Annotated in this window: 58 protein-coding genes (2 of these 58 running past the window's edge); 31 read left to right on the top strand and 27 right to left on the bottom strand. The window is 62.4% G+C overall.

Going from position 1 to position 57,344, the window contains the following annotated elements; all coding sequences use genetic code 11:
• The 4 genes in view from Q7S20_05850 to Q7S20_05865 are tightly spaced (at most 52 nt apart) and all read right to left on the bottom strand, a layout consistent with a single transcriptional unit that may run on beyond the window.
• Positions 1-368: the start of an MATE family efflux transporter gene (locus tag Q7S20_05850; GenBank protein MDO8501345.1), read on the bottom strand. 1,114 nt of this gene lie to the left of the window's left edge; only the first 368 of its 1,482 coding nucleotides appear in the window; its start codon is at positions 366-368; the stop codon falls past the left edge of the window.
• 52 nt (positions 369-420) lie between these two features.
• Entirely contained in the window at positions 421-849 is a 429-nt protein-coding gene (locus Q7S20_05855; protein ID MDO8501346.1) for an OsmC family protein, read from the bottom strand.
• Between the two features lie 12 nt (positions 850-861).
• Entirely contained in the window at positions 862-3,024 is a 2,163-nt protein-coding gene (locus tag Q7S20_05860) for an acetate--CoA ligase family protein (protein MDO8501347.1), read from the bottom strand.
• Positions 3,021-3,404 carry a cupin domain-containing protein gene (locus Q7S20_05865; GenBank protein MDO8501348.1) on the bottom strand — a complete coding sequence of 128 codons (384 nt, stop codon included), beginning with the start codon at positions 3,402-3,404 and terminating at the stop codon, positions 3,021-3,023. Before Q7S20_05865 ends, Q7S20_05860 begins: the two co-directional genes overlap by 4 nt.
• Positions 3,405-3,661: 257 nt before the next feature.
• Here Q7S20_05865 and Q7S20_05870 point away from each other — a divergent pair, with 257 nt between their 5' ends.
• Positions 3,662-5,305 (top strand): Fic family protein, encoded by a 1,644-nt coding sequence (locus Q7S20_05870; protein MDO8501349.1) that lies wholly within the window; start codon positions 3,662-3,664, stop codon positions 5,303-5,305.
• A 188-nt stretch (positions 5,306-5,493) separates the two neighbouring features.
• On the opposite strand, the gene Q7S20_05875 is transcribed toward Q7S20_05870, so the two are convergent.
• From Q7S20_05875 to Q7S20_05885, 3 genes are all read right to left on the bottom strand, one after another.
• Complete coding sequence (locus Q7S20_05875; GenBank protein MDO8501350.1) at positions 5,494-6,264, bottom strand: hypothetical protein; 771 nt, start codon at positions 6,262-6,264, stop codon at positions 5,494-5,496.
• A 186-nt stretch (positions 6,265-6,450) separates the two neighbouring features.
• Positions 6,451-6,801: a hypothetical protein gene (locus tag Q7S20_05880; GenBank protein MDO8501351.1), complete on the bottom strand. Its 351-nt coding sequence runs from the start codon at positions 6,799-6,801 to the stop codon at positions 6,451-6,453.
• Between the two features lie 126 nt (positions 6,802-6,927).
• Positions 6,928-9,606, bottom strand: a complete 2,679-nt coding sequence (locus tag Q7S20_05885; GenBank protein MDO8501352.1) for a hypothetical protein — start codon at positions 9,604-9,606, stop codon at positions 6,928-6,930.
• Between the two features lie 376 nt (positions 9,607-9,982).
• On the opposite strand from Q7S20_05885, the gene Q7S20_05890 reads away from it, so the two are divergent.
• Positions 9,983-12,076, top strand: coding sequence for a S9 family peptidase (locus tag Q7S20_05890; protein ID MDO8501353.1), 2,094 nt, complete (start codon positions 9,983-9,985; stop codon positions 12,074-12,076).
• On the opposite strand, the gene Q7S20_05895 is transcribed toward Q7S20_05890, so the two are convergent.
• From Q7S20_05895 to Q7S20_05920, 6 genes are all read right to left on the bottom strand, one after another.
• Complete coding sequence (locus tag Q7S20_05895) at positions 12,047-15,274, bottom strand: error-prone DNA polymerase (protein MDO8501354.1); 3,228 nt, start codon at positions 15,272-15,274, stop codon at positions 12,047-12,049. The two genes, Q7S20_05890 and Q7S20_05895, sit on opposite strands and share 30 nt — an antisense overlap.
• A 109-nt stretch (positions 15,275-15,383) precedes the next feature.
• On the bottom strand, positions 15,384-15,821 hold the full coding sequence (locus tag Q7S20_05900; GenBank protein ID MDO8501355.1) for a hypothetical protein: 438 nt from the start codon (positions 15,819-15,821) through the stop codon (positions 15,384-15,386).
• 109 nt (positions 15,822-15,930) lie between these two features.
• Complete coding sequence (locus Q7S20_05905) at positions 15,931-16,092, bottom strand: hypothetical protein (GenBank protein ID MDO8501356.1); 162 nt, start codon at positions 16,090-16,092, stop codon at positions 15,931-15,933.
• Between the two features lie 57 nt (positions 16,093-16,149).
• Positions 16,150-16,464, bottom strand: coding sequence for a methyltransferase domain-containing protein (locus Q7S20_05910; GenBank protein ID MDO8501357.1), 315 nt, complete (start codon positions 16,462-16,464; stop codon positions 16,150-16,152).
• 319 nt (positions 16,465-16,783) lie between these two features.
• Positions 16,784-18,916, bottom strand: coding sequence for a serine/threonine-protein kinase (locus Q7S20_05915; protein ID MDO8501358.1), 2,133 nt, complete (start codon positions 18,914-18,916; stop codon positions 16,784-16,786).
• The gene (locus Q7S20_05920) at positions 18,913-19,470 is read right to left on the bottom strand and encodes a sigma-70 family RNA polymerase sigma factor (protein MDO8501359.1); all 558 of its coding nucleotides are present in this window, start codon (positions 19,468-19,470) and stop codon (positions 18,913-18,915) included. Before Q7S20_05920 ends, Q7S20_05915 begins: the two co-directional genes overlap by 4 nt.
• A gap of 156 nt (positions 19,471-19,626) precedes the next feature.
• Between Q7S20_05920 and Q7S20_05925 the strand changes: the two genes are divergently transcribed.
• The 3 genes from Q7S20_05925 to Q7S20_05935 are packed head-to-tail and all read left to right on the top strand — an operon-like array spanning position 19,627 to position 23,023.
• Positions 19,627-21,198 (top strand): GMC family oxidoreductase, encoded by a 1,572-nt coding sequence (locus Q7S20_05925; GenBank protein ID MDO8501360.1) that lies wholly within the window; start codon positions 19,627-19,629, stop codon positions 21,196-21,198.
• A complete protein-coding gene (locus Q7S20_05930; protein ID MDO8501361.1) occupies positions 21,195-22,010 on the top strand; it encodes a hypothetical protein in 816 nt (271 codons plus the stop codon). Before Q7S20_05925 ends, Q7S20_05930 begins: the two co-directional genes overlap by 4 nt.
• Before the next feature lie 20 nt (positions 22,011-22,030).
• Positions 22,031-23,023, top strand: a complete 993-nt coding sequence (locus tag Q7S20_05935) for a Gfo/Idh/MocA family oxidoreductase (GenBank protein MDO8501362.1) — start codon at positions 22,031-22,033, stop codon at positions 23,021-23,023.
• A 1-nt stretch (position 23,024) separates the two neighbouring features.
• Here the strand turns inward: Q7S20_05935 and Q7S20_05940 are convergent, their stop codons facing one another.
• The 3 genes from Q7S20_05940 to Q7S20_05950 all read right to left on the bottom strand — a co-directional run bounded on the left by Q7S20_05940 (position 23,025) and on the right by Q7S20_05950 (position 25,902).
• Positions 23,025-23,210 carry a hypothetical protein gene (locus tag Q7S20_05940; protein ID MDO8501363.1) on the bottom strand — a complete coding sequence of 62 codons (186 nt, stop codon included), beginning with the start codon at positions 23,208-23,210 and terminating at the stop codon, positions 23,025-23,027.
• Positions 23,207-24,286, bottom strand: a complete 1,080-nt coding sequence (locus Q7S20_05945; GenBank protein ID MDO8501364.1) for an AI-2E family transporter — start codon at positions 24,284-24,286, stop codon at positions 23,207-23,209. The genes Q7S20_05940 and Q7S20_05945 overlap by 4 nt, the downstream gene beginning before the upstream one ends.
• A gap of 134 nt (positions 24,287-24,420) precedes the next feature.
• Positions 24,421-25,902 carry an ATP-binding protein gene (locus Q7S20_05950; GenBank protein ID MDO8501365.1) on the bottom strand — a complete coding sequence of 494 codons (1,482 nt, stop codon included), beginning with the start codon at positions 25,900-25,902 and terminating at the stop codon, positions 24,421-24,423.
• A 255-nt stretch (positions 25,903-26,157) separates the two neighbouring features.
• Here Q7S20_05950 and Q7S20_05955 point away from each other — a divergent pair, with 255 nt between their 5' ends.
• The 3 genes from Q7S20_05955 to Q7S20_05965 all read left to right on the top strand — a co-directional run bounded on the left by Q7S20_05955 (position 26,158) and on the right by Q7S20_05965 (position 30,382).
• Positions 26,158-27,843 carry a peptide ABC transporter substrate-binding protein gene (locus tag Q7S20_05955; GenBank protein ID MDO8501366.1) on the top strand — a complete coding sequence of 562 codons (1,686 nt, stop codon included), beginning with the start codon at positions 26,158-26,160 and terminating at the stop codon, positions 27,841-27,843.
• Positions 27,844-27,985: 142 nt separating this feature from the next.
• Positions 27,986-29,236 (top strand): hypothetical protein, encoded by a 1,251-nt coding sequence (locus Q7S20_05960; GenBank protein MDO8501367.1) that lies wholly within the window; start codon positions 27,986-27,988, stop codon positions 29,234-29,236.
• Positions 29,237-29,572: 336 nt separating this feature from the next.
• A complete protein-coding gene (locus tag Q7S20_05965; protein ID MDO8501368.1) occupies positions 29,573-30,382 on the top strand; it encodes an AraC family transcriptional regulator in 810 nt (269 codons plus the stop codon).
• 4 nt (positions 30,383-30,386) lie between these two features.
• On the opposite strand, the gene Q7S20_05970 is transcribed toward Q7S20_05965, so the two are convergent.
• The 3 genes from Q7S20_05970 to Q7S20_05980 all read right to left on the bottom strand — a co-directional run bounded on the left by Q7S20_05970 (position 30,387) and on the right by Q7S20_05980 (position 33,337).
• Complete coding sequence (locus Q7S20_05970; GenBank protein ID MDO8501369.1) at positions 30,387-31,409, bottom strand: hypothetical protein; 1,023 nt, start codon at positions 31,407-31,409, stop codon at positions 30,387-30,389.
• A gap of 357 nt (positions 31,410-31,766) precedes the next feature.
• Positions 31,767-32,480 carry a hypothetical protein gene (locus tag Q7S20_05975; protein MDO8501370.1) on the bottom strand — a complete coding sequence of 238 codons (714 nt, stop codon included), beginning with the start codon at positions 32,478-32,480 and terminating at the stop codon, positions 31,767-31,769.
• A gap of 503 nt (positions 32,481-32,983) precedes the next feature.
• Positions 32,984-33,337 (bottom strand): sulfite exporter TauE/SafE family protein, encoded by a 354-nt coding sequence (locus Q7S20_05980; protein MDO8501371.1) that lies wholly within the window; start codon positions 33,335-33,337, stop codon positions 32,984-32,986.
• A gap of 163 nt (positions 33,338-33,500) precedes the next feature.
• Between Q7S20_05980 and Q7S20_05985 the strand changes: the two genes are divergently transcribed.
• The gene (locus Q7S20_05985) at positions 33,501-33,857 is read left to right on the top strand and encodes a DUF2784 domain-containing protein (GenBank protein ID MDO8501372.1); all 357 of its coding nucleotides are present in this window, start codon (positions 33,501-33,503) and stop codon (positions 33,855-33,857) included.
• Between the two features lie 157 nt (positions 33,858-34,014).
• Positions 34,015-36,117 carry an elongation factor G gene (locus Q7S20_05990; protein MDO8501373.1) on the top strand — a complete coding sequence of 701 codons (2,103 nt, stop codon included), beginning with the start codon at positions 34,015-34,017 and terminating at the stop codon, positions 36,115-36,117.
• A gap of 18 nt (positions 36,118-36,135) precedes the next feature.
• Here the strand turns inward: Q7S20_05990 and Q7S20_05995 are convergent, their stop codons facing one another.
• Positions 36,136-36,870, bottom strand: a complete 735-nt coding sequence (locus Q7S20_05995) for a lysozyme inhibitor LprI family protein (GenBank protein ID MDO8501374.1) — start codon at positions 36,868-36,870, stop codon at positions 36,136-36,138.
• Between the two features lie 61 nt (positions 36,871-36,931).
• Here Q7S20_05995 and Q7S20_06000 point away from each other — a divergent pair, with 61 nt between their 5' ends.
• Positions 36,932-37,540, top strand: coding sequence for a phosphoglycerate mutase family protein (locus Q7S20_06000; GenBank protein MDO8501375.1), 609 nt, complete (start codon positions 36,932-36,934; stop codon positions 37,538-37,540).
• Positions 37,541-37,579: 39 nt separating this feature from the next.
• Positions 37,580-37,993: a hypothetical protein gene (locus tag Q7S20_06005; protein ID MDO8501376.1), complete on the top strand. Its 414-nt coding sequence runs from the start codon at positions 37,580-37,582 to the stop codon at positions 37,991-37,993.
• Between the two features lie 55 nt (positions 37,994-38,048).
• Here Q7S20_06005 and Q7S20_06010 read toward each other — a convergent pair whose 3' ends face one another.
• A complete protein-coding gene (locus tag Q7S20_06010) occupies positions 38,049-38,345 on the bottom strand; it encodes a hypothetical protein (protein MDO8501377.1) in 297 nt (98 codons plus the stop codon).
• A gap of 158 nt (positions 38,346-38,503) precedes the next feature.
• On the opposite strand from Q7S20_06010, the gene msrA reads away from it, so the two are divergent.
• The gene (gene msrA, locus Q7S20_06015) at positions 38,504-39,016 is read left to right on the top strand and encodes a peptide-methionine (S)-S-oxide reductase MsrA (GenBank protein ID MDO8501378.1); all 513 of its coding nucleotides are present in this window, start codon (positions 38,504-38,506) and stop codon (positions 39,014-39,016) included.
• 414 nt (positions 39,017-39,430) lie between these two features.
• The gene (locus tag Q7S20_06020) at positions 39,431-39,937 is read left to right on the top strand and encodes a DUF3761 domain-containing protein (GenBank protein MDO8501379.1); all 507 of its coding nucleotides are present in this window, start codon (positions 39,431-39,433) and stop codon (positions 39,935-39,937) included.
• Here Q7S20_06020 and Q7S20_06025 read toward each other — a convergent pair.
• On the bottom strand, positions 39,904-40,677 hold the full coding sequence (locus tag Q7S20_06025) for an enoyl-CoA hydratase/isomerase family protein (protein ID MDO8501380.1): 774 nt from the start codon (positions 40,675-40,677) through the stop codon (positions 39,904-39,906). The two genes, Q7S20_06020 and Q7S20_06025, sit on opposite strands and share 34 nt — an antisense overlap.
• 89 nt (positions 40,678-40,766) lie before the next feature.
• Between Q7S20_06025 and paaA the strand changes: the two genes are divergently transcribed.
• The 5 genes from paaA to Q7S20_06050 all read left to right on the top strand — a co-directional run bounded on the left by paaA (position 40,767) and on the right by Q7S20_06050 (position 45,083).
• Entirely contained in the window at positions 40,767-41,732 is a 966-nt protein-coding gene (gene paaA / locus Q7S20_06030) for a 1,2-phenylacetyl-CoA epoxidase subunit PaaA (GenBank protein ID MDO8501381.1), read from the top strand.
• Positions 41,733-41,738: 6 nt separating this feature from the next.
• Complete coding sequence (paaB, locus tag Q7S20_06035) at positions 41,739-42,080, top strand: 1,2-phenylacetyl-CoA epoxidase subunit PaaB (protein ID MDO8501382.1); 342 nt, start codon at positions 41,739-41,741, stop codon at positions 42,078-42,080.
• Between the two features lie 26 nt (positions 42,081-42,106).
• Positions 42,107-42,835, top strand: coding sequence for a 1,2-phenylacetyl-CoA epoxidase subunit PaaC (gene paaC / locus Q7S20_06040; protein ID MDO8501383.1), 729 nt, complete (start codon positions 42,107-42,109; stop codon positions 42,833-42,835).
• Positions 42,835-43,347, top strand: coding sequence for a 1,2-phenylacetyl-CoA epoxidase subunit PaaD (gene paaD / locus Q7S20_06045; GenBank protein MDO8501384.1), 513 nt, complete (start codon positions 42,835-42,837; stop codon positions 43,345-43,347). The genes paaC and paaD overlap by 1 nt, the downstream gene beginning before the upstream one ends.
• A gap of 140 nt (positions 43,348-43,487) precedes the next feature.
• Entirely contained in the window at positions 43,488-45,083 is a 1,596-nt protein-coding gene (locus Q7S20_06050; protein MDO8501385.1) for an MraY family glycosyltransferase, read from the top strand.
• Positions 45,084-45,605: 522 nt separating this feature from the next.
• Here the strand turns inward: Q7S20_06050 and Q7S20_06055 are convergent.
• Genes Q7S20_06055 through Q7S20_06065 form a run of 3 tightly spaced genes read right to left on the bottom strand, consistent with a single transcriptional unit; the run spans position 45,606 to position 47,080 of the window.
• Positions 45,606-46,157, bottom strand: a complete 552-nt coding sequence (locus tag Q7S20_06055; protein MDO8501386.1) for a polysaccharide biosynthesis protein — start codon at positions 46,155-46,157, stop codon at positions 45,606-45,608.
• A 60-nt stretch (positions 46,158-46,217) separates the two neighbouring features.
• Positions 46,218-46,529 (bottom strand): hypothetical protein, encoded by a 312-nt coding sequence (locus Q7S20_06060; GenBank protein MDO8501387.1) that lies wholly within the window; start codon positions 46,527-46,529, stop codon positions 46,218-46,220.
• Positions 46,517-47,080, bottom strand: coding sequence for an enoyl-CoA hydratase-related protein (locus tag Q7S20_06065; protein MDO8501388.1), 564 nt, complete (start codon positions 47,078-47,080; stop codon positions 46,517-46,519). Before Q7S20_06065 ends, Q7S20_06060 begins: the two co-directional genes overlap by 13 nt.
• Positions 47,081-47,160: 80 nt before the next feature.
• Between Q7S20_06065 and Q7S20_06070 the strand changes: the two genes are divergently transcribed.
• The 8 genes from Q7S20_06070 (at position 47,161) to Q7S20_06105 (ending at position 53,960) form a co-directional block, all read left to right on the top strand.
• Positions 47,161-47,457: a hypothetical protein gene (locus Q7S20_06070; protein ID MDO8501389.1), complete on the top strand. Its 297-nt coding sequence runs from the start codon at positions 47,161-47,163 to the stop codon at positions 47,455-47,457.
• Between the two features lie 348 nt (positions 47,458-47,805).
• Entirely contained in the window at positions 47,806-48,171 is a 366-nt protein-coding gene (locus Q7S20_06075; protein MDO8501390.1) for a hypothetical protein, read from the top strand.
• 122 nt (positions 48,172-48,293) lie between these two features.
• A complete protein-coding gene (locus tag Q7S20_06080; protein ID MDO8501391.1) occupies positions 48,294-49,328 on the top strand; it encodes a polysaccharide biosynthesis protein in 1,035 nt (344 codons plus the stop codon).
• 15 nt (positions 49,329-49,343) lie between these two features.
• Entirely contained in the window at positions 49,344-50,438 is a 1,095-nt protein-coding gene (locus tag Q7S20_06085) for an NAD-dependent epimerase/dehydratase family protein (GenBank protein ID MDO8501392.1), read from the top strand.
• Complete coding sequence (gene wecB / locus Q7S20_06090; protein ID MDO8501393.1) at positions 50,435-51,571, top strand: UDP-N-acetylglucosamine 2-epimerase (non-hydrolyzing); 1,137 nt, start codon at positions 50,435-50,437, stop codon at positions 51,569-51,571. The genes Q7S20_06085 and wecB overlap by 4 nt, the downstream gene beginning before the upstream one ends.
• Positions 51,571-52,785, top strand: a complete 1,215-nt coding sequence (locus tag Q7S20_06095) for a glycosyltransferase family 4 protein (protein MDO8501394.1) — start codon at positions 51,571-51,573, stop codon at positions 52,783-52,785. Before wecB ends, Q7S20_06095 begins: the two co-directional genes overlap by 1 nt.
• Positions 52,786-53,078: 293 nt before the next feature.
• On the top strand, positions 53,079-53,342 hold the full coding sequence (locus Q7S20_06100) for a MarR family EPS-associated transcriptional regulator (protein ID MDO8501395.1): 264 nt from the start codon (positions 53,079-53,081) through the stop codon (positions 53,340-53,342).
• A 126-nt stretch (positions 53,343-53,468) separates the two neighbouring features.
• Positions 53,469-53,960 carry a transcription termination/antitermination NusG family protein gene (locus tag Q7S20_06105; protein MDO8501396.1) on the top strand — a complete coding sequence of 164 codons (492 nt, stop codon included), beginning with the start codon at positions 53,469-53,471 and terminating at the stop codon, positions 53,958-53,960.
• Positions 53,961-53,978: 18 nt separating this feature from the next.
• On the opposite strand, the gene Q7S20_06110 is transcribed toward Q7S20_06105, so the two are convergent.
• Together Q7S20_06110 and Q7S20_06115 are read right to left on the bottom strand one after the other, a co-directional pair.
• Positions 53,979-54,290 carry an iron-sulfur cluster assembly scaffold protein gene (locus Q7S20_06110; protein ID MDO8501397.1) on the bottom strand — a complete coding sequence of 104 codons (312 nt, stop codon included), beginning with the start codon at positions 54,288-54,290 and terminating at the stop codon, positions 53,979-53,981.
• Between the two features lie 49 nt (positions 54,291-54,339).
• Positions 54,340-54,528, bottom strand: coding sequence for a hypothetical protein (locus Q7S20_06115; protein ID MDO8501398.1), 189 nt, complete (start codon positions 54,526-54,528; stop codon positions 54,340-54,342).
• A 70-nt stretch (positions 54,529-54,598) separates the two neighbouring features.
• Between Q7S20_06115 and Q7S20_06120 the strand changes: the two genes are divergently transcribed.
• The 4 genes from Q7S20_06120 to Q7S20_06135 form a co-directional block, all read left to right on the top strand.
• On the top strand, positions 54,599-54,880 hold the full coding sequence (locus tag Q7S20_06120; protein MDO8501399.1) for a hypothetical protein: 282 nt from the start codon (positions 54,599-54,601) through the stop codon (positions 54,878-54,880).
• 129 nt (positions 54,881-55,009) lie between these two features.
• The gene (locus Q7S20_06125) at positions 55,010-56,074 is read left to right on the top strand and encodes a GNVR domain-containing protein (protein ID MDO8501400.1); all 1,065 of its coding nucleotides are present in this window, start codon (positions 55,010-55,012) and stop codon (positions 56,072-56,074) included.
• A gap of 16 nt (positions 56,075-56,090) precedes the next feature.
• Complete coding sequence (locus Q7S20_06130; protein MDO8501401.1) at positions 56,091-57,098, top strand: NAD-dependent epimerase; 1,008 nt, start codon at positions 56,091-56,093, stop codon at positions 57,096-57,098.
• A gap of 23 nt (positions 57,099-57,121) precedes the next feature.
• Positions 57,122-57,344, top strand: partial view of a hypothetical protein gene (locus Q7S20_06135; GenBank protein MDO8501402.1) — the 5' portion only. 74 nt of this gene lie beyond the right edge of the window; 223 of the gene's 297 nt are visible here — the first part of the coding sequence; the start codon lies at positions 57,122-57,124; its stop codon lies beyond the right edge, outside the window.

A 57,344-nucleotide genomic window follows, 5' to 3' on the forward strand; every position in this document is an offset into this window, starting at 1 on the left:
GTGCGGTCGGCCATCTCTTCATTGCCGGCGCCGACGAATCGCGCGACGAGCACGCTCATGCCAGTGAACACCGACATGATGAAGACGATGATGACGATCCAGATCTGATTCGCCACTCCGATGCCGGCGTTTGCGTTGTAGCCGACGAGGTGGCCAACCATGATGTTGTCAATGATTCCCTGGAGTCCGCCGAAGATGTTCGTGAGCATCGTCGGCCACGCGAGCTTCCACACCGCGGGGAGAAGGGGGCCTTCGACGATGGAGCGGTCGTAGCGGGAGCGCGCAGGCGCGACGGCCGGCGCGGGCGAAGTGGGTGTTTCCGGCGGTGTCAGAGCCGGAGAGGGAACATCGGCGGCTGGCTGCGTCACCCCATGAATCTACGGGTCGAGCCCCGTCGAAGCATTGGGTTGAACCTGTCGGTCAGATCACGCTGGCAGGCATCACGATTTCGATTTTCATCGCGGCCCCATTCGCGAGAGTGTTGTGCGCGGGACAGCTCCTTACGACCCGTTCCAGCATCGGCGTGTATTGTTCCGGTAGATCGGCGGGCATCAGCACTCGCACGACAAACTCTCCGACGCGTGCCGGATTCTTTTCGCCACGCTGCTCTACCTCCACCCGCATTCCCTCATACGGAAGCGCCCGGGCATGGCAGAACTGCTGGACGTAGAAGGCGATGCAGCTTCCCAGGGATGCACCGAGCAGCTCGATCGGCGTCGGTCCGGAATCCGTCCCACCCGCACGCTCCGGCTGGTCTGTCACTATGCGGTGCGAACGCACCTTGGCGGCGAATTGCATCCCGCCCTCGTGGGTGATCACTATCGGTGCGCGAATGTTGCCCTCTTTCATTGGAACCCGCCTTTAAGAAGTAGAATGCTCTTGCCCGTCATGATCGCAGGCAGCCAGCAGCACTCTCGCGTCAACCGCAATTGCGCCGCTGGCCGAGGCGACCAGCGGATTGATGTCCAGCTCCTCTATCTCCGGGAAATCCACGCCGAGCCTTGCCACGCGAACGAGCACGTCCCCCACGGCGTCCCGGTCGGCCGCGGGTTGTCCACGGAGCGCATCGAGAATCGAAGCGCCCCGAAGCTCCGACAGCATCTCGCTCGCGTCGAGCGCGTCTATGGGCGCGAGGCGGAAGGTCACGTCGCGAAGCACCTCGACGAACACGCCGCCCAGGCCGGCCATGACGAGCGCACCGAATCCCGGCTGACGCGTGATGCCGGCGATGAGCTCGCGACCTGGAGCCAACTGCCTTTGCACGAGAACACCCTCGATCTCCGCGTCCGGCACCGCTGCCCGCGCGGACTCGAAAATTTCGTCGTACGCCATCCTGACGTCGCTCGCAGTGTTCAAATGCAGTCGCACTCCACCGACATCGGTCTTATGAACTATCTGCGGCGAGACGATCTTGAGAACGATCGGCCAGCCGGCTTCTTCCGCAAGCTCGGCTGCCTCCGCCGCGCTTCTGGCGAGCCTCGCGCGTACAGTCGGTATTCCATAGGCCTCAATCACTGCGAGTGCTTCACCTTCACTCAGCTTGAGCTCGCCTCTCGCCCTGACGCCAGCGAGGATCTCACGCACGACATTCATGTTCACAGAAAGCGCGGAAGCGTCCGGGATCGCGCGCGCCGGGCGACGGTACCACTCGCTTTGCCTGATAAGCGCGCCAACCGCTCTCGCCGCCGATTCGGGAAAGACGTACGCAGGAACTCCGCAGGTCAGCAGCTCCGCTTTCCCCTGTGGAAGTCCCGCACGACCCATCAGAACCGACACGACGGGCTTGGTCGGATGCTGTATGGCGGCCGCGCCGATGGCTTCCGCGACTTCCTCCGTACGAACGCCCAGCGGCGGAGTGAAAATCGCGACTGCCATGTCCACGCCGCTGTCCTCGAGAATCGCATCGAGGGCCGTCCGATATCCCTGCGCATTGGCGGAAGCGATCATGTCGAGCGGATTGCGGATTGACGCCTCCGGCGGATACAGCGGCAGAAGCCTAGCCACTGTTTCCGGTTGAAAGTCCACGAGGTCCACGTTGTAGTCGCCGAGCGCATCAGCGGCGAGGACCCCCGGACCTCCTGAATTGGTGAGGACGGCCGTGCGTCTGCCGCGCGGCGGCTTGAGCACAGAGAGCGCCATCGCGATGTCGAAGAGCTCTTCGACAGAACGTGCGCGAAGCACACCCGCCTGCGTCAGCAGTGCATCCACGGCAGTATCGCTGGCCGCGAGCGCGCCCGTGTGGCTCGATGCCGCGCGCGCACCAACCACTGAGCGCCCCGCTTTGACGACGACGATCGGCTTGTGTGGCGTGATGCGGCCGGCAATCTCGAGAAAACGGCGCGGATTCCCGAAGTTCTCGGCGTACATGAGAATGAGCTCGACCGCCGGGTCGTGCTCCCACTGAAGCAGAAGGTCGTTGCCGCTGACGTCCGGCTTGTTGCCCATGGACACGAACTGCCCGATCCCTATCCCCAGCTCTGTCGCGTAGTCGAGCACGCTGACGCCGAGCGCTCCCGACTGTGACACGAACGCCGCCTTCCCGCCGGGGGGCATCAGCGGCGCAAACGTCCCGTTCATTCGGAAGTTCGGATCCGTATTTATCACGCCCATGCAATTCGGCCCGATCATCCGCATTCCATGGCGGCGAACCGTCTCCATGAGCTGCCGCTCACGCTCTACTCCGTCGCCCCCAACTTCGCGGAAGCCCGCCGAGATCACGATCAATCCTTTCACGCCGTTGGCGCCACATTCCTCGGCGACGTCGTTGACGCGCTCCTTTGGTACGCACACGATCGCGCAATCCACCGGCGACGGGAGCGAGGAGAGATTCGGCCACGCGTGCATGGAGTTGACCGCCGTCGCTCTCGGATTTACCGGATAGACCGAGCCGGTGAACCCGTGTGCCACCAGATTGGCCACGATCTGGTTACCGATCGTGTTTGGTTGACGGGATGCGCCGACGACGGCGATGGAGGTTGGCTTGAGCAGCGCGTCGAGGGCGCCGTTCGGGCTTACATCGTTCATTCAGCCCCTTCAGCCGCTATGGCGTCTGCCTTTGTCTTGTGGACCGTGCCGTCGGGATGATTGGGAGGAGAATAGATCGTGTAGAGCCGCAGCGCTTTCGTGGACGATGTATTGATGACGTTGTGGCGTGTGCCCGCTGGCACTACTACCGCGTCGCCATTGCCGACGACGTATTCCTCCTTCCCGTCGAAAACGAATTTCGCCCCGCCTTCTTCCAGTCGGAAAAACTGGTCTACGGCTGCGTGCACTTCGTCGCCGATCTCCTCGCCCGGCTGCAGACACATGACGACAACCTGGCTGTGCTTGCCCGTGAACAGCACTTGGCGGAAGAAGGGATTGTTCAGCGTCGCTTTTTCGATTGATCCAACGTAGCCCGTCATCGTGTGCCCCCAATCAGTTAGCGGTTGCCTGTCTCACCCATGACGATACGGGTGCTACGGGGCGCTTTCAGTCGGGACATGGCCGCAAGTGCGGTGAGGGAACCCCTGACGCCGCCCATCGGCAAGAATGGTAACCTATCATTCTTACGGCAGGACGGCTATCTTTGTTACGGCTAAACGGTTGGCCTATCTTACGGAAAAACGGTCGGCCAGTCCTACGGCAGAAGGATGGACACACTGAAGCAGGAGAAGGGCAAATGGCTGGTTCACCACGCAAGCGAACGGCTCCCGACAAGGCCGGGCGCAGGTCCACTCCGGCGGAGGATGCCAGAAAATGGTGGGGCCGGCACGCCAGGGCCCATCGCTATGTCGTTTCATCAGCCGAAGCACCCTCGGCTGGCGTCGCAACGGTGTTGCGGCAGGAAGGCCTTGTAATGGAAGTTGCCGGCCGACGCACGTGGATCCTTGTCCCTCAGCCTCCTCAGGATCGGCGAGCGGTTTTTCTGTCCAACTATTGGCCGGTAGTGGAAAATGTATTGACCCGCTACAACCCGTCAGCCGTAGTGGGCCTCGAAGCCGTGAAACTGCACCTCGGCGACTTCACCGCGCCCGACATACTTCCGGTTCAGCAGGGTGCGAACCGAAGCGAGTATCTCCTCGAGCTCGAGCCGGGGTTCTCACTTCGGTTGAGACCGCGCGATATCACCGGCGTGAAGGCTCAGGAGCTGGAGGCACCCGGCGGAGCGAGAATTCGCGTTCTGTGCGCGGCCGATCTTCTCGCGACGCTGGATGAGCCTGAGGTGGCCGATGGAGTCGAGCCCGTCACGGCCTGGCTGCGCCACCTGGTGATTCGCACTCCGGACCTCGAACGAGCGACCAGCGAATGGCCACGTCCTCAGGTGCTCCGGCGACTCGCTGATGTATCTGCAGCAATAGACAACAAGCCGCTCGCAAGACAACTGGACGCAGCCGCTCGCCGAATTTCCACACGCTCGGCGCCTCCTTCGCGGACGGGCGTCGGAAGCCGGATCATCATTCCACCCGCAATCCTTGCACAGCCGCGAGCATCGGGATCGCCGTGGCTCGACGAGCAGGCAATGCGCCTCGAGCGGCAGAGTGCGGACATATCGAAGCTTCTCGGGTCACGGATCGCTGCGCTCCCTTCATTCAGGCTTCAGCACCTGATTGCGAACGCTGTCCAGTCGAAGGCATATGACGCCTATCACAGCACGACGATGGAGGGCTATCGCATATCGCTGGATGTAGTCGATGCCATTGTGCGCGGCGATCCACCACAGGACGGGCCACAGGACGAGACAAGCCTGAGAGCGGCCATGGCCGTACAGGGTTACTCCGTTGCCTTCGACAGCGTGCTCGTGCGTGCGAAGAACCGCTCGCCGGTTACCGGCTCACTGATCCTGGACTTGTACGAGGATCTTTTCCGGCCGTCCGTGGATGCGGGAATAGTCGAGCCTGGTGAGCTGAGAGGATGGCGCACCAGCTCTGTCTCTCTCAAAGGCTGGCGCCATGTTCCGCCGAATGCGCGAAAGATCCGTGATCTGATAGATGGCTTGGAGACATTTGCCGCAGAATCAGAAATTGACCCAGTGACACGAGCGTTCCTCGTGCATCTGGAATTCGTGACCATTCATCCTTTCCTCGACGGCAATGGGCGGCTTGGACGGTTGCTGATGAATCTCGAGCTGCTTTCCGGCGGATTGCCGTGGGTGACGGTTCGAGCGGATGAGCGGAATGCGTTCTTCCGGGCGATCGAGAGCGCACAGGTGGACAATGACACTGAACCGTTCATCCGGTATCTCTGGCATCTGCTTCGCCAATCCATTCACGATATGGAGAACAGCGTGAAGCAGAAACGGGGCGGCGCACGCAGACGAAAATGAAGGGCCCGGATGTCTTATGGGTCTATCGCTCGACGATGCGGAACGGCATCGGCGGCGTTTCGAGCGGATCGCCTTCGACCAGCAGAAAGCCACGTGCGATGTAGTCGCCCGCATTGACCCACCCGTTGCAGGCCGGAGCAGATGGATCCGTGTGCTCCGGCGTGAGAGTCGATTCCGCTGATAAGGCTCTACTGCACAGCGTTGATAGGTCCCAACTCGTCCCGGATCTGCTTGAAAGGGCTGAAGACGAACAGCGTGCCGCTCGAGTTCCCACCCCAGAGGATTCCAACCATCTGCACCTTGCTCCCTCCGGTAATCCGGAATACGTCCGATCCGCTGTCGCCGGCACCGACGACGACCGCGCCGCCAGCATCCTGTACGAACGTCTGGCAAAGCAGCGCGACGTTGGAGCCCGACACGTTCGTGTTCACGCAGGTGTTCGTGACTCTGCCCTGAGTCCAGCCCGTCGTGCGGCCGACCTTGTTGACGGTCGCCCCAATGGCAAAGCTCGTCGTCGTGTTGTCCTGCGTCGTGACTGTGAACGAGCCAGCCACGTCGAGGCTGCTGTTATTCGGCCCCGATGTCATCGCAATTGCGCCGCGGGTGGAGCTTACGCCCGTGCTGTAGAGTGCGCGCGCGGCGTCGCTGTAACGGCACTTCCGCCCGCGCGGGCAGGCACCACCTTTGAAGTACCTGGGATCTTCGACTTCGGTGGCGATCACCGTCGGGTCGGTCGTACTGACTGGCTGGTAATACTGTGTACCTTCGACACCGCCCTGGGTGTTGGTGCAGTGCGATGCCGTGATGAAGGAGCGCTCGGCGCCGTCGTCGGCATTGAAGCCAAGTGAGCACAGATACTGGCCGAAGTGGATCTGGATTCCGGCCTGCGTTGGGCTCCAGCTGCTGCGGAGCGTCGCGACGAAACTGACGACAGCGGCGGCGCCAGAATTGAACTCCACTTGGCGAGCTTGTAGTTCATGGTTTCCTCAACGAAGGAGTGAAACGAGCCGTGGTGCCCTGCATACCAGGGGCGCGTCTCGGAGAGGGAACTGGAGCAGGTCGCGGAACTTCTCGCGGTCAGATCAGGTGCACCGGCAGGTGCGCATTTAGAGTATTGCCCCGGTTCCTCCATTCATCAATCTCTGTTATCGGTCGAAGTACGCGAGAGAGCGAGTCACCAGCCATTTCCCGGCTATTCGTCTGACTTCCAATACTCCGATAGGACCGAAGGGCAACGGCACTGACTCTCCGCGGGGCGTAATGTGGCAGGTGCCCGACCATACCACCTCGGCCCGATCATCCATGACCTTTGTTAGTGTGAGCTTGACCAGCAGCCCCGTGACTTGATCCTTGCCTGCGGGGCCGCCGCACAATGCCAGCGACGACGTCGCGCTGATCGTGTATCCTCGGCGCTGGGCCGCGGGCCTGAGTGCCTGCGCCGTCAGCGTATCAGCGACAAGGAGTCGCGGATCCGGCGACGCGAGGAATGCGAGCACGGTATCGGCGCTGGCAGCCAGAATTTCAGCGGCTGTGGAACGGTGAGGCGCGAGCCTAGGCGAAGGCGATGGTGCACAGCCAAGGCAAACAGCCACAGCAAGTGCCCAGCGGATCCTCACCATGTCCTAATGTAGCCTCAACAACGAGTCGATCTTCTGGATAGCATGCTCGTTGCTCCGCCGACACCTGCTCGGCCTCGCCTTGCCGTCTCCCGCGGTGAGCGATGCATCCATCCAATCGCGCGCCACTTTGGACAAGAGCCATCCCAGTGGAGGTGAAACGATTCGCTCTTTCGCTCGCTGCCGGCGCTCGCTGGACCCGAGGAGCTCGGCGCTATCCGGATTGGAGCTGTCGTCCGCAAGCAGGGATTCGCAGACATTGAGCTGTATGAAGTGAACGCTGTCCACGTCGGCGATATCCGCGCGAGCGAGAGACCCTCGCGCATCCCGGGTTCCGAGGAGGGCGCGTATCGGCCCGAACCACTCGACGACGGCGGAGTGCCTGGTCGTCAGAACGGTATCGCCTGCGCCGCCGTCCCTGCACGATACGGGATCGTTGCACAGGTACAGAACGATTGGCTTGAGCCGGGGACTCCCTCCGGTGGCCGCGCGATTTTGCATGATGACATCGAGCACTTCGCGCAGCGTCGCAAGTCCGGAGTTCTCGAAGTAGCCGCCATCCACCAGGTGTCCGTACTCCGCGCTGTCACTGCGCTGAATGCGCCCCGGCGGGCTGACGTATGTAAAGCGCGCGCTGTTGTGAACCGCCGTTGACAACGGCAGGTCGGACTGAAGAATGTCGAGCAGATCCCGCGAATCGTGCATCGTCCGTGACGAGCTCCCCGGCGGAGGCGTTGAATCCCCGCGCACGATGGCCGCATATACCGCCGCGCCGAGACTGCCGCCCGATACGCCGGAGATGGCGAAGACGTGGCGATTGAACGAGTGATTCCTGTTCTGGATTGCAGCGAGCGAAGTCGCCGTCCAGTACGCTGCCCTGAGACCGCCGCCGGCGGCAGCCACCAGGATCACCGGGCTCGGAGTCTGTGAAGAGTCCGCGGCACGCCATTGGCTCAGCCGAGTGGCGATGTCTGGACGATCGGCGACCATCTCGCGCCCGGTGTTCAGCTTTCGGATCACGTGATTCTCGTTCCAGACGCTGAACAGCACCGCGAACGCGATCGCGATGGGAACGACGGGAACGCGGTACTTGCCGTAAACCCAGGCGGCGATGCTTCCATAGAAGACGACGCTGCTCGCGGCCATGGCCAGAATTACCAGAGACCCGAGACCCCGCGCGCTCTCGACCGGCCAGAAAGTGAAGACCGCAACCGCGATAACGCTCGCAAGCAATCCGGTCAATACGCCGCGCTTGATAGCACGGCCGAGCGCATTTGCGTCCACCGACGCAACCGCCTCGGCTTCGACGTGGCGCACTTCGTAGGCGAAGACGTCCTTCTTCAGGTCCAGCGAGCCACTTGCGGCCAGCTTGGGAAGCCTTTCCCGCACTATCGGGAGTATGCGCCTCTTCGCATTGCGCGCCGCAATTCGCCCGCGTCGCGAGTACACGTAGAGGTAGAACCCCCACGCGACGACGAGAAGCAGCCACGCCGTGACGCGAAGCAGCAGGAAGTCTCGCGGTACCGAATCGTACCGCCATGGCGGGATGAGGATGACGAAGGCAAGCAATCCTGCGATGACCGCTCGGCCGATCTGCTCGTCGAAGTGAGCGATGATCTTCCAGTAGCCGTGAACGAAGAGCCGTCCGACCAAGCGCGGCAGCGCAGGCCACCACCGGTTCGCCGCGAACGTCACCAGGTAGCCGGCCAGGGTAGCGGCAGTGAACAGGCCCAACGCCGCACCGGCGCGCGCGAATGCGGCGCCTCCGAGAGCGAGCACCGCAATTCCAAGCATTCGCGGAATGTGCTCGGCGAAGAACTCGTACCAGTTTCCGTCCTGGGGATCAGGATCACCGGCGAACCGGAGCTGGACGAGCTTGCGGCCGCAATACCACACTGTCTGCGCCGCGAAAGTCAGCGCGAGGAGTGCGCCGATTATTCGCCTTGTTGGACTATCGCCCTCGACAACGCGCTGGAGTATGTCCTGCCCCTGTGCAATCAGAAGCAGAGGAAGCGATCCCAGCACCACGGCGATTACGCTGAAGCGGAGTCTCCGCAGAACTGTGCCCCGCGAGCAGCTCAACAGCTCTCCGAGTATCGCCAGCGCGGACATCAGAACGAGTGCCCACTTGATCGCGGCGCCGAGCGATCCGATGCAGACCAGACCGGCGATGAAGAGAGAGTCGGCGGTCCAGCCGCGACCCAACAGCGTTGCACCGAGCCAGAGCGGAACGTTCTCGAAAAAAATGTCGACCGCACCGGCCGCAAGCGGTCCGAGTACGAAGAGATGATTACGGAACGGGAGCGGAACGCCCGTTGGCGATCCATCCGCGTTGAACCGGCGCTGTCGCTCCATCCATAGGAACACCGCGCACAGCCCGAGTGCGTAAGCGATTGGGAAGAGGACGTCCAGCGTGAGGAAGTTCCACTGAACGAAGGCGCGGCACTCGTCGCTTCGTATCAGTCCCAGCAGTGTGCTGAAGCGGTGTGCTGAGAACGTGAGCTCGATGTCAATGATTCGAACCGGGAGCTCGCCGCACTTCCGTTGCTCAAGCCATCCCATCGCGGCGACGACAATTGCGTTGAGGATCGCGAGAATCCCGACGACGCCGAGAGGACCGATGCGGCGCGCGAAGGAATCGAACCGGGACCGTGCGATGTTGGCCAGCTTGATGACCCAGTCCATGTCGGCCGACCCCGCGAGGTAGTGTATTTGCTGCCCCCCCTATTTCCTCACACTCGGGGGCGTTCCGCAATGCCTGTTTCGTTTACAGGACTCGTGAGTCCGCCGTTCTAAGACGCGAGTATCAGAAGCATTGCGACGAGCCCCGGAACGGCCTGCACGAAAAGAATCTTTCGGCTCTCCTGAGTCTCGGGGATTTGTTCGCTCACGATAGTGACGCCCATCAATCTCGTCCCGGGAATTGGTATCCGTGAGAGGCGGCAATGCGCAAAGCGGCCCGCTCATCCGCGAAGCATATTTGGGGTGCGGTTGAAACTGGACACCATTCTGGAATGGAGAGCACTTGAGACGTTCGAGCCCGATTGTCACTACCGCCCTATTGATCCTGGCTTCAGCATTTCCACTTGTTGCCCAGCAGGATCCGACGCTCTCACCGCCGGTCGCAGCTCGTGAGGCGCATGAGACTTCGATTCATGGCTACAAGCTGAGCGATGACTATTTCTGGCTGCGGCAGAAGACCAACCCCGCAGTCCGCGCATATCTGGATGCCGAGAATGCGTATACGGCCGCCATGATGAAGCATACCGAGGCGCTACAGCAGAGTCTGTATGATGAGATCACCGGGCACGTCAAACAGACCGACTTGAGCGTTCCCTATCGTCGTGGCGCTTATCTGTATTACTCGAAGACCGAAACCGGGAAGCAGTACCCCATATATGTCCGGAAGCCCGTAAAGGGTGGTCCCGAGCAGGTGCTTCTCGACCAGAACGAGATGGCCAAGGGACAAGGCTACTACTCCATTGGCGCTCGCGTGGTGAGCGATGACGACTCACTCCTCGCGTTTACTTTCGATAGCACCGGATACCGCCAGTACACGCTGCGCATCAAGAATCTTCGTACTGGACAGATGCTTCCCGACCGGGTTCCTCGTGTCGGAAGCGTCGTATGGTCCACCGATGGGCGCACGCTGTTCCTGACGACAGAGGATTCGATTACCAAGCGGTCGGATAAGTTCTGGCGCCATCCCGTCGGCGGCGCGACGATGAATCTGCTATTCGATGAGAAGGACGAGCTTTTCGACATCGGGGCTAATCGGTCCCTCGACAGGAAGATGATATTCCTTCAGAGCGCGGCGAAGACGTCATCCGAGATTCAGTACCTTCCTGCGGATAAGCCGTCAGCCGCGCTCACCGTGATGCTGCCGCGGGAGAACGGGCATGAGTACGATGCCGACTACGATGGTGGCCGTTTCTACATCCGGACGAACAAGGGCGCGAAGAACTTCCGTGTGGTGAGCGCGCCGGTCGCCGCGCCCGCGAAGTGGACCGAGGTCGTCGCCGGCAAACCCGACGTCAAGATTGCCGGCATGGAATTCTACCGCGATCATATCGTACTCTCCGAGCGCGAAGGCGGTCTTCCGTACCTGCGCATCATAGACAAGAAGACCGGGGCTTCGTACCGCATCGCGACACCAGAGCCTGCCTACTCCATGGCCATCGGCGCGAATGCCGAGTACGACACTCGTGTGATCCAGTATGTCTACAACTCGCTGGTCACTCCGTCCTCGACGTTCGAGTACGACATGTCGCGGAAAACCCGGAAGCTTCTCAAGCAGCAGGAGGTGCCGGGATACAGTGCGTCGGGCTACGAGTCGCGCCGCATCTGGGCCACGGCACGTGATGGAACGAAGGTGCCGATGGCTCTTGTGTACAAGAAGGGAACGAAGATGGATGGCTCCGCGCCAATGCTTCTCTATGCGTACGGATCCTATGGTTCCTCGCAGGATGCTGGCTTTTCATCGAACCGTCTCTCTTTGCTCGATCGCGGGTTCATCTGGGCCCTGGCGAACATCCGCGGCGGCGGTGAGCTGGGCGAGGAGTGGCGCGAAGCCGGACGCATGATGAACAAGATGAACACGTTCACCGATTTCATCGACGTAGGTGAATACCTCGTGAAGAATAAATACACGTCGAGTGACCGGTTGATGATTCAGGGAGGTTCGGCTGGCGGGTTGTTGATGGGCGCCGTAGTGAACATGAAGCCCGACCTTTTCAAGGCAGCGATTGCGGCCGTCCCGTTCGTCGACGTCATGAACACGATGCTCGACGCTTCCCTGCCCCTTACGACAAGCGAATACACCGAGTGGGGCAACCCGAACGAGAAACCGGCGTTCGATTACATGATGAAGTATTCGCCGTACGATAACGTCAAGGCGCAGTGGTATCCCAACATGCTGGTCGAAGTGTCGCTCAACGACAGCCAGGTGCCTTACTGGGAAGGAGCGAAGTTCGTGGCGAAACTGCGCGCCATGAAACAAGGTGACAACGTCTTACTCCTGAAGGCGAACATGGGTGCGGGACATGGCGGAGCATCGGGACGATATGACCGCTACCGGGAGATTGCCTTCGAGTACGCGTTCTTACTCAGTCAGGCGCCTTTCGTATCATCTAAAACTCCGGGCCCGATGCTCTAACCTCTTCACATCCAACTCCTTAAACCTCTTTCCCACCACATTCAGCACGTTCCCGTCTTTCTCGAATCTCCCCTGCACTACCACGAACGTCGCGAACTTAACGACCTCGCTGTTCTCTTCCACGAGGAAGCTCGGCACGACAACGTTGATGAACCCCCACTCATCCTCCAACAACAAAAAGATCGTCCCGTTGGCAGAAGCAGGCCGCTGACGAATCGTCACCAGACCCGCTACAACGATCGGCTCTCCGCCACGCAAATCACGTAAGCCGCGACTGTCCACAACGCCCGCCCGCCGTAGCCGCTCACGCATGTGCTGCATGGGATGCCCATTGATACTGACTCCCGTGGCGAAGTAGTCCAGATAAATAAGCTCGGTGGCTGACAATGCCCTTGGGCTGTGCATCTCTCGAGTGGCTGGAGCCAGAGGCAATGAGTCACCACACGCCCGCAACGCCTCCCACGCAGCCCGCCGCCGATCGGGCTCCCACGCCGCGAACGCACCAGCCCGCGCGAGATGCAGTGCATCCGCACGCCTGAGCTTCGCGCGCAGCACTACGTCTTCTATAGAAGTGAAAGGGCGGTCAGGGAAACGAGTGAGCCGCAACACATCCAACGTCTTCTCACCAAGGCCTCGGATATGCCGCCAGCCGACACGCAAAGCCGGCCCACCAGGATCGAGATACGAATCGGACATCACGCTCTCCATCCGCTCCGTCTCGTTCGTACGATCCACTCCCTCACGATCCAACGGCTCGATCGTACACTCCCACTCACCATCACGCATGCACGGGGGCCGCACCACAACGCCGTGCCGACGCGCATCGTGTATCAGAGTGGACGGCGGATAGAACCCCATCGGCCACGAGTTCAACAGCGCAGCAAAGAATTCCGCCGGATAATGCGCCTTGAGCCATGCGGTCGCATACGCGATCAGCGCAAAGCTCCACGCATGCGACTCCGGAAATCCATAATTCGCGAAGCTCTTTAGATCTTCGACGATTCCCGTTGCCACCGATTCGGACACTCCACGCTCCATCATCCGATCTCGCAACCGTCCGAGGGTCTCCATCAGCCGCCCGATCTTCCTCACATGACCCATCGTCCGCCTCAGCTCATCCGCCTCGGCCGCAGTGTATCCGCCGAGCACCATCGCGATCGCCATTGCCTGCTCCTGGAAGATCGGAATCCCCTGCGTTCTCTTCAAAATCGGCTCGAGCAACGGATGTGGATACATCACGGGCTCGAGCCCGCGGCGGCGCGCGGTGTACGGATGAACGAACTTCGCCTGGATGGGACCGGGACGGATCAGCGCCACCTGCACCACGATGTCGTACAGCCTGTCCGGCAGCGTATGCAGTATTGACGCGATCTGCGCGCGACTCTCGATCTGGAACGTCCCTATGGTCTCGCCGCGACAGATGAGGTCGTACGTCTTCTTGTCGCCCGCGGGCAGCTTGTACATCTGCGGCCGCTCGCCGGTGCGCACCTCGATGTAGTCGAACGCGCGCCGCACGAGCGACATCGCGCCAAGTCCCAGGAAGTCGAACTTGGGCACACCCACGGCGTCGAGGTCGTCCTTGTCGAACTGCACGATGGTGCGGCCCATGGTCGTGTGCTCGATGGGCATATAGTCGCCGAGCGGCATGGACGAGAGCACGAATCCGCCGACGTGCGTCGCGCGAAGCCGCGGCAGATCCTCGAACGCGGCCATCGCAGCGAGCATCGTCTTTCCTCTTGCGTTCTCGGCGTCGAATCCGAACCGAGCGCCAAGCTCCGTTCGGATTCGCTCTGCGCCCTCTCGCGGTTCATCGTAGTGCATGCGTTTGGACATGTCATTGATCAACTCCATCGGATACCCAAACGCGCGCATCGAATCGCGCAGCGCGTTGGGACCGCGATACGTCTGCACGATGCACGCGATGGCGGAGTGCGATCTCTCGTAGTGATCGTACATGTAGTCGAGGACTTCCTCGCGCCGGTCGTGCTCGATGTCCACGTCTATGTCGGGCGCTTCGGTCTGACCGTCCACTCGCTTCTCCGACAGGAACCTCTCGAAGAGCAATCCATTCGCGACAGGATCCACCGCAGTGACGGCGAGACAGTAGGCGACAGCGGAGTTGGCAGCGCTCCCGCGACCCTGGCAGAGAATGTTCTGCGACCGCGCGAACCGCACGGCGTCCCACATCACGAGAAAGAATCCGGAGAAGCCGAGCGTGGCGATGACGCGGAGCTCGTGCTCGATCTGGTTCTTCTGGGCGTCGCTTAAGGCTTCGCCCCACCGCTCCCGCGCGCCCTCATACACTTTCTCGCGCAGGAATTGGGTGTCGCTCACACCCGGCGGATTGGGGAACTTAGGCAAGGGGGGCCTGAGCCAGCTCAGATCGAAATCGCATTCGCTCGCGATCCGCTCGCTCTCCTCGAGCCCCTCCTCTCTTCCCTTCCACCTCTCCGCCATCTCGATCGGCGAAAGGAGCCGCCACTCCCCGTTGGGATGCAGCAGCCCCCGCGACATCGCCTTATCTATAGTTGTGTCGTACCTGAGCGCGGTGAGGATGTCGTGCACGAGCCGGCTCGACTGGTCGGCATATCGCGGATCGTTCACAGCGACCCACGGAATGTTCTGCTTCCCCGCGAGATCTATCAGCGCCGAAGCGAGCGCCGCCTCGCATCCGCCGGTGTGATGGAGCTGCACTTCCACCGCGAGCCGGTTGCCGAACACCTCGCGCCACTCGCTCAGCATCCGTGATGCAGTGGAGTACTCGCACGCCTGGATCTTCGCACCGATGGGACCGGAAGCGGGGCCGGTCAAAGCGAAAATGCCAGTGCTCCGTTCCGCGACATCCTTCCAGCTCACGCGCGGCCGTCCGCGCTTGTCGGCGCTCTGCCCTTTCACCCATCCGCGAAGCGATCCGACTCTCGCTCGAGTCACCAAAGCGCCGATGTTCCGCATCCCTCCCACATTGCACGCGTAAAAAGCGGCCGGACGCCCATCCACATTCAGCTCGACACCCACGACCGGCTTCACACCCTGACGCCGGCACTCGAGTGCGAAACGCACGACACCGCCCAGATCGGCGGTGTCGCTTATACCTATAGTATGGTGCCCCAGCTCTGCCGCTCTCTTTACGAGAGCTTCAGGCGTGAGTGCCCCATTGTTGAATGAGAATGCGGTGTGGGCTCGGAGCTCGATGGGCATGGGGTCCCAATGCTAATACCGAACAAACCCCGAAGCAAGAAGGAAGCCCGAGCCGCCAGCGCCGCCCTCCGAACAGGCACGGCGCTTTCACTTTAACTGCCCTCTTTCTTCACCGGATAATGATCATGTCAGGATCGATGATCACAGTGTCCGACGTCAAATTGTCGCGCACACAGATCGCGGTTACCGCGTATTGGTACTTCCTGCCGGCTTGAGTAGGATCCAGCGCCTGCGCCCCGGCTGGCTTCGCCTTGCTGCCCTTGTATGGGGTCTTTCTCTTGAACGGCCAGGGTTTACCAGTCTTCGCCAGAACCTGCATATCCGTAACGTTCGATGCGGCATCCAGTCTCCAATTGATCGAGTCACCGGGCCTGAGGCTGATAGACCAGGGAGTAAGGGAGAACGAGACACCGCGCCCCGCGAGGCAGTCTACTCTGGTGTCCACGTTAACAGTCTGGTAGCTGCCTTGTGCGTCAGCGGATCTTTTCGTTTCCACGACGGCGAAAACGAGAACAGCACCGCAGGTGAGCAGAACCTTCGCGCGCATTTGTCACTCCGGAGGAGAGAGCGACAACAGTGCAAGCGGCCGGATTGGAACGCAAGGACCGAACAATCGAGAGGTGCGTACGGAGCAGGGCTTGGGCTGTAGGCCCCGTTCAGACCGAACAGTTCAGCGCAGCCAGCGCTGACTGCCACTCCTCCTCGCTGATCGCCTTGCGCGCGCGGAAATTGATTCCGAGCGTACCGAACTTCGCGGCACTCGATGCCTGTGGTGCATCGGCATAAACGTCCACTCGCGACACGATCTCGAAATTCACGAACCCGGCAGCGACGACCGTCGCTTGAAGCTCCGCTTCGACCAGAGCACCGGCAATTCAGCCCTTCCACAGGTCTATGTCACGCCTCGCACCATCCCCGACGTCCTTCTCAACGAGAATGTCACCGATCTGAAGCCGTCCGCCTGGCTTCAGCACACGCGCCATCTCCTGAAGTCCCGCCATCTTGTCGGGGAAAAGATTGAGCACACCGTTCGAGATGACGACGTCGGCCCACGCATCCGCCACGGGAAGCGACTCGGCCAGACCATGATGGAAACGAACATTGCGAAACCCGCTGGCCTCGGCGCTCTCTCGCGCCCGATCGAGCAAACGAAGCGATGCTCTCTTCGGGCACTCCCGCGAGCCATTCATCCTCGTATCCGAGGATACCCGCGAGCCGACGACCCGTGTGGAAGTGGAAGCCCTGCTCCGGATCCTCCGCCACCATCGCGTACTCGTTCTGAATGGCGCGCCGAAGTTCCTGAATGTCGAGCCCTTCTGGCGCGCGACTCGCGCGCACCACCCGAGCGCTAGCTGACTCTGTCATTGGCCTCCACGGCCGGACATTGACGCCGAACTACCTTCGTCCATTGTATCGAGCGTTTGAACAGCGTCAAGACCGGCGAGTCATCGCCCCACGACCGATCAGAATGTATCGGCTCTCCGTGTCGGAATTGTCTCCGCGCGGTTGTCAAACCCCGAGCTCGAGACCAATCTCCCCACACAGCGCCTGCAACCTCTCGACCACACCCGAGTCTCCGTCCTGGCTGTCGCCCGCGGCCCGGACCAGCGTCCAAAGCGCCCTCAACAGATCGACGAGATGCGCGCGCTCGCGGAGAACGACTTCGCGGCGGCTCTGCATTCGCCGCACGAGATCGAGCTGGTGTCGCACGAGCTCGCGCAGCTCTGCACGCTCGCGTGTGTCTCCAGTTCCGCCGGACTCGAGCGCATCAAGCTGGGAAACGAGGCGATTCGCCTCCCCCGGACCGGCGTCGCGGGAAAGTGTAGCAAGCTCACTGTCGCGCTGGTCAATTGCCTTCAGCAGGCGCTCCGCCGCAGTCGCAGTTCGCAAGCCAGAGTCTCCCGTGCTGGCCGGGAGGAGTTGAAGCACCTCGCGAATGGCACGCAGATAGTCCGAAGGCGCATCGCGGTCCGGTACGCGCACCTTTCCCGAAGCGGGGGCGAGCAAACGTGTCAACGCCGGTTCATTCCATCCCGACGAAGCCAGTGTCGGACCAAGAAGCAGGCGCAGCGACTGGTCGAACGCGAGCCCTATGCGCCGCGCCCAGGCAAATCCCGACATGACAGCCAGCGAGCCGGCAATGAAGATCGCCCACTCCGCGACCTCGACCCACGATTCGTAAATCACCCCAGCGCCTGAAGAAATCCGTCCTCGCAGCAGAATGAGCAGAAGAAGTGCTGGACAGGATGCGATAAGGAGAACTCTCACTCCTTTGGCGATCCATGGCAGGCGGTCCCAGAGATCCGATGGCCGGCGAAGCGCGCGCGGCCACCACATGCCCCACCACTCGGGCGGCCACAATGCGATCCGCGCGAGGTCGAGGAATCTCATCGCGCGTCCCGCTCCATTCCACAGATGCAGGACGAGTCCGATCGGGACGATCAAGGCGACGAGAATCAGCAGCGCCCGCTCGCTGCCGGACCGCTCCGTGAGAAGCGCGAAGCCGGCCCATCCGGCCGCCCAGAGAAAAGCGTACGGACCGAAGCTCGGCAGATCACGAACTGCGTCCGGCAGGCGTTCGGCCGCAACGATGCTCTCGAGCGCTTCTCTCAGCGATCGCGCGTTCGCCCAGCGGTCCGCTCTGTCGCGAGCCATGCACTTGCGGACAACGGACGACAAGTCCGGCGGAATCGAAGAGACGAGCGCATCCACCGGCGTCGGATCTTCGACAAGTCGCCGGTAGATTGTCGCTGCGGCGGTCTCACTGCGGAACGGCTCGCGTCCCGTCAGCATCACATAGGCAACCGCTCCCAGAGAGTAGATGTCGCTCCGCTCGTCAATGTCCGGAGCACCGGTCACCTGCTCGGGCGACATGTAATCCGGCGTGCCCAATATGGCCCCTGTAGCCGTGAGGCTCTCGGCCGCACCCGGCATCTTCGAGATCCCGAAATCCGCGAGGATCGCGTGGCCGCTTTCGCTGTCGAGAAGGATGTTCGCGGGCTTGATGTCCCGGTGAATCACACCGTTCCGGTGCGCGCACTCCAGAGCGTCGGCCATCTCGCTGAAGATTCGATGCGCTTCAGTCCACGGCAGGAGACCCTCGCGTCGAATTCTCTCCCCGAGAGTTTCCCCGCGCACGTACGTCATCACGAAATACCAGAGGTTGTCTATCTCACCGAAGCTGTGCAGCCCGAGAATGCCGGGGTGAGAGAGCCGCGCCGCTATCCGGGCCTCCCGTCGAAAGCGCTCCCGATGGCCTTCGGCAACCGCGAGGTCGGGACGGAGGACCTTGATCGCGACGAACCGCTCGAGCGCCCGCTCTCTCGCCAGATACACGCACCCCATTCCACCACTTCCGAGAGGGCGGATGATCTCATACTGGTGCGCCAGCACACTCTCCAGAAGGCTTCGCAATGTCGCATCCTGCTCTGCGACCAGAGATCCCGCCGCCGAGGCGATGGCTGCCCGCGCTTCCGGCAGACTGTCGGCCGCGTCAGCGGCCGCGAGAAGAGACTCCACTTCCAGGCGAAGCTCCGCATCGTTCCCGCACGCGGAATGGAGCAGTTCCGTCCGTTCAGCTCCGGGCGCCTCCATCGCGAGAGCGACGATCGATTTGATCCGCTGCCAGCGCTCCAGACTCACGTGTCGCTCAGTTCCCGCCGGAGCCAGGCGCGCGCAACTGCCCACTCGCGTTTGACAGTAGCCGGAGAAATCCCGAGCGCCTCGGCCGTCTCATCGATGTTGAGACCCGTGAAATAGCGAAGCTCCACGACCCGCGCCTGGCCGGGGTCGAGCGTCGCAAGCTTCTCGAGCGCTTCGTGCAGCGCGAGTATGTCCACAGCGCTCGACGACGCGGATGCTTGCGACGCGTCGTGCACATCATCGAGCGTGATCGCGCGCGCTCCGCCGCCGCGTTTCTCGGAGCAGCGAGCCCGTGCGTGATCTACGAGGACCCGACGCATCACCTGCGCGGCCACGCCGAAGAACTGTGCGCGGTTCTGCCACCCGGCACGGCTCTGGTCCACCAGTCGGAGATAGACCTCGTTTACAAGCGCAGTCGGCTGAAGGGTGTGCCCCACTGCCTCTCCGCGCATTGCGCGTGCGGCCGCCCGATGCAGCTCGTCGTAAACGAGAGGCAGGAGCTGATCGGCGGCTGAGCTGTCCCCATTCCTCCATGCCGTCAGGAGTTGGGTCACATCCGAGCGCGCAGTCTGAGAAAATGGCGGCAGGGTCCCTCCTCCCCGAAGCCGACGATACGACCGCCCGGGAGTGGAGTCAACACATCTGTGCTACTGAGCTGATTTCCCCCCCCTTCCCGCGTTACTCCCTGGACCCAAAAAGGGGAGCGGATGATGAGCTGGGACGCAATCGTGATCGGCAGCGGCTTCGGCGGCGCGTTATCTGCGCTTCCGCTCGTGCAGGCTGGCCAGCGCGTTCTGATGATCGAGCGCGGCGGCTGGGTGGGACGCGGGCCGGACAACTGGGGAAAATCCGGAGCGGGACTGCTTACACCGCACCACACGAGCGACGCCGCGTTTCGGGTCTCGGGAGCCCACAGAAATTATCGCGCCAGCGCATGGAACTGCGTCGGAGGCCAGTCGGTCTTCTACGGAGCTGCTTCGTACCGTTTCCGCGAGAGTGATTTCCAGCACAACACGGACGTCGTCGGGGATTCCGGCGCGGAGTGGCCGTTCCGGTACGAAGTTCTCGAGCCTTTTTATGCTCGCGCCGAAATGCTGCTTGGCGTTGGGGGGCAGGCCGGATGCGAGCCTGGCGAGCCGAAGCGCAGCACTCCCTTCCCTCAGCCACCACCGCCGCTGTCCCGTTCAGCCCGCCGCATCGCCGAGGCCGCAACGCGCCTGGGGTTCACTCCATCGCGGATTCCCCTCGCCATCTCGTACGCCGCGAGCGGCAACCGCCGCGGATGCACGATGTGCGGCACGTGCGACGGCTATGCCTGCGCGGCAGAGTCGAAGAACGACCTCGCAACGGGAGTCATTCCCGACCTGCTGCGCCAAGGCATGACCCTCCGTGCCAACACGGTCTGTGTTCGACTGACGGCGCAGACTGGACGCGTGACCGGGGTGGAATGCGTCAACCGTGTCACGGGCGAGCGAGAGACGTTCCGTGCAAGGAGGGTGCTGCTGGCGGCCGGAACGCTCGCCACACCGCATCTCCTGCTTGCGTCGGATCTGGCGCGCGTCAATCCTGCCGCCGACGCCGTCGGCCGATATCTCACCCGGCATCGCAACGCGGTTGTGCTCGGCGCCTTCGCGCGCCGGCCCAATCCGACTGCGGAGTTCGATAAGCAGATCGCGATACTCGATCTGTACGAGAGCGCGGGAAGCATCCAGCAGCTCACGCCTCCGACGGGTCTCGTGAAGGCATACCTGCCGCCCGCGTTGCGTACTCCCGCAGCAATATTCACCTCGCACGCGCTCGGCCTTCTCGTCATCGCCGAGGACCAGCCGCGCGCGAACAACGCAGTATCGGTCGACTGGGGTTCCATCGACCGCTACGGTCTTCCCGGGCTTCGTGTTCGGCATGCCTACAGCGAGCGGGATGAGCGGCTCGCGGGAACCCTCGTCGAGCAGGCTCGGGCCGTGCTCCGCGAGGCCGGCGCATTATTCACGATCGTGCATGGCATCCGGACATTCTCCCACGCGCTCGGAACCGTGCGCATGGGCGATGATTCGCGCGCTTCGCCGCTCGATGTGTGGGGACGCTACCGCGGTCTCGACAACCTGTTCGTGGTGGATGGAAGCGCTCTCCCGAGATCGGCCGGCCTCAATCCCAGCTTGACGATAGCCGCCAACGCGTTGCGCGTCGGCTCGCATCTGGCGGGCACCGCGGTTTCCCAATCCGGCGGGGCGGTGCGTGCACGCCGCATTCAGCGTTACCTCCCAACCATGAGCATACGATGACTCACATTCCTTTCGCTTCACTCGCCATCGCCGGCGCGGTCGGCCTCATGTCCGGCTGCCATACTTCCATCTGGGGGATGTACAAGGACGCGCTTCATGAAGGCTTCGGACTCGGCACCTTCGCACGGAGCATCGCAATCGGAGGCGTCGTCGCAGTCGTGATCCAGGCGACGCTCCGCCTGCCTCTGCCCGCTCCGCATGCGCTCTTTCTCCTTTTCGGCCTCGCCTATGCCGCAGAGCGTGGAATAGTGGAGGTATGGAAGACCTTCATACGCGAGGAGGATCAGTCCAAGTATTTCATCCCTATGCAGTTCAGCATCCGCGGCGTTCCCGTAGCCAGCAGAGGGACGCGCCTCGCGGCAGGCGCCGCCTACATCGCCGCCGTCGTGCTCAGCCTCGCGGTCGTGGCGAGCCTGGATGACAGCGGCGCGACGTTCAGCCACGTGACGCGTGCGGCGCTCGCGGGACTCGTCGTCGGGATGCTGCTCGCTGTGGGCGGAGCATGGAAGGATGCTCCCAAGGAAGGCTTCGATATCGTGAAGTTCTTCCGCAGTCCCGTGTTGACAGTGCTGTACGCCTGCCTGATGGCACAGCTCACTACCGACTATTTGCTTATCGCGGTGGCCGCGATCGGATACGAGCGCGCGACGGCCGAGACGTACAAGACATTCTTCTTTCCTTCAAAGCCGCGCGGAAAGTTCAGCGGCAAGCCTGTTCTGTATCCCGGGCTGCTTCGGCAGCGGCGGTATTTCGTTCCCGTGTACGTGGCGATCTCTGTGAGCGTGATGGCCTGCGCTGCGGCGGCACTGTGACGCGCGCCAGGCAGTTGAGCGTGCTGCTGCTGGGATGTGGAGCGGCTGCGAAAATGCACAGCCGCGTTTTGCGCCGTATTGGAGGCGTAGTCCTGTCATACGCCAGTCGGGACGGAGGGCGCGCGGCCGCACTGTGCGGGATGTTCGATGGCCGCCGGGCGTTCGGATCGTACGAGGGCGCTCTGAGCGATGACTCTGTGGATGTCGTGCTCGTTGCGACACCGACGGTCTCGCATCGCGACCTCGCACTTGTCGCTCTCGAGGCCGGCCGGCACGTCATCGTCGAGAAGCCCGCTTTCATGTCGGCACGGGACGCTGACATCGTTCGTGATTCAGCGTCCGCGGCGGGAAAGAGAGTGATGGTGGCCGAGAACTACTTCTACAAGCCGATCGCAGGTTACCTGCGGCGAGTGATCCGCTCCGGAGAGCTCGGCGAGATCAGATTCGTCACACTGGATGCAACCAAATGGCAGAAGGTGGCCGGATGGCGCGCAGATCCCGCCCTCAGCGGCGGCGGCGCGTTGTTCGAGGGTGGTGTGCACTGGATAAGCTTCGCGTCGAACATCGGTCTTGACGTCGTCGGTATAGAGGCGATACGGACTGGCGGTGCACCCGGCTGCGACCGCAGCTCACTCGTGGTTCTCCGCTACGCCGGCGGCGCCGTGGGAACGCTCGTGCACTCGTGGGAGATCGCTGCCCCGCTCGGACATCTTCGCCGCTCAAAGGTTCAGGGGACCGGCGGTTCGGTGACATTCGAGTCGAACGGACTCGCGCGATTTACGTCGGGGCGAAGTCCGTCGCTTGGCCTCCCCGCACTGCGCGATCCATTCGGATACCGCGCGATGATGAAAGATTTTCTCGGAGCGGTGCGGGATGACCGGGAGCCACAGTTCACCCTGTCAATGGCGCGCCGCGATCTCGACCTGCTCGAGCAGGCGGAGCGCTCGATGGATGGTGCATGCGAGTGGCGCCGCCAGAGCACTGTTCAGTTCGCCACGGCCACCGCGGATTAGCTCAGGCAGCCGGTGGCACTTCGGTCAGCAGCGCCGCAAATCGCGGATCATCTCTCACCGAGTCCAGATCCGGGTCGGTCATCAGCCAGTCACGGTTCCGCATCCCCAGCTCCGCCGCCGAGTCGAGAGTGCGCTCGTGCGCCCACCGGTTGTACTCGTAGAGGTCCAGCAGCTCAGCAATCGTCACTCGGCGTCTCCGTTGCGCGGTCCCAGATGCACGACTACCGGTCTGGGGCCGGCGTCGCTCATCAGCGTCGCCAGCCACCGCGACTCGTCGAAGCTTTCGAAAAAGAACTTCAATGCAATCGAAAGCGGCACCGCCAGCAACGCCCCGAGAGGACCGAGAACCCATCCCCAGAAGAACAGCGACACCACCACCACGATCGGCGCCAGGTCCAGTGTATGTCCTACGAATCTTGGCTTGATAACGTTGTCCACGAGGGTATTCACCACCACGTAGCTGGCGATCACGGCGATGGAGCGCCCGAAACCGTACTGCACCAGCGCCAGCAGCGCTGGCGGCGTGAGGGCGATCGCGAATCCGATGTTGGGCACGAAGCTCAGCAGGAACGACATGACTCCCCACAGAATCGCGTAGTCAACGCCGAGCGCGAGTAACAGGATGGTATTGATCACCGCGACGATCAGTCCGAACATCGCGTTGAGACTGACATAACTGCGGATATTCTCGCCGAAGTGCGCGAATCGCTCCAGCGCCTGGGGCGACGACGACAGCGCGGACCTCAGCTTCTCCGGATACCGCACGGCCTCGAGCATCATGAACGCCATCAGCAGCACGAGGAGAATGAGAGTTCCCGCAGTCTGGGTGAGATTCCGGATCAGCCGGAGCGCGTATCCGACGATGCTGCTCGGCCGCAGTACCTCGCCGGAGAAAAGACGCGAGCTTTCAATCGGCAGATCCGACAGCTTGTCGCGGATCAACTGCTGGATCGCCTCGATGCGCGGCTGATATCCCGGCAGGTTGTCCTGGAGCTGCACCAGCGACGACCACACCAGCGCGACGAACAGCGCCAGCACGATCACGCCGAGCAGAATGCCGGTGAGCGCGGCCGCGCTGGGGTGCCATCCGCGCTTGCGCAGCCACTCCGAGCCCGGGCTCCAGGCGATCGTGATGACGAGGGCGAGAAGCACGGGCCCGATGATCGGCGCGGCAGCGCGCATTCCCGCGAGTACCACGACCGCGCTTGCCGCAGTGAGAAGAAGGCGGCTAAGTGATGAGGACTTGCTTGTCGAATACGGCACTCGTGAAGCCCGCCCAGTGATCTGTGTCCGGCTAATCTAGGTCACTGACTGGAGTGTTGTCACGCTCCGCATCAGTGCTTCGACGACCGCAGGATCGAAATGCGCCCCGGTGATGAGCTCGCCTACCGCCGTCATCAGGGATCGCCTCGAGGACCCGCTATCCGTTCCGCCTGAGAATCCGCGTCGCGACGTTGCGCACCTCCTCGTCGTCCTGGACGACCAGAATTGTCTCTTTGCCCACGCGGCGGTTGCGCCGCGGAGTCATCCGTTCCTTCGCCTTCTCTAGCTTCCTCCGCGCGGGGAATATATACCTTGAACGTCGTTCCCCGCTCCGGCTCGCTGTCCACCCGGACGAATCCGCCCGACTGCTTGATGATTCCGTAAACGCTGGCGAGGCCGAGCCCCGTGCCCTTCCCCTTTTCCTTGGTCGTGAAGAACGGCTCGAACAGCCGCTCCCTCACTTCCTTGCTCATTCCCGCGCCCGTGTCCGTGACCGCAAGCATGACGTATGGTCCAGGTGTGGTATAGGCGTGAGAGCTGGCGTACTCTTCGTCAATCTCGACGTTCGACGTCTCGAGAATGAGCTGCCCGCCGTCGGGCATCGCGTCGCGCGCATTGAGAACGAAATTCATGATGACGCGCTCGAGCTCCGCCGGATCGGCGGTCACCATCCACAAATCGCGCGCCAGTCGGATGTTGATGCGCACGCTTTCGAACAGCAGCCGCTTCAGCATGTTGCGCATGCCATCCACGGTGGCATTCAGATTCACCAGCCGCGGCTGAAGCACCTGTTGTTGCCTGCTGAACGCAAGAAGCTGCCTGGTCAACGCCGAGGCGCGGTCCGCCGCGCGCGTGATCTCGAGCAGATCGTCGCTCTGCTGGCTTCCCGGCTCGGCATCGGCGAGCAGCAGCTCGCTGTAGCTCTTGATCGCCGTCAGTATGTTGTTGAAGTCGTGCGCCACTCCGCCGGCCAGGCGCCCTACCGCTTCCATCTTCCGCGCCTGAAGCAGCTGCTCCTCGAGCTGGCGGTACTGCGTCGTCTCGAGGATCACCGAGCCCACTCCGGTGCTCCCGCGGGAAAGCTCTACCGGAAAGAAGCTCGCGAGATAATGCCGCTCGCGCATCGGATCCACCAGATTCGTGCTGGCGATCGGAATGTTCGGGACCGCTTCGCCCGTGGCGAGGACGCGGCGCAGGATCGGCTCGATAGCGTCCACGAAATCGGAGGGCATCACCTCTTCCAGCGTCTTCCCGACATGCGACGCGGCGGGCAGCCCGCTCATCGCCGCGCCCGCCTCGTTGATGCGCACGAAACGCATGCTCCGGTCGTGCAGCGCGAAGCCGACGGGTGAGCTGTTGAGGCAGAAATCCAGCAGCGACTGGGCTTCCTCGTGTTCTGACTTCGCGCTGTCGGCGATCGCCCGTGTCGCTTCGAGCTGCTTCGCCTGTCGAAGCGTGCGCCGGCTGAGCCATGCCAGGATCCCCAGCAGCGACAGTATCTCGAGAAGAGCGGCTACGCTCCGCTGATTGACCCAGTAGACCAGCGTGACTGTCAGTCCGATGGAAATCAAAGCGAGCGCGCCGAGCCAGAAGGCGCGGCGCAGCTGGGGGAGCATATTTCCCCGCCGGACCGGCGGATCGGTTGATGACAATTGCATCCTGTCGGGCCGCGAACGGCCCGGGTTGAAGTACGGGCTTGCAATACTCAAGAGAATCGGGGACCCGGCAATGCCACTTCTCTATCATGAAAGTGCATTTCTCTATCAAACCCCCACTGAATCGAGGGTTAACGTCGGGAACCACTCGCGAAACGGGCGGCTGCACCCATATTTGCAGGCGTTTTCCCTGACACCAAACCGACGAACAATACGATGCCATTTGGCTTGCTCCTGATCGGCCTGGCTGCGCTGCTTCTCAGTGGCTGCAGGGAATCCACCCGGGGAACCGGACACTCCGATACCGGCGGAACGATCGTGATCGCGACGAGCTCCGAGCCGGACGCGCTCTTCCCTCCAGCGGCGATGAGCATGGAAGCGCGTCAGGCGACGGAGCTCATCTATGAGTATCTGGCCGACGTCGGTGTCTCGATGAACACCATCGGCGACCGTGGCTTCGTTCCGGAGCTTGCTTCTCGATGGACTTGGGCGAACGACTCCATGTCCATCGCGTTCACCATTCATCAGAACGCGAAGTGGCAGGACGGCCGCCGCGTCTCCGCGGACGACGTCGCGTTCACATACGGCATCTACAGCGACTCGACGTTCGCGTTCGCCGGAGCGGAAGACCTTGCGGACATAGACTCCGTGACAGTCCGCGACTCGGCCACCGCGGTCTTCTGGTTCGCGAAGCGCACTCCGCACCAGTTCTTCGATGCGGCGGCGCGAATGCTGATCCTGCCGCGCCACATACTCGGCGCGATCCCGCGCGATTCGCTGCGCACGGTCACGGCGCGCATGACTCCGGTTGGCAGCGGACGCTTCCGGCTCGGCGGATGGAACAGAGGCACGTCATTCGAGCTGGATGCGGTCGCCGATCACTACCGTGGTCGCGCAAATCCGGACCGCATCATCTGGACGATCGCGCCGGAATACCAGACCGCGGTCACGCGTCTGCTCGGCGGCCAGGCAGACGTATTCGCGGCACTCCGCCCCGAGACTATCGCCGAGCTCGGGGGCAAGAGCAGGTTCAACGTCGTGTCGCTGCCGGGAATGGACTACGTGTTCATGCAGCTCAACCTGCGCGACGCATCCGGACGCGACGCGCCGCATCCGTTGTTCGCATCGCGCGACCTCCGGCGCGCCCTCACGATGGCCGTGGATCGCCGGGCGATGGTAAAGAATCTTTTCGACACTCTGGCGACCGTCAGCATCGGACCGGCGGTCCGCGCATTCCCGACGACCGACACAACTCTCGCGCAGATCCCGTTCGATCCCGCCGCCGCCGGTCGCCTGCTCGATTCACTCGGATGGCGGCGCCCGGCCAACGGCGGCATCCGGATGCGCGACGGAAGACGGCTCGCATTCACCGTGATCGTGCCCTCGTCAAGCATGTCGCGAACGCGCCTCGCCGTGCTGATGCAGGAGCAGCTTCGGCAGGTGGGCGCCGAGATGAACATTGACCAGATGGATTACGCCGCGTTCTCGGACCTGCTCAGTGGCCGGCGCTTCGACGCTGCGCTCGCCGCGTGGCATCTGGGATCGAGTCCCGCCGCCGTCCGGGATACCTGGACCAGCGCCGCCGCGAAAAAGGGAGGGCTCAACTACGGCGGCTATCGCAATCCGGCCTTCGACAACCTGGTGGACAGCGCGCTTGAAGCGGACCGGATCGCCGACACGCGGCGCTACTTCAAGCAGGCGAATCAGATGATCGTGGATGATGCCCCCGCGATCTGGCTGTACGAGCCACGGACCGTCCTGGCGATCGAAAAACGCGTCCGCATCACGCCGATGCGCCCCAATGCCTGGTGGCTGGACATCGCAAACTGGATGATCCCGGCCGCTGAGAGAATCCCGCGTGACAGGTCCCAGGCCGCCGGTCAGAGCTCAAGGAAGCCTTGAACCGAGGTTGGGTTAAGGCCTCTGTTGATAGGTTTTCGGCACATTTCTGAATAAAAAAGGGTGTTCATGATAGAAAAACGGCATTTCCTACGCGCTGCCGATGCCCCAGTTTACGGGTCGTCAAACTCCTATTCATCAATTCATGGCCCGTCATCAAGCCTATTTCGACACACTCGCCGCGGACGAGCAGGACTCCGTTTCGTGGGCTTCGGCTCTCGCCGGGCTCGCGGTGCTCCGCCTCGTGGATGCCGTCCGAATGGATGCCGATCTGATCCGGACAGACTGGACCGGTGTGTGTGCCGTCGTGGATGCAGTGACGGCTCTGGGCGAGGGAAACCGGATGCGGCGACCTCTCATGAAGGTGATGGACCAGCTCCGGGACGACCACCAGGACTGGGGCGCCATCGGCAAGCATGTCTTCGACTACGGGCGGACGCTCGATCTCGAGGGCAACTGGGGCCTCGCGGTGGACGTGTTCGGAATGGTGGCCGACATCGCGCGTGCAGCGCGCAAGCCGGAGCTCGCCATGCAGGCAACTACGGCACTCGGCGGAGCGGCCCGGCGGTCGGGCGACTGGGACCGGTCGGCGGACGGTTACGCCGAGGCGGCGCACATGGCCGACGCGCTTGGCGACAAGGCGTCCGGGCTGACCGTCCGGGTGGGGACGGCGAATACGCTGTTAGCGCGCGGCAATCTGCCCGCGTCGCAGTTGATCCTCGACGATGTCATCTCCGAATCGGCGAAGTCGGGGCTCGACGGCGTGGCGGCTCTTGCGCTTCACACGAGCGCTTCGATCGCGCACCTCAGGGGGAATTTTGCCGAGGCGGTGAGCATTGGTTACGAGGCGTTGAACAAGGCGACGAATCCATCGGCGAAGGACACAATCTTGTCGGACATCGCCGCCTCATTCATCGAGCTCGGCATGCATGACGCCGCGCGCGACGCCAACCTCGTGATATCGCTTACGTCACGCTATCAATGGGTTCGTTGGCAGGCGACGATCAACCTGATGGATCTCGCCGCGCGAGATGGCATGGAGGAAGCGTTCTTCGACTACGCCGACCAGCTCCGGTACGCTGCTCTGGATCCGCGACTGCGGTCCTACTTCCTGCTGTATTACGGACAGGGTTGCGTCCGGTGCGGGCGCGAGGAAGAGGGCCGCCACCAGATCGCCGAGGCGCAGCGGTTTGCGACCCGGCAGAAGATTCACCAGGTGGCGTTCGACGCGGAGAAAGTGCTCGCCAGTCTCGCCGGGGAGAGAAAGAGCAGGCCTGCCGAACCCGTTCAGCCGCGGTCCGATCCGGTTCCGGACGGCGCGTTGCAGGTTGCCGAGGCGCTGACCTACATTCGGAAAACCGCTCTCTCTTCTCCTCAGGCGGGCGACTGGATGTAGCGGGGTGAGCTAGTTGGTGCAGACCTGGCTGCCTCCGGTGACAGAGCAGACACCGTTCGTCTGGGGGCCGGTGACGTCGGCGCAGGCGGACGCGGCGGTGAGGAGGCCTGCAAGAAGGGCCAGGGCGAGCAATTTGCGAGCGGGCATTTTGGTACCTCTGGGTAGGGTGAGAGAGGGGGTTCGACGCAAATTTAGCCCCTTTTTTGTAACCGGAAATGCCGGTTTCATATCGTGAACTGCGCCTTCTATACAAAAAAGTGTCGGTTTTCTATCAAAAGGCCTCGCCCTTCCAGGTAAAGCACGCCAGATTCAGGCTGACCCGGAAAGGATTCTGTCTTGAGCATTGCGGTGTTTCTCCCGCCGCAGCTACTGGCGCATGTCAGGCATGTGTTCGCGAGCGAGCCTGATTTCATCGTCGCGAACTCGTGGGACAACCTCGATATCATAATTCGGCGGGATCCGGTCACTGTCGTGATCCTGGATCCGTCCGCCGATGGCGTGATGAATACCGACGCCGTTGCCGGCCTCCTCAACCGCTACCCGTCGCTTCCGCTCGTGGCGTACGTGATGCTGAGCCCGAAGTCGTTCGGCGCCATCGCGCAGCTTTCGCGGCGGGGGCTGGAGCACGTCGTGCTGCATCGGTTCGACGACTCGAGGGAGCGTCTGCAGCAGACCATTGCACGAGTAAAAACAAACCCGCCGACGAAGCGGTTTGTGGCGGCGCTCGCGCCGTCGTTGCGTCTCGTGCCGCTGCCGCTCGCCCGCGCCGTGCACGACATGTTCGACAAGCCGCACATCTACGGCAGCGTGCTGGACCTGGCGATGGTGGCGGGAGTTCCGGCGATTAGCGTGTACCGGCACTTCGACATCGCCCGCCTGGCGTCACCGAAGAAGATGCTCGTCGCGTCGAGACTGCTGCGCGGCGTGACGTATCTCCGCGATCCCGGGTATTCCGTGCGCGAAGTAGCGTTGAAGCTCGGCTACCGTCACCCGCGGATCTTCACCGCGCACGTCATCGAGGTATTCGAGATGACTCCGACGCGCCTCCGCACGCGACTGACCGAAGACGACGCGATGGCGTCGCTGATGCGATGGCTCGATTTTCAGGAGAGCCCCGGCGCTGCTGCCGGTCGGTGGGCGAGATGACGCATTAGTCCCACCACCCCTGGATGTACCACTCGCCGCCGGTCGCTTCGCGGTAGAGCCAGACCAGCGTCCCGTCTTCGGTGACGCATCTGAAGTACTCTCGCGCGAAGGGTTTCTCCCACTGCTCGCCGGAGACACGGTCGGGGCCGGCGGCGGATTCGATCATGATCCACGCGTCGTTGTCGCGATACTTCACCGGCACGTCATGATCGCGCCGCCGCGACGTCTTCACGATGATGCGGCGCGGCTCGGCGAAGAGCTGGAGCGTGAGCTGCGGATCGGCGCGCGTCTCCTTCACCATGTGCGCGCGCGCCGCGTGTGCGGGCTCCTGGATCTGCCAGCTCGTGCGCTTCTCCAGCAGCGGATGCATGCTGTTGAACGGAGTCACGATCACGGCTCCCTGGTCGTCGAGCAGCTGGGCCACCGTCTCTTCGGTCGCGCGGGCGGTGGCGAAGCCGCGATCGAAGATGTCGCCCTGCCGCTCCACTTCGCCGGTGACCGACTCGACGCGCAGCAGTATTCCGGTCACGCCGTCAGGAAGCTCGATGCGGTCGAGATGCGTGCGGATGAGCCGCATCCATGCCTTTCTGCTGGCCGTCGAGCGCGACGGGCGCACCGCGTGCTCGTACGCCGTGCGATTGGCGAGCGAGAAGACGAGCTTCATCTCGCGCGCGCAGAGACCCTGGCTGGCGAGCGCGGCCGACACGTTGTCCACGAGCGCGTTGATGACGAACACCAGCCGTTCGGGATCAGTGAGCGTGTAATCCACCCAATCCATCGAGGACTGTGGCAGCGTCCTCGGCATGGCGGCGAAGATGAGGCGCTTGTCGTCGGCCCGCGCCAGCCGCCACAGGTGCACTCCCTCCGCGCCGAACCTGACCTCGACCGACTCCTGCTCGAGACACGCAAGGTCGGCGCACCTCTCGATCCCGACCCCGTCGAAGAGATTCTGCAGGGGAGGCGAAGGAGCCAGGACGGAGATCGGATGCCGGGCGATGAACTCCCGGTCGGTCCCCGGCTGCACCATCGTCACGGCGCTGACATCCCCCCTCTCCCCACCCCTGAACCTGGCTGCGATCTCTGCCGAGACAGGGATGGCTGCTAGGCCAACTTGTGTATTGATGGCGCCAATATGCTCTAATACTGTGCGTATATCAGTGCATATCTGGTGGACTTCCAGGCTCTTCCCATCGGCCCAGATCTGTCCCTTCCCCGGATCCAGAGCCACCCGCGGCACTACCTTGAGAACCGCCGACGCCAGCCGGTCCATGGGTCTCGATACCCAGTCGGAGCTCCAGACGCAGATGTAAGTCATTACCCGTTGCCCGCTACCCGTTGCCCGCTACCCGTTGCCCGCTACCCGTTGCCCGCTACCCGTTGCCCGCTACCCGTTGCCCGCTACCCGTTGCCCGTTACGGCGATCGGGTAGACCCGGATCGAGCGCGGCCCGCAGATCGTGCTGCACTATCGGCACCCGGAACTCGGTGTGCCTGTTCCATCCCAGCGACTGTGCGCGGACCTTGACGCTCGCCGAGCATGCCTCGGCGGGGTCGCCAAAGGGCGTGCGGCGCCAGACGTAGCTGTGCGGCATGATCCGCGATACGAGGCGCACGCTGGCCATGGACGTGTGTGACGTCAGTGCGACAAACGCCGAGCCGCCTTCACGGGCGGCACGGGAGAGGCGGACCATCTCGGTGCCGGCGGGCTCGGATCCCGTGATCACGATGAGAGCGAATCCTCCGCATCTCAGCAGCTCCTCGGCGGCACGGAGCGAGTTCCGGCGATTGGCGGGCCGGACGAGCACCGCGCCCTCTTCCCAGAATTGACCGACGATCGTTCCGAGCCCGTCTATCCACGCCGATCGCTCGCCGCTCGCCGCGACGGTGAGGCAGGCGGCGCGGAGAATCGCCGTCGCCCCGCCCTGCGGTACCCACACCGACAATCGTCCCCGCGGCAGCCCCCCTCCCGGAAGAATCGCATCGAGTGGCTGAATGCCTGTCGCGACTGGCTCCGCCGTCCGATGCGTGACCGGAGTGGCATTGGGAAATCTCTGCTCGAGGAGTGAGCGAAGGTCGGGAACGACGGAAGCGGGAGACATGGGGGGGCCCTCCAGTGTACCCCGAACAAAACCCGAACACAAGCCCGGGCAGACGACGGTCTAGGGCTTGGAGTCTCCGGTTTTGCGGTCCGGCCAGAGTGGTGGGCTGTTCAGCCAACCGGCTTCGATGGCGGCAATCTGCGCGACGAGACCCTCGAATTCCTCCGAGGGCAGGTGCGAGCAGACTGGTTCGAGACGTTGGCGAATCTGTCCCTTCAGTACGACGAGGCGATCTTCAGCGTGGGACAGTTGTCCGTCACTCGTGTGTCATTGATCTGGCGCAACGCATGATTGAAGCCAAGCCGGCCGGCAGATTACCGGAATCGTCCTCCAGCACTCATTATTACGCTTCCATAAACCAAGCGATCAGACCCTTCCGCGCGCTGCATAAGGACCGTTACCCGTTGCCTGTTACCCGAAGCTCACAGCAACTGGCAACTGGCAACGGGCAACTGGCAACGGGTAACGGGTAACTGGCAACGGGTAACGGGTAACTGGTCCCTTCAGCTCCACCACACCTTCGCCGCCACCAGCACGAGGAAGATCGCGAACCCGCGCCGGAGCTGAACGGGCGAGAGCTGGTGTGCCAGTTTCGCGCCCAGCCACGCACCGACGAGCAATCCGAGGGCGACCCACAGCGCGGCACCGATGTTGAGGTGGCCACGTCTGTAGTATTCCCATGCGCCCAGCGCGCCAACGGGAAGTAGCAGCGCGGCGAGGGACGTACCCGTAGCGGTGATCGGGGCGAGACCGGCCAGCAGAATCAGCGCCGGCACGATTACCACTCCGCCGCCGATCCCGAAGATGCCGGAGAGTATGCCAGCGAGAAATCCAATGACGATGAAAACCAGTGGCACGCGCATCTCCTTTATCGTGTGGCGAGGTATTGTGACGACTGTAATATTTCCCTTCCCATCCAACATCGCGAGCCGAGGACGCAATGTCTGAGAAAGAGCGAGTCTTCAGAGGAAACCGCATCGGAATCATCGAGAATCCACTCTTCGATCCGGCCGCGACGACGTGAGATGGCGGATGCTCGCGCGCGCGGTCGCCGCGGTCCACATCGGCTACGTGCTGTTCGTGGTGCTCGGCAGTCTGCTCGTACTGCTCTGGCCGTCGCTCCTGTGGGTGCATCTCGCGGCGATCGCGTGGGCGGGCGCGACGATGATATTCGACCTCGGCTGTGCCCTCACCCCATGGGAGAAACGGTTCTGGAGACGCGGCGGGCGTGAGCCGTATGAGGAAGGGTTTCTCCAGCACCACGTGCTACGCACGAGATTCGATCCGGCCAGCTCGCGCCGCAACCACATCCTGCTGGGCCTGTTTGCCGTTCTGCTCAACGTCGTCATCTACGCTCTGATTCTGAGAGCCGCCTGATGCGAATGTCGCGCGGAACCCCCAATGAGCCCCGGGCCGCCCTTGCCATCCCCGGTAGCTTCCAGCCAGTTTTCCAAATAAGGGCCGGCCGCGAGTACCAGGCAGTACCCGGCGGCAGTCAGCACCATCCCCACCTCTCGCGGAGCAGAGCCACTTTATGCGCGAGTACAAAAGCGAAGACATTCGAAACATCGCCGTCGTCGGACACGGAGCGAGCGGAAAGACCACACTGGTCGATGCGCTCGCTTTTGTTTCCGGATCATCCAAGCGCCACGGTTCGGTCAAGGATGGAACCGCGCTCACCGATTTCGATCCAGAAGAAACCGGCCGCGGCTTCTCCATCGGACTCGCCTGTGCCCACGCCGAATGGATGGACACCAAGATCAATCTCCTCGACACGCCGGGGTATTCCGACTTTCAGGGCGAGGCGATCGCGGGTCTGCACGCCGCCGATAGCGCGCTCGTCGTCGTGAGCGCCACGAGCGAAGTCGAGGTCGGCACGACACGCATGTTCAACGAGGCAATCGAGCGGAAGGATCCGGTGCTCTTCGTCGTATCCATGATGGACAAGGAGCACGCGTCGTTCGATGGCGTATTCGAAGCGATCAAGTCGGAGCTCACGACGCGGGTGATTCCCGTCGAGGTGCCGATCGGTGAAGGTCCGGACTTTCACGGGATCCTCAACCTCTTCGACAAGAAGGCGCACATCTTCAAGCGCGGGACGCGGAGCGGCGAGTACGACGAGACCGACGTGCCTGCCGAGCACCAGGCGCTGTTCGACAAGTACTACGAGCAGCTCATCGAAGGCATCGCCGCGACCGACGACGTGCTCCTCGAGAAATATCTCGGCGGCGATCCGATCGAGCGCCCCGACGCGCTCAACGCGATGAAGGAGGCAATGAAGCGGCAGGAGCTGTTCCCGCTCTTCTGCTGCTCTTCCGATCTCACCTACGGGACGCAGGCGCTGCTGACGAAGATCGTCGAGCTGATGCCGTCGGCATTCGAGATGGAGGAGCTGCACGCCTTCACCGGCGCCGAGGGCGATCAGACGGTCGAGATTCATGCCACGGACAAGGGCCCGTTCGCCGCGCTGGTGTTCAAGACGCATTCCGAGCCGCACGTGGGCGACGTGTCCTTCTTCCGGACTTTCTCGGGCATGCTCAGCAACGGGCAGGACGTGTACAACGCCACGCGCGGGCACGGCGAGAAGATGGCGCATCTCGCCGTTCCGCAGGGAAAGGACCGCATCGAGGTGCCTCTCCTCCATCCCGGCGACATCGGATGCGTGGCGAAGCTCAAGAACACGCACACCAACGACACTCTCTCAACGCGAGAGCATCCTGTGCGGCTTCCGGCGATCGAGTTCCCGGATCCGCGCGTCGTTTACGCGGTGCATGCAATCGCCCGCGGAGAGGAGGAGAAGCTGCAGCAGGGACTGCATCGCCTTCACGACGAGGACGCGTGCTTCCAGACGCACTACAACGCCGAGACGCACGAGACGATCGTGGCCGGCCTTGGCGAGCGGCACCTCGACGTCGTGATGGCGCGTCTCAAGCGCACCTATGGCGTGACCGGCGAGCTGAAGAAGCCGCAGATCGCATATCGCGAGACGATTCTTGGAAAAGCGGAGGGCCAGGGCCGCCACAGAAAGCAGAGCGGCGGCAAGGGTCAGTTCGGGGACTGCTGGGTCCGGATCGCTCCGACGCCGCGTGGATCGGGATACAGCTTCGTCAACTCGGTCGTCGGTGGCTCGATTCCGAGCAAGTTCATTCCCGCCGTGGACCGGGGAATTCAGGAAGCGTCGTCGCGTGGCGTGATCGCCGGATATCCGATGGTGGACTTCCAGGCGGAAGTCTTCGACGGATCGTATCACTCGGTGGACTCGAACGAGATGTCGTTCAAGCTCGCCGGAATCCTCGCGTTCAAGACCGTCGCGCAAAAGTGCAAGCCGATCCTGCTCGAGCCGCTCGACGAGATCGAGGTCACGACTCCGGACCTCTATCTGGGCGACGTTCTCGGCGACATCTCCGCGCGGCGCGGACACATCCTGGGAACGGATTCAGTTCCAGGCGGACGGTCGAGGGTGCGTGCGGTGGTGCCGCAGGGCGAGATGCACCTCTATGCCACCGAACTCTTTTCCCGCACGCATGGTCACGGCACATTTTCGCAGCGGTTCAAGGGATATGAGCAGATGCCCCCTGAAGCGACGCAGCGCGTGATCAGCGAGAGCCGCGGAATGAAGGAAGCGGTCGGAGAATAGCGAACACCACACCGGCGACTAGTGCGCTGTCAGCCGGCTGAAGTTGTCGGCCAGCTCGTTTGCTCTGCGTCCGGCGAATTCCCCAAGGCATCTCGCGCGGGGACGCGCCCAGAGCGCTCCCTCTCTCCCCCGTCCCCGACGCCGACATTCGTTGTCGCGATAGACGAGCCACGCACGTTGCGATACGCGAAGTCTCTGGACTGATGGTGGATCCTTTGTGCCGGGCCGCACGTTCTCCTGTCTCCGCATTTCGGTTATCAGCGCCCTGTAAATCCGGTTCAGGCGTGAGTCCACGGCGGCGAGTTGAGCACGCATGCATTCCGATTGATTCTCCGCGGTCGGCGAGCTGCAGGCGCGCGTACCGGTGAAGCGAGGTGCGGCGCGTGTCGGCGCGCGTGTCGGCGTCGCCGCCGCATTCGCGGGCCCGGGGGGCGATGTCGGAGCCGCAATTGGTGTCTGCGTTCCCGGCTGTGCCACGGATAGCTTGCCGCCGCTTGCGGTCGCGGGTCCCGACGGCGCCACCAGTGTCGTATCGGCAAGCGTGTCGCGCTCGGCCGCATCTGGCGGACGATACTCGCCGATCGAATCCACAAGCAGCGTGTCGCGGTTCGCGAGCGCGAGGTCCGCGGCGAGCGCGGAATCTGAAGCGAACTCGTCCGGCGTGCGCGACGGGCGTCCCGAATCGCAGCCGATGGCCAGCAGCGTCAACGCCGCGAGTGTCGCCGCCCTGACGCAATGATTGCAGATTATCATCCACAGCTCCCGTAAGTCGAACACTCGATGCGCGGTGCCGCATCCCAGACCAGGACCAATAATGATATCGCTGCCACGCCGCACCGCGACGGGTTTGGCCCTCCTTTCATTCATCGCCCTCGGCGGGTGCGCTGCCGCACCGTCGGGTAATCCGCCGGTCGTGCCGGATGGCCGCACCGAGACGACGGTTTTTCTCATTCGCCACGCCGAGAAGATGTCCGAGACCGCTGACGACCCCAATCTGAGCGCGAGGGGCCGCGCCCGCGCCGAGTCGCTGGCCGTTCAGCTTCGCGATTCGGGTGTCAACATCATCATCACGAGCGATCTGAAGCGAACGATCCAGACGGCCGCTCCGCTGGCGCGCCTGCGTCACGTAATGCCGAAGGTGATTCCGATCGGAGTGTCCGTGGAAACCCATGTCGACAGGACAGCGGAAGAGGTGCTCCGCCATCCAGGCGCGACGGTTCTCGTCGTGGGACACAACAATACCGTCCCCAGGATCGTGGAGAAGCTGGGCGGCGGCAGAATCGGGGACATCTGCACCAGCGAGTATTCCAATCTCATCATACTGAGCATCACGAAAGGCAGACCCGTCGGGATTCTCATCGAGTCTTACGGCATGCCTGATCCGCCGCCCACCGGATCGTGTCCGCCATTGCGGTCACGATAGCGTCAATGCGTGGACATTCCCACGAAAGGCTGAACGCCGATGACTGAGAAGGGCCGACCTGCCAGCGGTCAGGTGGTATTCCAGTTCCGAGGCCGAGTTGACGGCGATTCGAAGGTAGCGGGCGAATTCTCGCGGGCTCGTCTGACCCCGCCCTTCAACGATGTTCGTCGGGATCGACATCGCTGCACGGATCAGTTGGCTGCGAAGGCTGAGATGTTCGGCTCCGCGGATTCCGGTCGCAACCCGGTGAGCCTCGAGAGCAAGCGCATGAGCCTTCTGCCATACGAGAAGCTTCTTGAAGTCAGCCACAATGGAAGATTACGTGTCGTCAGTGATTCTGACCGTCCCTCCATTGCGCGAAACGGCATAAATCCGCGCTCGTCTGTTGTACCCTCGAAGCTGACCTCTGCCTCCCTGACCCGCTGGCAGGTCGGCCCTTCTCAGTTGCATTAGCAGTTGCACTAGCAGTTGCACTAGCAGTTGCACTAGTACTGCCTCGAAGCCGGTTTCAGCCGCCCGAGCCGAGGTACGGCAGATTCCCGCTCTTCACCTCGCGCGAGCCCGCGGCTGCGCCGAACGCGACGCTCAGTCCGAAAGCGATCGCCGTGCCGAGACCGACGATCGGCAGGAACGCAACGACGACCATGGCGATGAGATACGCACCGATGCCGGCGATGACGGGCGTGGTGGCCTTGTGCGCCCCTTCCACGTAACGCAGCCTGTCGCGCACGAATCTCTTGGCGGCGCTGTATCCGAAGACCGCGGCGACCGCGGCGATGACGAATGCAATCGTGCTGAAGATCATGGAACCCTCCTGATGGCTGACCCTACGCTCCGCCGGGCTGGAAGTTTCGCCGCGAAAGCTTAATCTCAACGAATCCCCATGAACAGAAACTGCCGGCGAATCACCCCGACTACGGGAAGCGTGTGGCAGCGATCCACCCAAGGCAGGAGCGGTGCAACATGGCAGTCGAGAATGAATTCGCCGGCAACGGCGCCAACGAAGGCAAGGCGACATTCGGCGCGGGGTGCTTCTGGGGCGTCGAAGCCGCGTACAGGCAGATTCCCGGCGTGATCTCGACGATGGTCGGATATCTTGGCGGCACGCTGGCCAGTCCCACTTATCACGACGTGTGCACGGGACGCACCGGCCACGCCGAAGTGGTGCAGGTGACATACGATCCGTCGCGGGTGACGTATGACGATCTGCTCACGATCTTCTGGGAAAATCACGATCCCACGACGCTGAACCGGCAGGGCCCTGACGTCGGGACGCAGTACCGGTCCGCGATCTTCTATCACGATGAGAAGCAAAAAGCGGCAGCGCTGGCGTCGAAGGACGAGCGCGAGAAGAGCGGCCGCTATCGCCAGCCGATCGTCACCGAGATCACTCCCGCGACCGAGTTCTACGAGGCGGAAGACTATCATCAGCGGTACCTGGAAAAGCGCGGACTCTCCAGCTGCCATATCGGATAGCGATGTCGCCGACAAGCTGACGAACGAAGCGATAGCGGATCTCAACGCGTATCTCGCTTCACTCGGGCCGAAGGCGCCGGCGAAGGGACCGCTCACATCGAAGAAGTACCGCGACGCGCTCGCGCGGAATCTTCGGATGTCGCGCACCGAGGGGATCGACGCGGTGATGACGAAGCACCGCCTCGACGCCCTTCGGCCGAGCGTGGAGTGAGCCGAAGCTTATCTCGATCGCCTACGCGTACGAGCAGGCGACGAAGCATCGCCGGCCCCCGAGGTTTCTTGCCACAATTGGCGCGTGAAGAGCGTTTTTGCTCGAAGTGGAACGGAAAAAGCATAGGAGTGTCCCAATAGGGGAAGGCGGGCCGCGAAAATGAGCGGCAGGCAGTTCCCCCACAGACAACGGAGACTTCTACCATGACGTCGAGAATGAGAACACTGTGCGCTTCAGGCCTCGTTTTCGGGGTTTGCGTCCTCGCAGCCCCGAGTGCCACGGCGCAGGGCAAGTCGGAGAAGGCGGAGAAGGCCGAGATGAAGGCAGAGAATCAGATCCATAAGGATCAGATGAAAGTGGACAAGGCAGTCCAGAAGAGAAACAGCCAAGTCGCCAGGCGTTCCACCCGCCGTCGCACGACGGCCCGCGCGCGCGTGCTGTGCGAGGACGGAGTGTGGGTGTATCGCACCACCGCTGCGTGCGCGAATCGCGGCGGCCTCGCGGCGAGACAGGGCAACTACGGCACTTATCCGCCCGCTTCGGCCCGTGCCCGCGAGCGTGCAAATGAGAACTCAGCCGTTGTGCGCGGCATAGGGGCGAACAATGTTCGGGCGGGCGCGATTGCCCGCTGCAACGACGGCACGTACTGGCACTCCACGATGCGCACCAACGCGTGCTACAGGCACGGCGGCGTAGCAAGCTGGCTCTGACCGGCAAGCACGAGAGTGCCGCTCATCGCGGCGCGTGACTCGAGCCGCGCCGCCCAGTCTTCAGTTCCTTCCCAGAAAACCTTCTTGAGCTGAGCCATCGCCTCGGGATTGCTCGAGGCGAGCGTCGCAACGCGCCTCGCCAGCGCCTCGTCCAGTGCTTCGACGCCGGAGTGCAGCTCCGCATAAAGTCCGTGGCGATATCCCCACTCCGCGTCGCGCCAGTCGGCATCTATGGACATCGCGCTGAAGGGACCCATGCCGGTCTTCTTCTGAATCGGCAATCCGACGATGAACGGACCGAGCCCGATCGCCAGCTCACTCAGCTTGAGCGACGCGCCGGTCGCGGCCATCGCGTAGTCGGACGCGCTCACGATACCGACCCCGCCCCCGACCGCTTTGCCGTGCACGCGCGTGACGACGAACTTTGGCGCGCGAATCATCGCCAGAATGAGATTCACGAATCCCATGAAAAATCGCTTGCCGCCCTCGGCGTCGCGTATCGCCTGCAGCTCGGCGAACGAAGCGCCGGCGCAGAAGGCGCCAGCCCCCTCGCTCCGGAGCACGATCACCCTCGCATTCCCGTCCGCCCCGGCGTCAGTGACCTTCGCCGCCAGCTCCGCCAGCAGCCTCCCGGGCAATGAATTGCTCTTCGGGTGCGAGAAAGTGATCGTCGCCACGCCTCCGGCGGTTTCCGATTGCACGCGTCCGGATTCGATGTCCGGTGTGTTGATATCCGTCACGCCGGGTAAGCTAACTTTTTGCCCTTCTGCCCGATACGTTTAGAGGGTGGGCCGGTATACCGTTCGGGGCCCGGATTCGAGGAAAGTTCATGGACCAGCAGTCACCCAACACGACGGAAGAAGCGCTCAACGCGGCGTTCGAGGCGCGCATCGCCGCGGACGAGACGATCGAGCCCAGGGACTGGATGCCGGATCGCTATCGCACGCAGCTCATCCGGATGATGTCGCAGCACGCCCACTCCGAGATCGTCGGCATGCTGCCCGAAAGCAACTGGATCACGCGCGCTCCGAGCCTGAGGCGAAAGATGACTCTGATCGCCAAGGTGCAGGATGAAGCCGGACACGGGCTTTACATCTATTGCGGCGCCGAGACGCTCGGCGTGGACCGCGCCGAGCTCGTGGACCAGCTCCTCACCGGCAAGGCCAGGTATTCGAGCGTCTTCAACTACCCGACGCTAACGTGGGCGGACATGGGTGTGATCGGCTGGTTCGTGGACGGCGCGGCGATCGTCAACCAGACCGTTCTCGCGAAGGCATCATACGGCCCGTACGCGAGAGCGATGATCCGCATCTGCAAGGAAGAGAACTTCCACAAGAAGCAGGGCTACGAGATCATCGCCACGCTCGCGAAGGGAACTGCCGGGCAGAAGGCGATGGCCCAGGACGCCGTGAACCGCTGGTGGTGGCCATCGCTGATGATGTTCGGCCCCAGCGACACCAATTCGCCGAACACCGCAGAGCTGATGCGCTGGCGCGTGAAGAGAAAGACGAATGACGAGCTGAGACAGCGTTTCATAGACCTCACGGTGCCGCAGGCGGAAGCCGTCGGCCTCACGCTTCCCGACCCCGATCTGAAACTCAATCCCGACACTCAACACTACGAGTTCGGCGAGATTGACTGGGACGAGTTCTGGCAGGTCGTGAAGGGCAACGGTCCCTGCAACCGCGAGCGTCTTCAGGCGCGTCGCGACGCGCACGAGAACGGCCGGTGGGTGCGCGAAGCCGCCGAAGCGTACGCGGCGAAGCATTCGCGCGCCGCGCAGTCAGCCGCCTGATTCCGAATGGCATCCAGCGCATCGGCAGGGATCGGCTACGAGGGGCAGGATGGCGCGGACAAGCCCGAAACTCAGTGGCCGCTATGGGAAGTCTTCACGCAGAAGGACGGCGGCGCGCCGCATGAGCACGCGGGCAGCGTACACGCCGCCGACGCCGAGATGGCGCTCCAGAACGCGCGCGACGTCTATGGCCGCCGGGGAAACGTCGTCAGCATGTGGGTGATTCCGTCGGCGCAGATCACCGCGAGCCCAAGCGATCAGGCAGGCCCGTTCTTCGATCCGGGCGCGGACAAGATCTACCGTCACCCGCAGTTCTACAAGATCCCGCGCGGATTGAAGGGCTTCTGAGCGGGTCCGCCGTCCTCTCGGAGTATCTGCTCCGGCTCGGCGATGACCGCCTCGTGCTCGGCCACCGCCTTTCCGAATGGTGCGGGCACGGGCCGATTCTCGAGGAAGACATCGCCCTCGCCAACATCGCGCTCGATCTGATCGGGCAGGCGAACCTCTATCTCAAGCTGGCCGGAGAGACCGAGGGCAATGGACGAAGCGAGGACACGCTCGCCTATTTCCGCGATGCCGTCGAATATCGGAACGTCCAGATCGTGGAGCTCCCGAATGGAGATTATGCGTTCACCATCGCGCGCCAGTTCTTGTTCGACGTCTTCAGCTTTCACGTTCTCGAGCAGCTTCAGGGGAGCGCTCACCGCGAGCTCGCCGGAATCGCCGGCAAGGGGTTCAAGGAAGTCCGCTACCACGTGCGTCACTCGAGCGAGTGGCTGGTGCGGCTCGGCGACGGTACCGATGAGAGCCACGCGCGGGCGCAGAAAGCGGTGAACGACTTGTGGCGGTTCACCGGCGAGATGTTTGAGGCGGACGACATTGACCGCGAGATCGTGTCGGCGGGGATCGGCGCTGACGTTGGCGCGATCAAGCCGAAGTGGGACGGCGTCGTGAAGGACGTGCTCGGTCGCGCGACGCTGGACGTTCCGTCGGACACCTTCATGATGACGGGCGGCCGGAAAGGCCGCCATACCGAGTACCTCGGCCACATGCTGTCGGAGATGCAGATCGTGGCGCGGTCATATCCTGGCGCGGAGTGGTGATGAGCTCGACCGTGACGAAGGAAGCGATCCTCGAGATCCTCTCCGAGGTGAAAGACCCGGAGCTCCCGATGATAGACGTCGTGGAGCTGGGAATCGTGCGCGACGTGGTGCTCGATGCCGAAGGTATCCACGTGGACGTGACGCCCACTTACTCCGGATGTCCCGCGATGCAGGTGATCGAGCGCGAGATCGTGTACATGCTGAACAGTCACGGCTTCGAGAATGTCACCGTTCACACCATTTTCTCTCCGCCCTGGACGACAGACTGGCTGAGCGAAGCGACCAGGCGGAAGCTGCGGGACCATGGCATCGCGCCGCCGTATCTCGCGGCGCAGGCCGGGAGCGACATCGGCGAGCTCGTTTCGCTCCGCCGCGCGCGCCCCGCCGTCGAGTGTCCGTTCTGCGGCTCGCCGAACACCGAAGAGAAGAGCGAGTTCGGCTCGACGGCCTGCAAGGCGATTCATTACTGCAACAACTGTCACCAGCCGTTCGATCACTTCAAGGCTTTCTGACAGGGAGGGTGTTTCCTCTTGCGCCCTGATGAGCCGTGGTGAACATTGGTGGTCCCGCCGCGGTGACCCCGCTCCGGGCGTGATTGCCAATCGTTCCATGCGAACCGTTCTGTGATTCTCGCGGACATTCAACGTCTGTAATGACCCTGCCGGTACTTCTGTTGGTCGTGTTCGTGGTCTCAGTCATGACCAGTCTGGTCGTTGCCGGACGTCTCACTCGCGTAAACGTCAAAGACCGAAATCCCGAGCGCAGCCGCCATTGGAGCGATTCTGGAATTCCCCGGATTGGCGGCATTGCTATCTTCGCTTCGGCCCCGATCGCCATTCTCGCGGCTGCCCTCATAGTTGCTGGGATCAGGGGCGCGATCCCCCAACTGCCGGAGCTCGCCGGCTCGCTCATCATCGCGAGTGCGATTCTATTTTTCATCGGACTGCTCGATGATCTGCGCGGCGTCCGGCCGTTCGCCAAACTGCTCACCCAGACTGCCGCCGCGCTCATAGTTTATCGCGCCGGGTTCAGCATAGAGAACGTCAGCCTCCTTCCGGGTTCCGCGGTCCATCTCGGCGTGTTGGCGATGCCAATCACGGTTCTCTGGCTGGTTGGCATTTCGAACGCTTTCAATCTCATCGATGGCCTTGATGGCCTCGCGGGTGGAGTGGCGATCATCGCACTCGGGGCTATCGCGGCCGCCGCTCTCATTCTTGGGAACGGCAGCGTACCGATCTATGCTATCGCACTCGTCGGGGCTCTGCTCGGATTCCTGAGATACAACTGGCCGAAAGCCCGTCTTTTCATGGGTGACTCCGGAAGCCTCCTCGTTGGATTTCTGCTGGCGGTTCTTGCCGTCAAGGGCGCGACGGATCCCAGGCACGTAACCCACGCCCTGATTCCCATTTTTGTTTTGGCCTATCCGCTTTTGGACACCGGTGTCGCAATTCTGCGCCGCTGGCTTCGGGGCGTTCCGCTCTCTCGCGCGGACCGGCGTCATGTGCATCACCAACTCGAATCCCTGGGGCTGGGATCGAAGATGGCGCTCTTCGTCATCTACCTTGCGACGACAGCGATTGCGGTGCTCGGATTGCTCGTTTCCTTCGCGCCGCCCGAAGTAACCGTGGTTGCCACGATGGTCGGCGTCGGCGTACTCGTCCTCGTGATCGCGCTAGGCATCTACTGGCTCCAGTACCACGAGTTTCTCGAGGCAGGAGCATCGCTCATGTCTGTCGCCAGGAAAGCACGCTCCGTGATTCAGGACAAGATCAATGCGCGTGACGTGGCGCAGGCGATCCGGCAAGCGCAGAGCATCGAAGCGATTCAGGCCATCCTCGACGACAACGCGCCGACGTTTCGATTCGCTTACCTAAAGCTTTCGAATCCGGCCTCACGCCGGGAGATGCCCGGGCGAGTCACGCAGGAGCTCCAGGCGCTCAAGCTTTGGAAGCTGGAGTATCCGATCGTTCATGGGCTCCCGCAGCAGTACGATGGTCTCTGCCTCACGATCTGGTGCGCGCTCCAGACTTCTCGGCGCCCCGCAGGGGCGGAGCGCGTCGCCAAGATCATCGCACCCGCGATAGCCGAGTGGGCTTGTGACGACCGCTTGAGAACGCCGGAGGCGAGCTGTGCGGAGCGCTTCATTCATGCGAGGGATTACGAGGCGCAAACAGTGCTGACTCCCGAGGATCAGCGGGTACTCGCCAGCATGCGGCGGGATTCGAAGGCCGAAACGCTCGAAGCGTGACGATGCGAGCACCCGCATTCGTCTATAACGCGTGAATTCTTTGAGTCCATTTCGATAGTCGACGCGCGCCAACTTTATTCGTGTCGATTGAGAGCAAGCAAATGACGCCGCAACCCATCAAGGAAGAACACCTGCTAACCGGGCCGCTCGAGCCCACCAACGAGCCTATGCCATCGCGAAGATAGCCGGCCTCAAATTGGTGGAAGCGGCAAGCTCGCAATACAAGAAGGCGTGGCTCTCGTTGATGCCGACCAATCTCTGATCTTGCGCGCACTGCCTGCGATCTCATGGAGGGTGGATTCACTCGGCTGCATAATGTTGGTTTCGGGAGCGACTTCCCGATAAGGCAGTTGGCAGGATTAGTCGCGCGAATCGTGGGGTACGATGGACCGATTGGCTGGGACCCGGGCAAGCCGGATGGGACGGTCCGAAAGCTGCTTGATTCCACGAAAGTTTGTGCGACCGGCTGGGGCCCGAAGATCGGCCTCGAGGAAGGGATTCGTCTCACGTATGACTGGTTTCTCAGGCGTGGCGCACCGCTTCGGTCTTGACCGGTTCTTCCACGGTCGGCATCCCATGGCGGTGAAAGTCGGGCGCCAGCGTCTTTAGCAGTTGTCGCAGCCCGTCATCCGGCCGCTCCTGCTCGGCCGCGCGAATCAGTGAGTCGACCCTGCGCGGCACACCCTCGGGCAATATTCCATTCCGTGCGCGCAGCACTTTGGGATGGTTGGTCGGAATCACGTTCTCCGCGCTGAAGAACATTTCCTCGTAGAGTTTTTCGCCCGGTCGCATGCCCGTAACCTTTATCTCGATATCGCTTCCGATCGAAAGTCCGGACAGGCGAATGAGATCGTTTGCGATGACGGGGATGAATGCTATATCAGGGAAAGCGAGCCTCAGCTCGTGAAGTATGTCAAAGATCGAGTTCTCGCCGTGCCCGGGCAGGATGAGTCGCGTGGGCGCGAGACGCGCGAGCTGGCGGCAGAGCTCGCTTCCGATCGAGCCGCCGGCGCCGGTAATCAAGACCGTTTCGCCCGTCGCCAACTCCGCCACCGCGGCAAGGTCTGTTTCCACCGTGTCGCGCCGGAAAAGGTCCTGGATTTCGACCTCGCGAAGCGATGTTCCGTCTGCCTGTCAGGAGATGATCTCGGGCAGACTTGGGACGGTGAGCGTGGGAATGCCCGCATCGAGGCCCGCCCTCACCACCTTCCTCACAAATGCGCCCGGTGCGGAGGGCATTGCGATAATCAGCTCGGCGACCCCGTCCTGCTCGACGATCCCGCGGATAGCGGACACAGGTCCAAGCACCGGCAGGTTGCACAGCATGAGGTTGTGCTTTCTCGGGTCGTCGTCCACGAATCCGATCGAATCGAGGCGGAGCGTGGACGATCTCTGAAGCTCCTTCACCACCTGCTTGGCCGCGTCGCCCGCGCCTACGATGAGCACGGGCTTGCCGCCATCATGCATCCTGCGCGGAAAGCGCTGATCTTCTCGCCCGTCATCATCAGCGCCGTCGCGCGCGACAAGCCGACAATCCGCGGCAGGAAGAAAGTCCCGCCGCTGTCGGGAATGAGTCCGACCTTGGCGAACGACTGAATGAACGATGCATGCTCCGCGGCCAGCACGATGTCGCAGGCGAGGGCGAGATTGGCTCCGGCGCCGGCCGCGACACCGTTGACAGCGCACAGGACTGGGAGCTCGAGCGACCGGATGGTGCGGATGACCGGGTTGTACGTCGCGCGCACCGTCGCGCCGAGGTCAACCGTGCTTCCCGCGCTCGGCTGTGGGACTGTAGAAAGATCCTGGCCGGCGCAGAACGCGCGTCCGGCTCCGGTCAGCACGACAGCGCGAACAGATTTGTCGGTCCCGGCGGAGGCGAGAGCCGCATGAAGCTCTCGCACCATCTGCGTATTGAAGCTGTTGAGCACTTCGGGGCGGTTGAGCGTGATCTTCATCACGCCGGCGCTGGTTTCCGCGATTATGAACTCGTACGCCAAATGATCCCCAGGCGAGAAGCGACAGGGAATATATCGACCCCGCGAACAGCCGGACGCAAACCTTACTCTATGACACTGGCGTGACGAAACGGCGGGTGACGTGCACGGACGCCTTTACGCCTAGTACAGCAGGGTTTCTCTTTGGCTCCCGGGTGGATGACAGCAAGCGTGGGGGAGACATTGATCTGCTGGTTGAGATTCCCGAAGCCATGCCCCCTGCGGAGTTGGTACGCCGTCATACCCGTTTTGTGTTGCGCATCTACCGGCTGCTTGATGAACAGCGCATTGATGTCGTCATTGCCACGCAAGACCAGCAAGATTCGCGGGTGGTGGTTGCTGCGGCAAAACGTCAAGGACTTCAGGGGGCGCGAGTATGATGCGGACAGACAAACTTGCTGCTGTGCTTTGGGAGGCGGATCGCCACTTGGACACACTTACGGAAGCATTAGCAGAATGGAGCGTATCGCCTACGATCACGTGGCAGGCGTTGGAAAGTGATCGCGCCCGTGTCCGGATTGTGGACCAACTGCTTTTCCGCTTTATCAAATTGCAGGACACGGTGGGGGACGCCTCATACCAGCAACACTGGCCAGCCTGCGTGAGCCGTTTGAAGATTGGCCCATGCGTGACCGGCTAAATCATTTGGAAAAGCTGGGTTACCTGAGTGTGGACAATTGGTTGGCCTGGCGCGAAGTTCGTAACAGGTTGGCCCTGTCTGCATGGAAATGTCTGCATGGAAAGGCAACGCCGATTTCATCTTCGTCAACGAATACATCTACGATTCGTACTGGAGCGATCTGTCCGGGGCGCTTATTTACCGAATAACCAGTAGCCGTTTCCTGTCGGCACTTGGGCGGATCGTGGCGAAGGTGATTCCCTCCTTGCGCGCCAATACGTTCGGGGTCGGCGTCCGGTTCCGTGATCATCAGGGCTGGAGTGAGCTGTTTCAGTCCCTCGGTTATGGCGTTGTCGGCTACAGGAGAGGCACCGAGGAAGTTGTGTCGCTGCCGAGAAGGTTGCTTTGCATCAAGAGTTGCCGGCGCGATACTTTTGTCCTGAGGGCTGGTCGCCCGTTGCCGCTGGAGTCGTGACCTTTTCGTTGCGCGTGTTAATTTGTGACGATATCGGCAGTCGCTGCGAGGCGTTTTGTTCGTAGACAGCCGTTGGGATACGATCACGTGAGTCGATTTTATTCAAAACGATAGGGGCAGCCGTGTTCGATAATAATGTGCTCTTGATAACCGGCGGCACCGGCTCCTTCGGCAACGCTGTACTTCGGCGCTTCCTGCAGACCGGCATTCGCGAGATCCGCATCTTCAGTCGGGACGAGAAGAAGCAGGACGACATGCGCAAGCTGTACGCCAGCGACAAGCTAAAGTTCTATATCGGCGACGTCCGTGACCCGATGAGCGTGATGAACGCGATGCGCAGCGTGGACTATGTCTTCCACGCGGCGGCGCTGAAGCAGGTGCCGTCCTGCGAATTCCATCCGATGGAAGCGGTCAAGACCAATGTGATCGGCGCCGAGAACGTGGTCGAGGCCGCGATCCAGTGCGGAGTGCGCAAGGTGATCTGCCTGAGCACCGATAAGGCGGTGTATCCGATCAACGCCATGGGCATCTCCAAGGCGATGATGGAAAAGGTTTTCGTCGCCAAATCGAGAAACGTCGATCCGGCCAAGACCACTATCTGCGGCACGCGCTACGGCAACGTGATGGCCTCGCGCGGGTCGGTGATCCCGTTGTTCGTCGAGCAGATTCTGGCGGGCCGGCCGGTGACGATCACCGATCCCGGGATGACGCGCTTCATGATGACGCTGGAAGATGCCGTCGACCTGGTGCTGTACGCCTTCAACCATGCCAACAGCGGCGATATCTTCGTGCAGAAGGCGCCGGCGGCCACGCTGGACGTGCTGGCGCGGTCGCTGTTCGATCTACTGGGCAAGCCGGAGCACCGCATTGACATCATCGGCACCCGCCACGGCGAGAAGCAGCACGAGACCCTGCTCAGCCGCGAGGAGCGGGCTCATGCCCAGGATCTGGAGGGCTACTTCCGCATCCCGCCGGACCTGCGCGACCTCAACTACGGCAAGTTCATGGAGCAAGGCGAGACGCGGATCTCCAGCAGCGAGGACTACACCTCGCACAATACAGAGCGCTTGGCCGTGGAAGGGATGAAGACGCTGCTGCTGAAGCTGGACTTCATCCGGGACCTGATCGCCGGCCGTCCGGCCAAGCCGGTGGATTGAGCGATGAGAGTCCTGGTGACCGGCGTCGACGGCTTCATCGGCAGGAACCTGCAGGTGGCGCTGAACGAGCGCGACGGCTACGAGATGCTGCCCGTAACCCGCGCCACCACAACGGCGGAACTGGCGCAGGCGGTGGCACAGGCCGATGCGGTGGTGCATCTGGCCGGGGTCAACCGACCGCAGGATCCGGCCGAGTTCGCTACGGGCAACGTCGACTTCACCGCGCAACTGTGCGAGGCGCTGCGCGCGACGGGGCGGGCGGTGCCGGTGGCGTTCGCGTCCTCAATCCAGGCCGAGCGGGACAACCCGTACGGGCTGAGCAAGCGCGCCGCCGAGCAGCATCTGGCCGACTACGCCGAGCGCAGCTGCGCGGGCGTCGTGCTGTACCGGCTGGCCAACGTGTTCGGCAAGTGGTGTCGACCCAACTACAACTCGGCGGTGGCGACGTTCTGCCACAACATCGCGCGCGGTCTGCCGATCCGCGTCGACGATCCGGCCGCCGAGGTGCGGTTGGTGTACGTGGACGACGTGGTTGCGGAGCTACTGCGTTTCCTGGACGCGCCGCCGCAGGGCGCGGTGTTCGCCGAGGTGGGGCCGGTCTACACCGCGACCGTGGGCGAGCTGGCGCGGCAGATCAACGCTTTCCGTGAGGTGCGCGACACCCTCGTCACCGAGCGTGTGGGCGAAGGGCTTGTGCGGGCGCTGTATTCGACCTACGCCAGCTACCTGCCGCCGGAAGCCTTCAGTTACGGCGTGCCGAAGTACGGCGATCCGCGCGGCGTGTTCGTGGAGATGCTGAAGACCAAGGATTCGGGGCAGTTCTCGTTCTTTACCGCACATCCTGGGGTGACGCGTGGCGGTCACTACCACCACACCAAAACCGAGAAGTTCCTGGTCATCAAGGGCAAGGCACGCTTCAAGTTTCGCCACGTCCTTACGGACGAAACCTATGCGCTGGAGACTTCCGGCGGGGAACCGGTTATCGTCGAGACCATCCCCGGCTGGGCGCACGACATCACCAACATCGGCGAGGACGAGATGGTGGTGATGCTGTGGGTCAACGAGATCTTCGATCGCGCTAAACCCGATACCATTGCCAGCAAGGTATGAGCATGAAGAAATTGAAAGTTGCTACGGTGGTTGGGACTCGCCCGGAGATCATCCGGCTGTCGCGTGTCCTAACGAAGCTGGATGAGCACTGCGAGCACGTGCTGATCCATACCGGTCAGAATTACGACTACGAACTCAACGAGGTCCTTTTCAGCGACCTCGACATCCGCAAGCCCGATCACTTCCTCGAAGCGGCCGGTGCGACCGGCGCCGAGACGATCGGCAAGGTGATCATCGCGGTCGACCAGGTGCTGGGCGAGGTGCAGCCCGACGCGATGCTGGTGTTGGGGGACACCAACAGCTGCCTGGCCGTTATCCCGGCCAAGCGCCGCAAGATCCCGACCTTCCACATGGAGGCGGGGAACCGTTGCTTCGACATGCGTGTACCCGAGGAGATCAACCGCCGCATCGTCGACCATACCGCCGACATCAACCTGACCTACAGCGACATCGCTCGCGAATACCTGCTGGCCGAGGGGCTGCCGCCGGACCGCGTCATAAAGACCGGGAGCCCGATGTGCGAGGTGTTGGCGCATTACGAGGATCGTATCGAAGCCTCCGACGTGCTGTCGCGGCTGGGCGTGGCGCCGCGCGATTATTTCGTTGTCAGCGCGCACCGCGAGGAGAACATCGAGTCCGACCGCAATTTCCTCGGGCTGGTTGAGGTGCTGAACACCGTTGCGGCGACCTACCAGTGTCCGATCATCGTCTCGACCCACCCACGCACACGCAAGCGCATCGGCGCGATGGACGTACAGCTGGATCCGCTGGTACAGCTGCTCAAGCCACTGGGCTTCTCGGACTACGTGAAGCTGCAGAAGTGCGCCAAGGCGGTGCTGTCGGACAGCGGCACGATCAACGAGGAGTCTTCCATCCTCAATTTCCACGCGCTGAACCTGCGCGAGGCGCACGAGCGCCCGGAAGGAATGGAAGAAGGGGCGGTGATGATGGTCGGCCTGAGTCCGGAGCGGGCGCTGCAGGGTCTGGCCATCTTGAAGTCGCAATCGATCGGCGCTGAACGCTTGTTGCGTCAGGTGGCCGACTACAGCATGCCGAACGTGTCCGACAAGGTGGTGCGCATTATCCACAGCTATACCGATTACGTGAACCGCGTGGTCTGGAAGCGTTACTGATGCGGCTGCTGCTCATCGCCGACACCTATGTGCCGGTACGCATTTCCGGTGCGCTGCAGATGCGGGATCTGGCCAGGGAACTGCTCGCCCAAGGGCATGAGCCCACGGTTGTGACGCCGGCATCCGATGTCGGTGCAGCCTGGCAGTTGGAGCGTCTCGATGGTGTCGAGGTTCTGCGCGTCAGGGCGCCGCGTACCAAGGACGTGTGGCTCGTGCAGCGCGCTATCGCTGAATGTCTGCTCCCTTTCATCATGCTCCGCGCCCTGCGTAACAGCCCCGTGGGCGTAAAGAACTGGGGTGGCGTTGTCTGGTATTCGCCCACAATCTTTTTTGGCCCATTGGTCAAGGCACTCAAGACGTGGAGCAAATGCCCGGCTTACCTGATCGTGCGCGATCTGTTCCCTGACTGGGCGGTCGATGCGGGCGTGATGCGCAAAGGTGTGCCGTACCGGTTCTTCAAGTGGGTCGAACGCTACCAATATGGCGTGGCGGACGTGATCGGCGTGCAGACGCCAGCCAATGCGCCCTTGGTGGCGGCGGACAGTCGACAGGGCTCCGCCCGCATTGAGGTCCTGCACAACTGGCTTGCAGCGCCCGTAAGGAAAGAATGCGATGTAGACCTCTCCCATGGTCCGTTGGCGGGCAGGACGATCTTTGTTTACGCGGGCAACATGGGCACCGCGCAGGGCATGGATGCACTATTGGACGTGGCGGCGCGCATGCAGACCCGTGACGACGTCGGTTTCCTGTTCGTGGGTCGCGGAAGCGATGTTCCACGCCTGCGGGCTTTGGCGAAGGAACTGGGGCTGCGCAATGTCCTGTTCATGGATGAAGTGGATTCGGCCCAGATCCCCGGGTTGCTGGCGCAATGCCATGTCGGCCTCATTGCGCTCGATCCCAGACACAATACCCACAATATTCCGGGGAAATTTCTCACCTACCTGCGTGCCGGAATGCCGGTGTTGGCGCGCATAAACCCCGGCAACGATCTCCAAGCCATCATCGACGAGGAGAACGTAGGTTACGCCGTCGCGGGCGATCCCATCGTTGCCCTGCATGCCTATGCGGAGCAACTGGCTTCGGATCCCGAACTCAGGGCGCGCATGGCAACCAATGGCTTGGTGCTTGCGGAGCGGATGTTCTCCCCGACGAGTGCGGCGCGACAGGTGGTCGCCGGGCTTGCGAAATCGGATCTTCGGGCGCCTGCTGCTTGATTATGGATTGCCGCCCGCCCCTCCCGCGCGTGAAATCGGGATGGCAGCACTTGAAGACAGCGCTGAGTCTCTAGCCGTCAGGCGCGGCGCACCGCTTCCGCCTTGACCGGTTCTTCCACGGTCGGCATCCTATGGGGGGTGAAAGTCGGGCACCAGTGCATTCGCAGCCTGATGTTCAAGCGTTGAACGAACCTTTCGTGTCCCAGGCCCTGCCTGACATGCCCGTGACCGATTCCTCGATCCTGCGTGTCCTTCGACTGCTCGACGCGAGCCCGCGGCTCACGTAGCGGGAGATGGCGCGCGAGCTGGGTGTGAGTCTCGGGAAGTCGAACTATTGCCTGCGCGCGTTGACTGGCAAGGGGTTCGTGAAGGTTCAGAACTTTCGCAAGAGCACGAAGAAGCGTGGTTACGTCTATCTGCTGACCCCAGAGGGAGTAGCGGCCAAGGCGGATCTGACGCGATACTTTCTGGCGCGTAAGCGCGAGGAGTACGACGCTCTCCGGCTCGATATCGAGCGGCTTCAGCGAGAGAGCGAGAGCGCTGTAGAAGTACTGTAGTTCGCAGGTCGCTGGGTTTGTCGAAACTTCTTCCACGGTTTTTCACGAGAATGTGACTGACCGTGCATCCGGGTGCTCATGATTCATTCTGCCAGCTCTCATGAAGCTCAGCCAGATTCGTGGTTCGTGATCTGGACGGAGTCGCGCGCTGAGAAAAAAGTGGAGGCGCGGATCGCCGCGCTGGGGCTCTCGCCGTGGCTTCCCACGTTTAAGGAGCGGCACCGCTGGAGCGACCGCTGGCGGGAGGTCGTCTGCCCGCTGTTTCCGGGCTATCTTTTTGCGCGAACCCGCTCGGTGGAGTGGCACAAGGTGCTGAGCACGCCTGGGGTTTTGACGGTGGTCAAGCGGGAGGGACGCCCAGCGCTGCTCGCGGACGCTTTCGTCGCGGGGCTCCGCGATGCGATCGAGCGGAACGGGGCCGCGCCCGAGCCGGTGGCCGAGGCGGTGGACTACCGCCCGGGCGATGAGGTGGTGGTCGTTCAGGAGGGCCCGCTCAAAGGGGTGCGCGGCGTGGTGCGCGAGCGGCGGAGCGGGAGGCAGCTCGTGATCTGGGTGTCGGAGATAGGGCGCGGGGTCGCGTTCACGATCGGGCCGGCGCTGGTGAAGGCAGCGGGTTAGCCGCGCCGGTTGATCCCTTCATCGAACGCACTCCAAGCGAGCATGGCGCATTTCACGCGGGCCGGGAACCTCGAGACTGCTGAGAGCGCGCGCATCTTGAGCATCGCCGCGGATCATCTCCCGGTACCGCTCGCGCATCGTCTCGATCTCGGCGGCGGTATTCCCCTTGATGAGCTGAGTCATCATTGAGGCTGCTGACTGGGAGATGGCGCAGCCGCAGCCGGAGAATTTCACGTCGCTCACGCGGTCGCCGTCGAATGAGAGATGGAGGTCAATCTCGCCGCCGCAGTGCGGGCGCTTCATGGTGACCGTCTCGTGGCGCGATTCGATCGTACCATATGTTTTGCGGTCGGCGGTAGTGGTCGAGGATGAGCTCCTGTTACATTGCTTGGAGCGCGGCGGAGTTATTTGACCCGGCGAGACTGAAGATGGAGCGAGCCTTGTGGAGCCCGGCGACGAGGGCGTCGAGGTCGGACTCGTCGTTGTAGTTGTAGAAGGACGTTCGCGCCGTGACGGGGACTTCGAGGCGGGACCACATCGAATTCGATCCCGAATTGCTCAGACCCACTGATATAACAGTCAGCCGTGAAAATCCTCAGTGTGCCCACAGCTACCTCGAACGGCAGGCGACGCACTTCATGCCGGACGTGCGCGAGCATGACGAAGTCACGGTATGGAGATGGCACCGAGACGGCGACTCGGACCCTAATTGGTGGGAGGTCGTGCTTCCGCTTCTCGCCGCCGATGAACGGCGGATCGGATCGCTCATCATCTGGGAAAAGGGTGAAGCCGCCATCAGTCTGTCACACATTCACGTGATCAGCAGCCACCTGCGAATCGAGCTCCAGAAGCGGATCCAGCTAATCGGCTGGACGCCCGCCGATCCCGCCGTCGCCGACGGGGTCAGGTTTTCGCTGTAACAAGACCGTCCGCGTCGCGCAGCCACGCTGCTATCTTTGACGTGGAGTTCCCGACATATGAAGCTGCGACCGGCGTCGAGGCGGTCCTACCGTGCGAGCGCGGTTGACGAACCGTGGAGTGAGAAATGTATGACTGAGGCTGAGCGGCGCGACGACGATGAATTGTCGCTCTTCGCACTGGGAACGACGTTGCTGCAAAATCGCTGGCGGCTGGGCCGTTGGATCCTCATCGGCGCGGTGGTGGCGGCCTTTTTCGCGTTCTCGCGGCCGACCCTGTTCCGGGCGTCGGCGGCATTTGTCCCACAGGGCAACAACGAACCCGGGCGACCGGGGCTGGCGAGCTTCGCCGAACAGTTCGGCGTCTCATCGCCCGCCGGTAACCAGTCGCTCTCTCCCGATTTTTACGTGCGGCTCCTGAAATCCCGGGTCCTACTCGGGCCGATCGTGGCATCCACCTTCGCGGTACCCGAGATGCGCGGACAACAGATTCCGTTCGTTGATCTGTTCGACATCCAAGGGGGCTCCGCCGAGGCGCGCCGGGAAAAGGGGGTTGATCTGCTCAGTGGGATCGTGACCGTCACTACGGTAAAGGCCACCGGAGTGGTGCAAGTCTCTGCCGTGACCAAATGGCGAAGCATCTCGCTGGCCATCGTGAGCCGTCTCGTGAACGGGCTCAACGACTATAACGAAAGGATTCGTCAAGGTGCGGCATCGTCCGAGCGTAGATTCGTCGAGGGACGGCTCGCTCTCGCGAGGTCGGACCTGCGCGCGACCGAGGACCGATTAGAAGAGTTTCTCAGGACGAACAGGAATTTGGGGAATTCGCCGGAGCTGATCATGGAACGCGAGCGCCTGCAGCGGGACGTGACTCTGCGCCAGCAGGTTTACACGGCGCTGACTCAGTCTTATGAGGAGGCGCGCATTCGTGAGGTTCGCGACGTTCCGATAATCACTGTCTTCGAGCCGCCGGGTGTGCCGACTCGACCGGAACCGCGCGGACGGTTGAAGCTTCTGATCATCGGCCTGTTCGTGGGCGCCAGTGTCGGTGCGTCGCTCGTTCTTGCTTCAGTCATGATGCGGCGACGCCGAATGGAAGTAGACGCGGAAGCCGACGAATTCTTCGGTGTCCTCGCCGAAATCAAGCACGAGGTGCTGGCCCCCATTCAGATGTTGGAGAGATGGCACCGCGGGTGAGGCCGGCAAATACAGCGTGAAGGTTCTCCTAACTGGATCGGCGGGTTTCATCGGTTCCGCTCTCGCTCTTCGCCTGCTGGATCACGGGGATGAGGTCATCGGTATCGACAACCATAATTCCTATTATGACCCGGCGCTCAAGGAGGCGAGGTTGGCGCGGCATGCCTCCCATCCCAACTACACTCATCTCCGGATCGACCTCGCGGACGGCGCTGAGCTGGCACGAGCGTTCGAGCGCCACCAGCCAACAAGAGTCGCCCACCTTGGGGCGCAGGCCGGAGTGCGATATTCGATCGAGCACCCGCACGTCTATGTACAGAGCAACCTCGTCGGTTTTGCCAACGTTCTCGAGGGCTGCCGCGCCGTCAACGTCGAGCATCTTGTTTATGCGAGCAGCTCGAGCGTGTACGGGTCCAACTCCACGCTGCCATTTTCCGCACATCACAACGTTGACCATCCTCTGAGCCTGTACGCGGCTACGAAAAAGTCAAATGAGCTGATGGCCCACACCTACAGTCATCTTTATGGGTTGCCGACGACGGGACTTCGATTCTTCACGGTGTATGGGCCGTGGGGGCGTCCCGACATGGCGCTGTTCAAGTTCACTGAGGCGATCCTTGCGGGAAAAAAAATCGAACTCTTCAACCACGGAAGGCACCGTCGTGACTTCACCTACATCGACGACATTGTCGAAGGGCTGATCCGCGTTCTCGACAAGGCGCCGCAACCGACGCCTGACTGGGACGGATCAAACCCCGATCCGGCGACGAGCGCGGCTCCGTGGCGCGTGTATAACATCGGGAACAACAGGCCGGTTAATCTCCTCGACTGCATCGCGACGCTCGAGTCGGCTCTGGGAAAGACGGCGGAGAAGGAATATCTGCCGATGCAGCCCGGTGACGTGCCCGACACCTTCGCGGACGTTAGCGATCTGGTCGAGGACTTCGGATACAAGCCGACGACTTCAATCGCCGAGGGGATAGGGCGGTTCGTTGTCTGGTACAAGGATTATTTCAGGGTTTGAGAAAGAGAGACGTCTAGGGTCAAATGATCATAACGCGAACGCCGTTCCGCATTTCTTTTTTCGGCGGGGGAACTGACTACCCGGCCTGGTACCAGGAGCCCGGCGGAGTCGTCCTGGCTACCACCATCGACAAGTATTGCCACATAAGCTGCCGCCACCTTCCACCGTTCTTCGAGCATAAGCACGGGATCGTGTATTCGCGCATCGAGAACGTGCGTGAGATCGACGAGATCGAGCACCCGGCGG

Source organism: Gemmatimonadaceae bacterium, from assembly GCA_030647905.1.
In the GTDB taxonomy this organism is placed as follows: domain Bacteria; phylum Gemmatimonadota; class Gemmatimonadetes; order Gemmatimonadales; family Gemmatimonadaceae; genus UBA4720.

What these genes read in the sequence shown, in the direction of transcription:
- Q7S20_06010 (MDO8501377.1), bottom strand. Translation starts at nt 38,345, where the DNA reads ATGATCTTCAGCACGATTGCATTCGTCATCGCCGCGGTCGCCGCGGTC.
- Q7S20_05925 (MDO8501360.1), top strand. Translation starts at nt 19,627, where the DNA reads ATGAGCTGGGACGCAATCGTGATCGGCAGCGGCTTCGGCGGCGCGTTA.
- Q7S20_06125 (MDO8501400.1), top strand. Translation starts at nt 55,010, where the DNA reads ATGACTGAGGCTGAGCGGCGCGACGACGATGAATTGTCGCTCTTCGCA.
- Q7S20_05860 (MDO8501347.1), bottom strand. Translation starts at nt 3,024, where the DNA reads ATGAACGATGTAAGCCCGAACGGCGCCCTCGACGCGCTGCTCAAGCCA.
- paaB (MDO8501382.1), top strand. Translation starts at nt 41,739, where the DNA reads ATGGCATCCAGCGCATCGGCAGGGATCGGCTACGAGGGGCAGGATGGC.
- Q7S20_05870 (MDO8501349.1), top strand. Translation starts at nt 3,662, where the DNA reads ATGGCTGGTTCACCACGCAAGCGAACGGCTCCCGACAAGGCCGGGCGC.
- Q7S20_05855 (MDO8501346.1), bottom strand. Translation starts at nt 849, where the DNA reads ATGAAAGAGGGCAACATTCGCGCACCGATAGTGATCACCCACGAGGGC.
- Q7S20_05895 (MDO8501354.1), bottom strand. Translation starts at nt 15,274, where the DNA reads ATGCCCATCGAGCTCCGAGCCCACACCGCATTCTCATTCAACAATGGG.
- Q7S20_06000 (MDO8501375.1), top strand. Translation starts at nt 36,932, where the DNA reads ATGATATCGCTGCCACGCCGCACCGCGACGGGTTTGGCCCTCCTTTCA.
- Q7S20_05990 (MDO8501373.1), top strand. Translation starts at nt 34,015, where the DNA reads ATGCGCGAGTACAAAAGCGAAGACATTCGAAACATCGCCGTCGTCGGA.
- Q7S20_05930 (MDO8501361.1), top strand. Translation starts at nt 21,195, where the DNA reads ATGACTCACATTCCTTTCGCTTCACTCGCCATCGCCGGCGCGGTCGGC.
- paaD (MDO8501384.1), top strand. Translation starts at nt 42,835, where the DNA reads ATGAGCTCGACCGTGACGAAGGAAGCGATCCTCGAGATCCTCTCCGAG.
- Q7S20_06120 (MDO8501399.1), top strand. Translation starts at nt 54,599, where the DNA reads ATGCCGGACGTGCGCGAGCATGACGAAGTCACGGTATGGAGATGGCAC.
- Q7S20_05960 (MDO8501367.1), top strand. Translation starts at nt 27,986, where the DNA reads ATGGCCCGTCATCAAGCCTATTTCGACACACTCGCCGCGGACGAGCAG.
- Q7S20_06005 (MDO8501376.1), top strand. Translation starts at nt 37,580, where the DNA reads ATGACTGAGAAGGGCCGACCTGCCAGCGGTCAGGTGGTATTCCAGTTC.
- wecB (MDO8501393.1), top strand. Translation starts at nt 50,435, where the DNA reads ATGAGCATGAAGAAATTGAAAGTTGCTACGGTGGTTGGGACTCGCCCG.
- Q7S20_05900 (MDO8501355.1), bottom strand. Translation starts at nt 15,821, where the DNA reads ATGCGCGCGAAGGTTCTGCTCACCTGCGGTGCTGTTCTCGTTTTCGCC.
- Q7S20_05970 (MDO8501369.1), bottom strand. Translation starts at nt 31,409, where the DNA reads ATGGTGCAGCCGGGGACCGACCGGGAGTTCATCGCCCGGCATCCGATC.
- Q7S20_06020 (MDO8501379.1), top strand. Translation starts at nt 39,431, where the DNA reads ATGACGTCGAGAATGAGAACACTGTGCGCTTCAGGCCTCGTTTTCGGG.
- Q7S20_05950 (MDO8501365.1), bottom strand. Translation starts at nt 25,902, where the DNA reads ATGCTCCCCCAGCTGCGCCGCGCCTTCTGGCTCGGCGCGCTCGCTTTG.
- Q7S20_05975 (MDO8501370.1), bottom strand. Translation starts at nt 32,480, where the DNA reads ATGTCTCCCGCTTCCGTCGTTCCCGACCTTCGCTCACTCCTCGAGCAG.
- msrA (MDO8501378.1), top strand. Translation starts at nt 38,504, where the DNA reads ATGGCAGTCGAGAATGAATTCGCCGGCAACGGCGCCAACGAAGGCAAG.
- Q7S20_06050 (MDO8501385.1), top strand. Translation starts at nt 43,488, where the DNA reads ATGACCCTGCCGGTACTTCTGTTGGTCGTGTTCGTGGTCTCAGTCATG.
- Q7S20_06095 (MDO8501394.1), top strand. Translation starts at nt 51,571, where the DNA reads ATGCGGCTGCTGCTCATCGCCGACACCTATGTGCCGGTACGCATTTCC.
- Q7S20_05885 (MDO8501352.1), bottom strand. Translation starts at nt 9,606, where the DNA reads ATGGACTGGGTCATCAAGCTGGCCAACATCGCACGGTCCCGGTTCGAT.
- Q7S20_05995 (MDO8501374.1), bottom strand. Translation starts at nt 36,870, where the DNA reads ATGATAATCTGCAATCATTGCGTCAGGGCGGCGACACTCGCGGCGTTG.
- Q7S20_05955 (MDO8501366.1), top strand. Translation starts at nt 26,158, where the DNA reads ATGCCATTTGGCTTGCTCCTGATCGGCCTGGCTGCGCTGCTTCTCAGT.
- Q7S20_05865 (MDO8501348.1), bottom strand. Translation starts at nt 3,404, where the DNA reads ATGACGGGCTACGTTGGATCAATCGAAAAAGCGACGCTGAACAATCCC.
- Q7S20_05910 (MDO8501357.1), bottom strand. Translation starts at nt 16,464, where the DNA reads ATGAATGGCTCGCGGGAGTGCCCGAAGAGAGCATCGCTTCGTTTGCTC.
- paaA (MDO8501381.1), top strand. Translation starts at nt 40,767, where the DNA reads ATGGACCAGCAGTCACCCAACACGACGGAAGAAGCGCTCAACGCGGCG.
- Q7S20_06100 (MDO8501395.1), top strand. Translation starts at nt 53,079, where the DNA reads ATGGCGCGCGAGCTGGGTGTGAGTCTCGGGAAGTCGAACTATTGCCTG.
- Q7S20_06075 (MDO8501390.1), top strand. Translation starts at nt 47,806, where the DNA reads ATGTCTGCATGGAAAGGCAACGCCGATTTCATCTTCGTCAACGAATAC.